At 42.0% G+C, this 57671-nt stretch carries 39 protein-coding genes, 1 tRNA gene and 1 pseudogene (2 of these 41 cut by a window edge); 26 read left to right on the forward strand and 15 right to left on the reverse strand.

The annotated features are described in order from the left end of the window. From BGP78_RS06235 to BGP78_RS06255, 5 genes are all read left to right on the forward strand, one after another. A protein-coding gene (locus BGP78_RS06235) for an ABC-F family ATPase (RefSeq protein ID WP_119860600.1) crosses the window boundary here: on the forward strand, positions 1-1266 show its 3' portion. 324 nt of this gene lie to the left of the window's left edge; 1266 of the gene's 1590 nt are visible here — the last part of the coding sequence; the start codon falls outside the window, past its left edge; it ends in the stop codon at positions 1264-1266. A gap of 225 nt (positions 1267-1491) precedes the next feature. Beyond that, entirely contained in the window at positions 1492-1974 is a 483-nt protein-coding gene (purE, locus tag BGP78_RS06240; RefSeq protein ID WP_119860601.1) for a 5-(carboxyamino)imidazole ribonucleotide mutase, read from the forward strand. Position 1975: 1 nt separating this feature from the next. Continuing rightward, on the forward strand, positions 1976-3124 hold the full coding sequence (locus BGP78_RS06245) for a 5-(carboxyamino)imidazole ribonucleotide synthase (RefSeq protein WP_119860602.1): 1149 nt from the start codon (positions 1976-1978) through the stop codon (positions 3122-3124). Positions 3125-3182: 58 nt separating this feature from the next. Next, complete coding sequence (locus BGP78_RS06250) at positions 3183-4109, forward strand: YeiH family protein (protein WP_119860603.1); 927 nt, start codon at positions 3183-3185, stop codon at positions 4107-4109. Positions 4110-4348: 239 nt separating this feature from the next. Further along, a complete protein-coding gene (locus BGP78_RS06255) occupies positions 4349-6826 on the forward strand; it encodes a prolyl oligopeptidase family serine peptidase (RefSeq protein ID WP_119860604.1) in 2478 nt (825 codons plus the stop codon). 49 nt (positions 6827-6875) lie between these two features. On the opposite strand, the gene rrtA is transcribed toward BGP78_RS06255, so the two are convergent. Beyond that, positions 6876-7475 (reverse strand): rhombosortase, encoded by a 600-nt coding sequence (gene rrtA / locus BGP78_RS06260; protein WP_119860605.1) that lies wholly within the window; start codon positions 7473-7475, stop codon positions 6876-6878. A 92-nt stretch (positions 7476-7567) separates the two neighbouring features. Between rrtA and ggt the strand changes: the two genes are divergently transcribed. Beyond that, a complete protein-coding gene (ggt, locus tag BGP78_RS06265) occupies positions 7568-9328 on the forward strand; it encodes a gamma-glutamyltransferase (protein ID WP_119860606.1) in 1761 nt (586 codons plus the stop codon). A 170-nt stretch (positions 9329-9498) separates the two neighbouring features. Beyond that, a complete protein-coding gene (locus BGP78_RS06270) occupies positions 9499-11193 on the forward strand; it encodes an NAD-dependent malic enzyme (protein WP_119860607.1) in 1695 nt (564 codons plus the stop codon). Positions 11194-11228: 35 nt separating this feature from the next. Here BGP78_RS06270 and BGP78_RS06275 read toward each other — a convergent pair. Continuing rightward, a pseudogene (locus BGP78_RS06275) lies at positions 11229-12553 on the reverse strand (IS4 family transposase). Between the two features lie 188 nt (positions 12554-12741). Between BGP78_RS06275 and BGP78_RS06280 the strand changes: the two are divergent. From BGP78_RS06280 to BGP78_RS06300, 5 genes are all read left to right on the forward strand, one after another. Beyond that, positions 12742-13557, forward strand: coding sequence for an ABC transporter substrate-binding protein (locus BGP78_RS06280; RefSeq protein ID WP_119860608.1), 816 nt, complete (start codon positions 12742-12744; stop codon positions 13555-13557). Between the two features lie 53 nt (positions 13558-13610). Beyond that, a complete protein-coding gene (locus BGP78_RS06285) occupies positions 13611-14324 on the forward strand; it encodes an SIMPL domain-containing protein (RefSeq protein WP_119860609.1) in 714 nt (237 codons plus the stop codon). 92 nt (positions 14325-14416) lie between these two features. Further along, the gene (locus BGP78_RS06290) at positions 14417-14791 is read left to right on the forward strand and encodes an MAPEG family protein (protein ID WP_119860610.1); all 375 of its coding nucleotides are present in this window, start codon (positions 14417-14419) and stop codon (positions 14789-14791) included. After that, complete coding sequence (locus BGP78_RS06295; RefSeq protein ID WP_119860611.1) at positions 14791-15423, forward strand: sulfotransferase family protein; 633 nt, start codon at positions 14791-14793, stop codon at positions 15421-15423. The genes BGP78_RS06290 and BGP78_RS06295 overlap by 1 nt, the downstream gene beginning before the upstream one ends. Positions 15424-15510: 87 nt before the next feature. Continuing rightward, entirely contained in the window at positions 15511-16083 is a 573-nt protein-coding gene (locus tag BGP78_RS06300) for a tRNA-(ms[2]io[6]A)-hydroxylase (protein ID WP_010362940.1), read from the forward strand. 73 nt (positions 16084-16156) lie between these two features. On the opposite strand, the gene BGP78_RS06305 is transcribed toward BGP78_RS06300, so the two are convergent. The 4 genes from BGP78_RS06305 to BGP78_RS06325 all read right to left on the reverse strand — a co-directional run bounded on the left by BGP78_RS06305 (position 16157) and on the right by BGP78_RS06325 (position 21948). Further along, on the reverse strand, positions 16157-18664 hold the full coding sequence (locus BGP78_RS06305; protein WP_119860612.1) for a TonB-dependent siderophore receptor: 2508 nt from the start codon (positions 18662-18664) through the stop codon (positions 16157-16159). 600 nt (positions 18665-19264) lie between these two features. Continuing rightward, positions 19265-19642, reverse strand: a complete 378-nt coding sequence (locus BGP78_RS06315) for a hypothetical protein (RefSeq protein ID WP_119860614.1) — start codon at positions 19640-19642, stop codon at positions 19265-19267. 150 nt (positions 19643-19792) lie between these two features. Then, entirely contained in the window at positions 19793-20626 is an 834-nt protein-coding gene (locus tag BGP78_RS06320; RefSeq protein ID WP_119860615.1) for a S1 RNA-binding domain-containing protein, read from the reverse strand. Further along, the gene (locus BGP78_RS06325) at positions 20623-21948 is read right to left on the reverse strand and encodes a DEAD/DEAH box helicase (protein ID WP_119860643.1); all 1326 of its coding nucleotides are present in this window, start codon (positions 21946-21948) and stop codon (positions 20623-20625) included. Before BGP78_RS06325 ends, BGP78_RS06320 begins: the two co-directional genes overlap by 4 nt. Positions 21949-22166: 218 nt before the next feature. Between BGP78_RS06325 and BGP78_RS06330 the strand changes: the two genes are divergently transcribed. The 5 genes from BGP78_RS06330 (at position 22167) to BGP78_RS06350 (ending at position 24971) form a co-directional block, all read left to right on the forward strand. Further along, positions 22167-23156 carry a rhodanese-related sulfurtransferase gene (locus BGP78_RS06330; protein ID WP_119860616.1) on the forward strand — a complete coding sequence of 330 codons (990 nt, stop codon included), beginning with the start codon at positions 22167-22169 and terminating at the stop codon, positions 23154-23156. A gap of 174 nt (positions 23157-23330) precedes the next feature. After that, positions 23331-23702, forward strand: a complete 372-nt coding sequence (locus BGP78_RS06335) for a hypothetical protein (protein WP_119860617.1) — start codon at positions 23331-23333, stop codon at positions 23700-23702. Between the two features lie 69 nt (positions 23703-23771). Beyond that, positions 23772-23862, forward strand: a tRNA-Ser gene (locus BGP78_RS06340). 49 nt (positions 23863-23911) lie between these two features. Beyond that, positions 23912-24280, forward strand: coding sequence for a hypothetical protein (locus BGP78_RS06345; RefSeq protein ID WP_010362932.1), 369 nt, complete (start codon positions 23912-23914; stop codon positions 24278-24280). 73 nt (positions 24281-24353) lie between these two features. Then, positions 24354-24971, forward strand: a complete 618-nt coding sequence (locus tag BGP78_RS06350; protein WP_010362931.1) for an FKBP-type peptidyl-prolyl cis-trans isomerase — start codon at positions 24354-24356, stop codon at positions 24969-24971. A 100-nt stretch (positions 24972-25071) separates the two neighbouring features. Here the strand turns inward: BGP78_RS06350 and BGP78_RS06355 are convergent, their stop codons facing one another. After that, complete coding sequence (locus BGP78_RS06355) at positions 25072-25584, reverse strand: metal-dependent hydrolase (protein WP_119860618.1); 513 nt, start codon at positions 25582-25584, stop codon at positions 25072-25074. A 133-nt stretch (positions 25585-25717) separates the two neighbouring features. Between BGP78_RS06355 and BGP78_RS22625 the strand changes: the two genes are divergently transcribed. The 4 genes from BGP78_RS22625 (at position 25718) to BGP78_RS06370 (ending at position 28839) form a co-directional block, all read left to right on the forward strand. Beyond that, complete coding sequence (locus BGP78_RS22625) at positions 25718-25861, forward strand: hypothetical protein (protein WP_157592853.1); 144 nt, start codon at positions 25718-25720, stop codon at positions 25859-25861. Between the two features lie 83 nt (positions 25862-25944). Then, positions 25945-26526, forward strand: a complete 582-nt coding sequence (locus BGP78_RS06360; protein WP_119860619.1) for a hypothetical protein — start codon at positions 25945-25947, stop codon at positions 26524-26526. A gap of 361 nt (positions 26527-26887) precedes the next feature. Beyond that, positions 26888-28309 carry an FAD-dependent oxidoreductase gene (locus BGP78_RS06365; protein ID WP_259386191.1) on the forward strand — a complete coding sequence of 474 codons (1422 nt, stop codon included), beginning with the start codon at positions 26888-26890 and terminating at the stop codon, positions 28307-28309. A gap of 167 nt (positions 28310-28476) precedes the next feature. Then, a complete protein-coding gene (locus tag BGP78_RS06370; RefSeq protein ID WP_119860621.1) occupies positions 28477-28839 on the forward strand; it encodes a VOC family protein in 363 nt (120 codons plus the stop codon). 134 nt (positions 28840-28973) lie between these two features. Here BGP78_RS06370 and BGP78_RS06375 read toward each other — a convergent pair whose 3' ends face one another. Both BGP78_RS06375 and BGP78_RS06380 read right to left on the reverse strand, forming a co-directional pair. Then, the gene (locus tag BGP78_RS06375; protein WP_119860622.1) at positions 28974-30134 is read right to left on the reverse strand and encodes a putative manganese transporter; all 1161 of its coding nucleotides are present in this window, start codon (positions 30132-30134) and stop codon (positions 28974-28976) included. A 71-nt stretch (positions 30135-30205) separates the two neighbouring features. Continuing rightward, on the reverse strand, positions 30206-31831 hold the full coding sequence (locus BGP78_RS06380; protein WP_119860623.1) for a M28 family metallopeptidase: 1626 nt from the start codon (positions 31829-31831) through the stop codon (positions 30206-30208). A gap of 150 nt (positions 31832-31981) precedes the next feature. Here BGP78_RS06380 and BGP78_RS06385 point away from each other — a divergent pair, with 150 nt between their 5' ends. From BGP78_RS06385 to BGP78_RS06395, 3 genes are read left to right on the forward strand one after another with little or no spacing between them, the layout of a single operon-like run. Next, the gene (locus BGP78_RS06385; protein WP_119860624.1) at positions 31982-32800 is read left to right on the forward strand and encodes a DUF3025 domain-containing protein; all 819 of its coding nucleotides are present in this window, start codon (positions 31982-31984) and stop codon (positions 32798-32800) included. Next, on the forward strand, positions 32800-33585 hold the full coding sequence (locus BGP78_RS06390) for an ATP-binding cassette domain-containing protein (RefSeq protein ID WP_119860625.1): 786 nt from the start codon (positions 32800-32802) through the stop codon (positions 33583-33585). Before BGP78_RS06385 ends, BGP78_RS06390 begins: the two co-directional genes overlap by 1 nt. Then, complete coding sequence (locus BGP78_RS06395; protein ID WP_119860626.1) at positions 33578-34786, forward strand: ABC transporter permease; 1209 nt, start codon at positions 33578-33580, stop codon at positions 34784-34786. Before BGP78_RS06390 ends, BGP78_RS06395 begins: the two co-directional genes overlap by 8 nt. A 118-nt stretch (positions 34787-34904) precedes the next feature. On the opposite strand, the gene BGP78_RS06400 is transcribed toward BGP78_RS06395, so the two are convergent. The 3 genes from BGP78_RS06400 to tsaA form a co-directional block, all read right to left on the reverse strand. Further along, on the reverse strand, positions 34905-35708 hold the full coding sequence (locus BGP78_RS06400) for a UDP-2,3-diacylglucosamine diphosphatase (RefSeq protein WP_119860627.1): 804 nt from the start codon (positions 35706-35708) through the stop codon (positions 34905-34907). Positions 35709-35894: 186 nt separating this feature from the next. Next, positions 35895-37622: a proline--tRNA ligase gene (locus tag BGP78_RS06405; protein ID WP_119860628.1), complete on the reverse strand. Its 1728-nt coding sequence runs from the start codon at positions 37620-37622 to the stop codon at positions 35895-35897. 91 nt (positions 37623-37713) lie between these two features. Continuing rightward, positions 37714-38418, reverse strand: coding sequence for a tRNA (N6-threonylcarbamoyladenosine(37)-N6)-methyltransferase TrmO (gene tsaA / locus BGP78_RS06410; RefSeq protein WP_119860629.1), 705 nt, complete (start codon positions 38416-38418; stop codon positions 37714-37716). 171 nt (positions 38419-38589) lie between these two features. Here tsaA and BGP78_RS06415 point away from each other — a divergent pair, with 171 nt between their 5' ends. Beyond that, entirely contained in the window at positions 38590-39096 is a 507-nt protein-coding gene (locus BGP78_RS06415; protein WP_119860630.1) for a hypothetical protein, read from the forward strand. A gap of 41 nt (positions 39097-39137) precedes the next feature. Here the strand turns inward: BGP78_RS06415 and BGP78_RS06420 are convergent, their stop codons facing one another. Then, positions 39138-43199 carry a hybrid sensor histidine kinase/response regulator gene (locus BGP78_RS06420; protein ID WP_119860631.1) on the reverse strand — a complete coding sequence of 1354 codons (4062 nt, stop codon included), beginning with the start codon at positions 43197-43199 and terminating at the stop codon, positions 39138-39140. Positions 43200-43293: 94 nt separating this feature from the next. Here BGP78_RS06420 and BGP78_RS06425 point away from each other — a divergent pair, with 94 nt between their 5' ends. After that, on the forward strand, positions 43294-44376 hold the full coding sequence (locus BGP78_RS06425) for a two-component system response regulator (RefSeq protein WP_119860632.1): 1083 nt from the start codon (positions 43294-43296) through the stop codon (positions 44374-44376). Between the two features lie 222 nt (positions 44377-44598). On the opposite strand, the gene BGP78_RS06430 is transcribed toward BGP78_RS06425, so the two are convergent. Next, complete coding sequence (locus tag BGP78_RS06430; RefSeq protein ID WP_119860633.1) at positions 44599-44694, reverse strand: helix-turn-helix transcriptional regulator; 96 nt, start codon at positions 44692-44694, stop codon at positions 44599-44601. Positions 44695-45111: 417 nt separating this feature from the next. Further along, positions 45112-57671: the 3' portion of a non-ribosomal peptide synthetase gene (locus BGP78_RS06435; RefSeq protein WP_119860634.1), read on the reverse strand. 9139 nt of this gene lie beyond the right edge of the window; 12560 of the gene's 21699 nt are visible here — the last part of the coding sequence; the start codon falls outside the window, past its right edge; it ends in the stop codon at positions 45112-45114.

Genomic DNA, 57671 nt, shown 5'->3' on the forward strand with positions numbered 1-57671 from the left:
AGTGAAGACGATGGTATGAAAGTCGCTGATCTTGAAACTGAGTTTGCCGAAATGGACGGTTATTCAGCTGAAGCAAAAGCAGGTGAATTGTTGCTAGGTGTTGGTATTCCCACTGAACAGCATTATGGCTTAATGTCTGAAGTGGCACCGGGCTTTAAATTGCGTGTACTTTTGGCGCAGGTACTGTTTGCCGATCCAGACATCATGCTGCTTGACGAGCCAACCAACAACTTGGATATTTACACAATCAAGTGGCTTGAAGATATTCTGAATCAGCGTGATTGCACCATGCTAATTATTTCTCACGATCGTCATTTCTTAAACTCAGTCTGTACACATATGGCAGATATTGATTACGGTGAGTTGCGTGTTTACCCAGGTAACTATGATGAATACATGTTTGCGGCAACGCAGGCGCGTGAAAAGTTACTGAGTGAAAATGCTAAGAAAAAAGCACAGATTGCTGAGTTGCAACAATTTGTATCGCGGTTCTCTGCAAATGCTTCAAAAGCAAAGCAAGCTACATCACGAGCTAAACAAATTGATAAAATTCAACTGGATGATGTAAAAGCATCCTCTCGTCAATCGCCATTCATTCGTTTTGAGCAGTCAAAGCAATTATTCAGAAATGCACTTGAACTCAATAAAGTGGGTCAAGGTTATGATGAGTTATTATTCTCAGGTCTGGAAGGTTTAGTTGAAGTCGGCGAGCGCATAGCTATTATTGGTGAAAACGGTGTTGGTAAATCAACGTTATTGCATTCTTTAGCAGGTCGATTAGATTTTAAAGAAGGTGACTTTAAATGGTCTGAAAATTCAAATATCGGTTATTACGCTCAGGATCATGCCGAAGAATTTGATAAAGATATCACGGTGTTTGAGTGGATGGAGCAATGGCAACAAGAAGGCGATGATGAGCAAGTTATTCGTAGCTACTTAGGCCGTATGCTGTTTTCTCAAAATGACATCAAAAAGTCAGTAAAAGTACTCTCTGGTGGTGAACAAGGTCGAATGCTTTTTGGTAAGCTAATGATGTTCAAACACAACATGTTGCTAATGGATGAGCCGACTAACCACATGGATATGGAGTCTATCGAAGCGCTTAACTTAGCATTAGAGCAGTATGAAGGCACTTTGTTCTTCGTGTCTCACGACAGGCAGTTTGTATCATCGCTCGCGACGCGTATTTGGGAAATCAAAGACGGGAAAGTGATCGACTTTAGAGGCAGCTACGAAGAGTACCTTGCTTCACAAGAGCAGGCATAACTGAATAAACCGCGCTTTTGAGCGCGGTTTTTGGTTGGGTCGCAGTTAATTTTATTGCTTTTTATAAGACGTACCGTATTTCATAAAGCAGTAATAACAATGGTATTAGCCTTATAGTTAGGTATAATACCGCGCAAAAATTAGCATGGTTTTGAATACCCCAAAGTACATTCAAAACTGTGATTTATATCGTATCGTTCAATTTACTACTACCGAGGATTTACTATGACGGTTGGCATTATTATGGGTTCAAAATCAGATTGGCCTACCATGCAACATGCAGCAGATATGTTAGATAAGTTTGGCATTGAGTATGAAACAAAAGTTGTTTCAGCGCACCGTACTCCTCAACTTTTGGCTGATTACGCATCAACCGCTGCAGAGCGCGGTATTAAAGTTATTATTGCCGGTGCTGGTGGTGCTGCGCACCTTCCTGGTATGGCTGCGGCTTTTACAAGCCTGCCAGTCTTGGGTGTACCAGTTAAATCTAAAACATTAAATGGTGTTGATTCACTACTTTCGATTTGCCAAATGCCAAAAGGTGTTGCTGTAGGAACATTGGCTATTGGTGATGCTGGTGCAGCAAATGCTGGATTACTTGCTGCACAAATATTGGGTTGTCAGCAACCAGAAATATTTGACAAGGTTGAAGCATTCCGTAAAGAACAAACGGAAACTATTTTAGCTAACCCAAATCCAGCTGAATAATATGAATATTTTAGTTTTAGGGTCAGGGCAATTGGCGCGCATGATGAGCTTATCTGCGACGCAGTTAGATTTACATGTATTGGCGTATGATGTGGCGAGTAAGCAGATCATCAACCCGGTAACAGGGCAGATCCATGAACACTCATTGACTGAGGCCATTGCGCAAAGTTGTGCAATAACGGCTGAGTTTGAGCATATCCCAGCAGATGTATTAGCGCTGTGTTCTGCGAGTGGTAAGCTCTATCCGGGTGCTGAAGCCATCGCAACGGGTGGTGACAGAGCGAAAGAAAAAGCATTGTTAGATACAGCCTCTGTTCGTTGTGCACCTTATAAGTTAATTACAGAAAAACAGCACTTTTTAGATGCGATCACTGAACTGGCAATGCCAATGGTTGTTAAAACATGCCAAGCGGGGTACGACGGTAAAGGTCAATGGCGAGTAAAGTCATTGGACGATGTTGACGCTATTTGGGCTGAAATGGCAGAGTTTTTAGCTGCAGGAAGTGAATTAACACCGCACTCTATTATTGCTGAGAAAATGATCCCGTTTGACCGTGAAGTATCGATCATCGGTGTTAGAGATCGAAATGGCCAGTGTAAAATATATCCACTGACTGAAAACCAACATACCAATGGCGTATTAACGTTATCGATTGCAGGTAAAGAAAAGGGGGCTATTCAGCAACAAGCTGAGAGTGCTTTTAATGCTATTGCAACAGGTCTTGATTATGTTGGTGTATTGGCCATTGAGTTCTTTGATGTGCAAGGTGAATTACTGGTTAATGAGATTGCGCCTCGCGTGCACAATTCAGGACACTGGACCCAGCAAGGTTGCCATACAAGCCAATTTGAAAATCATATGCGGGCCATTGCCGGTCTCCCTTTGGGTTCTACTGAGTTATTGAGGCCTACGGCAATGATCAATGTACTTGGTCAACATCAGATCCCACAAGCGGTATTATCCGTAAGTGACGTGACCAGTCATTGGTATGGTAAGGAAGCTAAAGCAGGGCGTAAGATGGGCCATATCAATGTATCGGCCAGTTCTTTACATAGCTTGGGTGAAAAGCTAGGAGAACTAGCAGATATTTTACCAGAAGAAAGCTACCCTGGCGTCCTCGCCACAGGGCAGCAGCTCATTTTAAATTAAATGCTACAGCCGGATTTAATATCCGGCTTTTTTGTGCTTAAAAATAGAGTTTCAAATTATGGTGCCATTAAATACCGTCGGTTTCTTCCTCCTATTTCTTCTGTCTTTCACTCCCTTTGTTGGTCCTGCTTTAGCGCTATTTATGGGGATCGCTTTTACGTGGTTTTTTGGTAACCCTATGGTGGCGTTGAGCTCCAAAACCAGTAAGTGGATGTTAAAAGTAGCGGTAATTGGGCTGGGCTTCAACGTTAATATTTATGATGTGTTGGAAGTGGGCCGAAGCTCAATTGTACTAACGATTGTGAGTATCACCGCCATAATTGGCCTAGGTGAGATCCTCACACAATTATTCAGGTTGAATAAAAATACCGGTGTTTTAATCTCATTTGGTACTGCGATCTGCGGTGGCAGTGCCATTGCGGCGATGGCACCGGTGATCAAAGCGAAAGAACATGAAATTGCTGTGGCATTGACGGTGGTATTTTTACTGAACGCGATAGGGTTGATGATCTTTCCCAGTATTGGGCTGTATTTTGGGTTATCGGATCAACAGTTTGCTGTATGGGCTGCGTTGGCAATCCACGATACGAGCAGTGTAGTGGCTGCTGCTGCGACATTTAGCCCTTTAGCGGTTGGCATCGCCACGACCATAAAATTAACGCGTGCAATGTGGATCATTCCGTATACCGCTTTGGCCGGTGTTTTTTGGAAAAGTGAAGAGAAGGCAAGCATTCCGCTATTTATCGTTGGCTTTTTAATGGCTGCACTATGCAATACGTGGTTTGATCAAGCCAATTTTGTGTGGCAAACCCTGTATGCTGGTGCAAAACATGTGTTGGTTGCAACTTTGTTTTTAATTGGAGCAGGAGTTTCAAGAAAAATTTTAGTTGAAACTGGCTGGCGGCCTTTTGCTATGGCTATGATTTTGTGGATCATAGTAAGCAGTACACTGCTACTGCTGATAAAAGATGGTTACATTTCGTAATATATTTTAAATTATATGGAACTCTTTTAAAGGTTGTACGGTCTTATTTTATGAGGCGTGGATAGGCCTCACTTCATATTCGTTGTTTGGCAACGAATATGTGAGCGCAGAGAGTATTTGGCCAGTATCCCATACTGGCCTTTTTTTTCGTCTTAAAACTCGGCGGTTAGTCTAAAATAAGTCGAAATATTGCAATGAATTTGCTTAAATAAGGTAATTTTCATAACAATAGAAGCGCAATGATCAAACAATCTCTTATCTCAGCCGCTATCGCATCAAGTTTATTTTTAACGGGTTGCCAAACAACGCATACCTCAACACCTCAGGTTAAAGAACAAATTACACCAGCCTCGGTTGTAGCAACACCAGTCGATTTTGGTGGTGAGCAAATCACGTTAGAGCAAGCTATGGCTCATCCAGACTGGCTAGGACGTAAACCGCAAAATGAGTTTTGGGCAGCAGATAGCAAAACGGTTGTGTTCAATCAAAAGCAAGCCGGTAGTGATTTAAAAGACACGTTCATTGTTGCAAATAATACTGCGCCAACAAAAGTATTGCTTTCGCAATTGCATTCGGTTGGTGCCAAAAATGCCGTGTATTCTGCTGATGGCCAATTACAAGTTTATACGTTCAAAGGCAATGTGTTTGCTAAAATGATCAGTACAGGCGACATTAAACAGTTAACGTTTTCGTCAGAAAGTGCATTTCAATTACAGTTTTTAAACTCGGGTGATGTTGCTTACCGAGTTGGAAATGCTTTTTATACTGTGAATGTTGGTACCGGCCAGTCAAAAGAGCTAACAAAACTTCATTTATCTGATGCACCAAAAGGCTTAGCAGCACCCAGTGGCTTTATTGCCGAAGAGCAACATAAGCTGATTGAATATGTTGCTTTAACGCATAAAAATAGCTTAGACCGTGAGCAACGTACCAAGGCGGTTAATGAACAAAATAGCACAGTAGCAAATAGCCACTTTTATCTTGGTAAAGGCAAAGCATTGGTATCAGCAAGCCTATCTCCAGCAGGGGATAAACTGATTGCGGTCGTAACAGACAAAACTCGCTGGAATGCCGAAACAGACATTATGCCAAACTATGTGAGTCAAAACGGTGATATCGACCCTGTACAAGCCCGCCGTCGTGTTGCACAAGCAAAAGCGGTTAATTCAGAGGTTGTGCTGCTTGATTTAACCACTAAAGCGCAAACAAGTTTAAGTTATGACACTTTACCGGGTTATGATGAAGATGTGCTAGCAGATGTTAAAAAAGAGAATGCAGAAGCCATAGGTGAAACCTATCAGTCAGAGAAGTCGCCGCGTGCAATCAACTTAATACGAGATTGGGGCTGGAGCCAAAGTGCTATTCAATGGAATAGCACAGGTTCTGAAGTGGCAGTTATGCTTGAAGCGTGGGATAACAAAGACCGTTGGTTAGCGACGGTAGATTTTGAACAGCAAGAGTTTGTGTCCCAACACCGTTTACATGATGAAGCGTGGGTAAACTATGTTTACAACGATTTCGGCTGGTTAAATAATACTGATACCTTGTATTACTTATCTGAAGAATCAGGATATAGCCATATATACACCAAACCACTAGATGGACGTGCAACGCAGCTTACATCAGGTAATTATGTTGTATCGAACTTGACGCTTAGTAAAGACAACAGCGCCATTTACTACAAAGCGAATGTTGAGCACCCAGGGTTATACGAAATATATCGTGTGGATCCTCAAACCGCAAAGACAGAAACGCTGACCGATTTAAACGGCATGACAGATTACAGTTTAAGCCCTGATGGAACTAAGCTGTTACTGAATCATTCAAAAATAATGATGCCAAATGAATTGTACGTTGCTGATGCGAAGCCCGGAGCGACAGCGACACGTTTAACAAATACAGTATCAGACACTTTTTTAAATAAAAAACTGATTGCGCCAAAGATAGTCGCAGTGCCTTCAAGTCACACTGATCAACCTGTGTATGCCAAAGTATATTATCCGGCAGATTATGTTGAAGGTGAGGGTGGTAAAAAGCGCAAAGCGGTGATTTTCAATCACGGTGCAGGTTATTTGCAAAATTCACACATGGGTTGGTCAGTCTACTTCCGTGAATTTATGTTTCATTCTTTGTTAGCCAGTGAAGGTTACGTAGTGATGGATATGGATTACCGAGCTTCAAAAGGCTATGGCCGAGACTGGCGAACTGCGATTTACCGTCAAATGGGTAAACCTGAAGTAGAAGATTTAGCGGATGGCGTGAAGTGGATGGCCGAGTACGCGAATGTAGACACCAATGCGGTGGGTACATACGGCGGCTCATATGGCGGCTTTATGACGTTTATGGCACTGTTTACGCAACCAGATCTATTCCAAGCGGGTGCGGCACTTCGTCCTGTAACTGATTGGGCTTATTACAATACAGGATACACCTCGAACATATTGAATCATCCTGATGTTGACCCAATTGCCTATCGTAGAAGCTCACCAATTTATCATGCACAAGGGTTGAAAAATGATTTGTTGATCAATGCTCCAATGATTGATGATAATGTGTTTTTCCAAGATGTAGTGCGTTTGGTGCAGCGTTTAATTGAGCTGGAAAAAGAAGACTTTGAAACGGCCATTTACCCAGTTGAACCGCATGGTTTTGTTCAGCCTTCAAGCTGGTTAGATGAGTATCGTCGTATTTATAAGTTGTTCCAAGAAAACTTGTAAACGTTCACACAAAAAACGCCAACATTGTGTTGGCGTTTTTGTTTCTCAATTACTTCGTATCCGTGACAAAGTGGTTTTTTAATAGCGCATAAAGCAAATTTAGACTTAATATCAGCCCACCTATTGCCCCGATTAAATGTGCTTCAATAGCAACCCGTGAGTCTATTAAATCACCCACATCAACACTTGGCCCGTGCCACTGTTCCCAACCAAGCTTTACCCAAATACCAACAAATAGTAACAACCCTGTGCGCATACCTACCGTGATGTCTTTTACTGCACCCCATACGATCACTCCATGTAGCAGGCCGCTCAAGCCTGTGTATATATTAATATCGGGGCAAAACAGCCAGATCCCCATACCAGTCCAAGTAGCAAGGAAAAGTACATGAACGAGATAACGAAGTGGTGAGCGGTGTTCTGCATGTAATAACCATATAAATACAATTCCCAGTACATTAAGTCCTAAATGTGTCCAGTTGGCATGCACAAATTGGCTCGTGACAATACGCCACCATTGATGCTGCTCAATGAGCGAACGATTAAATTCAAATAGCGGATTACTATTGACCGCCATAAAGAGGGTACTGAGTAATATTAAACATAGGGGCGGTAAAATATATTTTCGGTTTATAGGTAAGTCAAACATAATAATTTGGTTATAAGCATCTTTATTTTTTGCATATTGTGCCTCTTTACTTTTATTATGCCAATGCTAAGAACAACACAAAAGTGAATAACATGATAAAGCCTCTGCCATTACTTGCGGCAATCACCACCAGTTTACTGCTATCTGGCTGCACTATTTTAGAAACACAACAAAGAGAGACGCGAGAACCTGAAGCTGCCACGGGTCTACAAACAAAGCAGCAAGTGACTGCAAATGAGTATATGATCGCAGCTGCGAATCCGTATGCTAGTCGAGCAGGGCAAGCAATGCTGGTTTTAGGTGGTAACGCCGTCGATGCAGCGATTGCAACGCAATTGGTACTCACTTTGGTAGAGCCACAGTCATCAGGTATTGGCGGTGGCGCATTTTTATTGTATTTCGACAATAAAACACAGCAACTGATCACCTACGATGGCAGAGAAACAGCCCCTTCAGGTGCTGATCACAACTTATTTTTAGATGAAACAGGTAAACCCGTTAGGTGGATTGAAGCGGTTGTAGGGGGCCGCTCTGTGGGTGTACCCGGTATCTTACATGCGTTTAACCAAGCACATAAAGCGCATGGAAAATTAGATTGGCAGACGTTATTTAAACCGGCCATTGAATTGGCTGAACACGGGTTTGTTGTGTCAGCTCGATTAAATATGCTGTTAGAGAAAAACTTTAACCCCGGTTTAGCAAAACTTTCACCTGCTAAAGAATACTTTTACCCAAATGGTAAAGCATTGACAGTTGGAACGTTAAAAAAGAATCCAGAGCTTGCAGCACTGTATAAGCAAGTTGCCACTCATGGTATTCGTGCATTTTATGAAGGCGAACATGCCAAACGGTTAGTAAACGCGGTGCAAACATCAGCGATTGCGCCGGGGACGTTAACTGAGTCTGATTTAGCTAACTATACCAGTAAAAGGCGAGATGCAATTTGCACTGAATATCATCAATATAAGGTATGTTCTATGGCTCCGCCAAGTAGTGGCGGCATTGCTGTATTACAAATATTGAAATTGCTGGAAGGTAAAAAACTGTCACAGTATCCTGCAAATGATGAATATGCATTGCATCTGTTCACCCAAGCATCGCGGTTAGCATTTGCAGATAGAAACCATTATGTCGCAGATCCCGATTTTGTGAGCGTACCAACAACCGCATTACTTAACGCTGATTACTTATCTGAACGCGCTAAACTCATTTCAGATGAGGATAACCATGATATGCCAGTAGGCCAGCCGCTTGGCAAGTTAGCTTATGCGAAAGATGACGGCTTTGAGCTCCCTTCCACAACGCACGTCTCTGTTGTTGATGCACAGGGTAATGCCGTCTCTATGACCAGCTCCATCGAAATGGGGTTTGGCTCAACGGTTATGGTTGACGGCTATCTATTAAATAATCAGTTAACTGATTTTTCATTAAGTCCAAAGAAAAATGGCAAGTGGATGGCGAACCGCGTTGAAGCACACAAACGGCCAAGAAGCTCGATGTCTCCGGTGATGGTCTTTAATGCTGACGGTTCACTGAAACTTGTGGTTGGTTCACCTGGCGGTAGCCGGATCATTAATTATGTGGCACACACGGTTATTGGGGTCTTAGATTGGGGGTTAACTCCACAGCAAGCGGTAAATTTGCCAAAAATTACCAATCGAAATCGTTACACTACGTTAGAAAAGGGAACAAATCTGGCGTCGATGAAAATGGCTTTTGAAACACGAGGGCATAAAGTTCACCTAAGAGATTTAAATTCTGGGTTGCATGTAATTGAATTGAATAATGGCAAACTACTCGGTGGCGCAGATCCTCGTAGAGAAGGGATTGCACTGGGTGAAAGTAACGAATAGTCATAGGTTTGCACAATAAACTACGTTATAATAATTGGCTCTGTAAGGCATTTAACAGTGTATTTACAGAGTCGATTGTATTGGTCTGATGTGAACGAATTTCATTGAAATTTGGCCACTTTCAGCAATAATGAACTCTTAGCCTTTTAAAATGTGTCTAGCTTGCAAATATGACTAAAAAAACAGATCCAAATTATCTATATATTCCTTTTTCTGGCCCTAACCTTCTTGAAACGCCATTGTTAAACAAAGGCAGTGCATTTAGCCAAAATGAGCGAGAGAATTTTAATTTAACGGGACTTGTGCCTCCGCGCTTTGAAACAATCGAAGAACAAGTTGAGCGTTGTTACCAGCAGTACTCAAGCTTTAATGACAATTTAAACAAGCATATTTACTTACGTGCAATTCAAGACAATAACGAAACGTTATATTACCGTCTGGTGCGCGATCATTTAGAAGAAATGATGCCAATTATTTACACCCCAACGGTGGGGGATGCGTGTGAGAAATTCTCTGATATTTATCGCAGCTCACGCGGCTTGTTTATTTCTTATGAAGATCGCTACCAAATCGACGATATTTTGCGTAATGCCACAAAAGGCAAAGTGAAGGTAATAGTTGTCACCGATGGAGAGCGTATTCTAGGATTAGGCGACCAAGGTATTGGTGGCATGGGGATCCCGATTGGTAAACTGTCGCTATATACCGCGTGTGGTGGTATTAGCCCAGCTTATACATTACCTGTCATGCTCGATGTAGGTACAAATAATGAGAAATTACTGAATGATCCGATGTATATGGGCGCACGTCATAAGCGCATAGGCCAAGATGAGTACGATGAGTTTTTAGGTTTATTCATTGATGCTGTTAAGCGTCGTTGGCCAAGTGTTCTACTACAGTTTGAAGATTTCGCGCAGCCCAATGCAATGCCACTACTGAAACGATACAGAGATGAAATCTGTAGTTTTAATGATGATATTCAAGGTACAGCGTCTGTGACTGTGGGTTCATTGTTAGCTGCGTGTCGTGTTAAAGGCGCTAAATTATCAGAACAGAAGGTTGTGTTCGTTGGCGCTGGTTCTGCTGGGTGTGGTATTGCTGAGCAAATTATTAGTCAAATGGTGGCTGAAGGTGCTTCAAGCGAGCAAGCGCGTAGCCAAATCTACATGGTTGATCGTTTTGGCTTGCTTAGCGAAGGTATGAATGACCTGCGCGATTTCCAAGCGGCTTTAGTTCAGTCAAATGATGCGCTAAGTGAATGGAGTTATAGCGGCGACTTTGCATCACTTCTTGATGTAATGCACTGCGCAAAGCCAGATATCTTAATTGGTGTTTCTGGTCAGCCAGGCTTGTTTACTGAACAAGTGATCCGTGCGATGCACTCTGGGTGTGAGCGTCCAATTATATTTCCACTAAGTAACCCTTCACGTCAGGTAGAAGCGCATCCAAAAGATGTGATTGAATGGACTCAGGGCAATGCGATTGTTGCCACCGGTAGCCCATTTGAACCTGTTGAGTTTGAAGGTAATACTTATCCAATTCCACAATGTAACAACAGTTATATTTTCCCGGGCATAGGGCTTGGCGTCATTGCTGCTAAAGCCACACGTATTACCGATAATATGTTAATGGTATCGAGCAAGACATTGGCTGAATCTTCACCACTGGCTAATACAGGTAAGGGCAGTTTACTGCCAGCTTTGGTTGATATTGAACAGCTAAGTAAGCGTATTGCGTTTGCCGTTGCAAAATCTGCGATGGAAGAAGGCGTTGCGCTTGAAATGGATGATGATGCTATCTGGGCAGCAATCAATAAAAACTATTGGCTACCTAAGTATAGAAACTACAAACGCTGTAGTATTTAGTAAATAGTATTAAGCCAGCACTTGCTTAATGCCAGTCAGTTAACAACTGACTGGCGTTTTTTATTGGGATATTTACTGGGTTTTGGTTTAATGCACCTCGGATACGAGCGTTCCCGCTTTATCGGTAATATGTGATGTTCGACTTGAGCTTGTAATTGCTCAATTGACTTGGGGATCCGTCCAGCATTCTCTATAAACATCGTTTGAATTAAGTTAATAATACTTATTGCACACGTCGTAAAGCTAAGGTGTTTCGCATATATCCCTGGCTTTGTCTGCGCCATTTTCACCATCTGATATCTGAGCAAATTATAGCTAAGTAATACGCCCCACAGCTCTTGCACTATCATGTCTGGTTTTTTGCTACGTAGCGTAAAGTGGCTATTTAACAAGGTTTGCTTCATCTCTCTATAACCAAGTTCGATTTCCCACCTATCACTGTATAAGTCTATTATTTCAGCTTTAGGAAAACGCATCTGGTCGGTCAGTGAAGTGAGAATATTCACCTCTTTCCCCTTAATCATTTTTGTGACAAGTCTCACTTCAATATCATTGGGTAAGTCAGCAAACTTCTTTCTCGCTTGTGCTGTCGTTTTTAGCTTGATGAGTTTGTCTTGACGACCTAACGAGCGAACGACTTCATACTGAGTTCCTTTTCTCATAGGTTGGAGCCAGTGACGATTCTTCCCTGCATGATGCCAGCGATTGAGTAAACCTAGAGAATAAAAGCCTCTATCAAATAACGTCAGTGAATTATCGGGGGTTACATCGATTAGGTCTTCAGCAAGTACCATCTCACTTGAACGACAGCTATCAAAGGCACTTCCCATTAATAAATGGCTGGTGAGCTCCATTAAGCAAACCATACGCACTTGAGGGTAAGCTGTATCGCCGTGTTGATTCTTCCATGTAGAGAACGCCTGATGATTTTCAGTTGTATCAGGTGTACGCCAAATGACACCATCAACGCCTAATAGTGATAAGCCACACCATGTTGGGTGGTTGGCATCAGCATTCCACATTTTCTGGCTTTGTTGGAAACCTCTTTAACGGCATCCGCACCAAGGCGCTGCCTCGCTTGCACAACCGCACTTGGTGCAACGAGTTCTCTTTTTCCGGGTAACGCTAAGCCGAGTTTACTGACGATGCTCCACAGCGGGTCTTCACGGTAAAGCGACATACAAATAACCGTCCAAACAGCCATTTCAACAGGAAGTCTCCTGCGTCTTATCGTAGCGACACCCGCAGTTTCAGCGCATTGCTTGATGAAATCTGGGCATAGGAAATCACTCAGTTGCTTTAAGCCTTCTGAGTTAGGGGCATAGCCATTGGCAAGAGAAAGTGCTGTCGTTAATTGCAAAAGAAAAGACTCCTGAATAAATTCAGAAGCCTTTATAAACTAACCAGTAGATCGGTCAATGGATCATCAAATATTTCTTATCTGATCGGCATTAAGCACTTGCTGGCTTTTTTGTGCTCAAAGTGTTCTATACTAAAAAGATATAGGCTAAGGAAATAAGCTTTTTACTCACCCAACTGGAGGTAAGAATGCTGAAAACCTGTTTGCTACTAGTGGCACTTATGTCGTCAGTAGTGGCTGCAAAATCGTTAGAAATTCAAATTGCATCTGATTATAACCCCAGCGTATCAGAAGAGCCTGCTGATTTAGCGACGGTTCTTTTATTAAAGGTGCGCAGCCAATTAAAGGGGCGCTTAAGCTTAGAGTTTATTCCTGCGAGCCGTTTAAGAGAATGGCGAGAGCTAGAAACACACCCAAACATATGTCTATATAACAAAGTAAAAACGCCAGAACGCGAAGCAGTGGCGGTATTTGTTGAATACCCGTTAATGGCATTTCCTGCCAATAGGCTTATTCTAAGAGGACAGAAATTACCCTCAAATGTGTCTCTTAAAGATGTGGTTGTTTCTAAAGGGTTAAGGATCGGTGTGACGAAAGGGCGCTCATATGGGAAAGTCATTGATGGCTTTATTGAGAAATATGCCGACAGTTTTATTATTGGTGAAGGGGCTAATAGTGCGTTTCGGCTGCGTAAAATGCTAGTGCAAGGTAAGTTAGATGGCATCATTGAATATACTTCTGTGTTTTTAGATCATCACGCCAAACCAGAACAGCGTGAAGGGGTGACATTTCATAAAATAGACGATGCAAAGGCGACCATATTTGGCTATATCGCGTGTGCAGACTCAACACAGGGACGTAAGGCGGTAAGTTTGTTCGAATTGGCTCTAGAAAATAAGCAGTTACAAAAAAATATAATTGATGCTCACAAGGGGTTGTTTTTTGAGCAAGAAATGGTTTTCATAGAACAAGGTTTGAATGAAGCATATAACATTCAGCCATGATTAAGGGCAATATGCTTCAATAGGCAACGGAATCAAATTAAAGGATCAGCACCGTGAAAATATGTTCGATTGTACTAACCGCAGCACTGCTAAGTGCCCAAAGCTTTGCCAGTTCTCTGCCATCACAGCCTCACCTATATGTGCAGGGCAATGCTCATATGCAAGTTCAGCCCGACCGTGCTGTGATCAGGGTGGCGATCACTGAAAAGAGTAAGTCATTATCAGATGCGAAAAAGCGCGTTGATGATGTTATGGCAAATGCCATATCTATTGCAAAAAATCACAAAATTAAGTTAGACAACATTCATGCAGAACAATTAAATGTGTATCGACAAACTCGCTATAATCGCACAACTAATCAAGATGAATTTGATGGTTTTCGTGTGAGCCGTTCGCTAACATTAAAGCTTGAACAAATAGAAAGTTACCCTGTGTTACTGCAAAAGCTGGTGGATGCAGGCATTAATGAATTCAACAACACGCAATTTGAAGTGAGTAATAAAAGTGCATTAATGAAAAGCTTGAAGAAAGTTGCTATCAAGGATGCCAAGCTTGCTGCGAAGGAGCTAGCGTCTGATTTTGATGTGAAACTCGATGGACTATATTCGGTCTCATTCTCTCCTATGGAGATACCACGAGCACCTTATGTTCGCGCTGAATCAATGAAAGTTATGAGTAGTGATTCCGGCAGCGTCGAAAACGCGTACAATACTGGGGCTTTAACACTTAGGGCCCAAGTGTATGCAGTATATACCATTAACAACTAATGATAATGAACGACTTAATTTATATCGTGTAAGTTCCTTTGTGCGACAAACTTGTTTATATTGGCTACTTCGACATTAAAAGGAAGTAGCCAATGATAACGGGTTTATATGGGTCGCTATTAGCGTTATTTTATATAAAGTTAAGCTTTGAAATTATTACGGTCCGCAAGCGTGAAAAGATAGGTTTGGGTGATGGGGGAAATAGTCAACTCACTAATGCAATTAGAGCCCATGCTAATTTTATAGAATATACTCCTTTTGCAGTATTGCTGCTGTTCATTTTAGAAATGCAAAACTTTAATGGCATCGCTATTCATATTGCCGGTATGAGCTTTTTTTTAGCGCGGGTGGTCCATTGGCAAGCCCTTAAAAGAGAAAACTTAAGGTTACGAGTCATAGGCATGGCATTGACCTTTTTGGTACTATTGGCGCTTAGTATTGCGAATTTGGTTTTATATATAAATTAATGAGTAAAGTTTTTATAGTTGGTCTGCCTAGAACAGGCACGACGAGTGTTTGCGTCGCATGTTTAAGTTTAGGTTATAAGACGGCGCACACCGCATATACACGTAATACGTTTCGTGACGCGCAAGTTATTGCTGATACCCCTATTTTCAATGACTATAAGCAGTTGTCAGTTTTATACCCAGATGCGAAGTATATTTACTTAGACAGAGAACTTTCGTTGTGGCTGCCTTCTATTGCTCAGTTGCTAACGCGTATGTCGAGTAATTTATTCAGTGAAAAAGGCGGGTTTAACGATACCATTAAACGTTGTTACTTGGAGACATTTTTGGGGTTGACCGAAAATAATACTGAGGACTATGCATTTTTAACTCAATGCTATGAAGCGCATAAACATACAGTGTTAGATTTTTTTAAAGCGCAGAAATTGACGCACTTAGTACTCAATTTATCAGAGCCAGATGCCATGCAACAACTTGCTACATATTTGGGTGTAGATAGCGGGGCGACAATGCCATTTTTAAATAAAAAAGGCAAGGTAACAGCGTGGAATGCCATTCGAGATCCGCTTAAAGTAGCCTCAACCCGCCAAGGCAAAGTAGACAAAGATGAATTGCTATTAGTTAACGTTTAGTCTTTGCCATCGCTTTTATGTGCGCTAAAATGCACGCAAATTTTTAGAAGTGCTTTTTATTAGGTACATTGAGTAAGAGAAGTAAGCATGTTTGAATTGAAATATCACACGCCATTTGAATGGACGCATAAGGTACTCGAAGACTTTGGCACGTTCTTACAAGATCACGCTGCAGCTGAGAAAAAAGCGTCAGGCATGGCTATGTCGATGTTGAGCCATTACCCAGATAGAATTAAGCTGGTTAAAGCGATGGCTGATTTGGCGATTGAAGAAATGATCCACTTTAAGCAAGTGCTCAAACTACTTAATGAACGAGACATTATTTTAGGTAACGATCAGAAAGACCCTTACATCAAAAAAATCCGTGCCATCTTTAGAAATGGTAAAGATGAGTTTTTGATTGACCGTTTACTCGTGGCAGCCGTAATTGAAGCCAGAGGGCACGAGCGCTTTTCTTTAGTCGCCGAGGCACTTCCTGCGGGTAAAGAGAAAGACTTTTATGTTGCAATTGCGAAGTCAGAAGAAAAGCATAAGAACTTATTTGTTGAGTTAGCTTATGAGTATTTTGATAAAGCGCTTATTGATGAACGTTTAGAAGAGATTTTAATTGCTGAAGCTGAAATTTGCGAGAGTATCCCATTTACGGCAGCGCTGCATTAAGCTACTAATATACGTAATAAAAAAGCCAAACAACTGTTTGGCTTTTTTATTGTCTTAAGGTTTAAGCAGCCAATTAAAAAGTCATAGAGACTTTGGCGTAAACAAAACGCCCATCGGTGTTATAGGCAGAAAATGCTGAGTAAGGGAATATCTGATTAAAGTTACTGAACCCGATATTACCAACAGTATCTTGTGGGTACTGATCAAATACATTATTTGCCCCGATGGCTAAGCGCCACTGCTCATTCACACGATAGGCAATATCCAAATCAGTGATCCATTTTGCTGCGAGCACTTCATCATTATCAATATTACTAGATGGATCTTGCACTTCTCCATAGCGAGTGGCTTTTAAAGTGGAAGTCCATTGTTCAAAGCGCCATGTTGCAACTAAGTTCCATTTATCTTTTGGTGTTGCGTCTTCAAAACGAGCGATTTCGCGTCGTGCAAAGTATTGGTAATCTTCACCTAAATCCGACAACTCAGTTGGATTCGCTTTTACGTTCGTTACTTCTGTGTCATTGAAGTTGACCGCCACGCTAAAATTAAGCATGCCAAGTGCTTCTAGGTCAAAGCCATAGGTTGCGACAATATCGACACCTTTAGTACTAGAGTCGATAGCATTAGTGAAGTAGCGCACGCGTTGAACGTTATTTTCACCCGCAGTTTTGAGTATTTGTTCAACCGCTGGGCCGCTAAGGTTTTCTGATAGGACGATGCGGTCATCAATATCAATTTGGTAGGCGTCTAACGTCAAGCTGAAGTTATTATATTCATAGACAAAACCAGCTGTAATATTAACCGACTCTTCCGCTTCAAGTGGCTTAGCGCCGAGTGCTTTTGCAGCAGTGGTATCAACAGGGAATAAACCCACTTCATTCGGTTGGCCGTCTTCGAATACTGTTGCAATTGACTTATATGAGGTTTGAGCAAGAGAAGGTGCTCTGAATCCAGAACTTAGCGCACCTCTAAATGACAGGTTTTCATTAAACACATAACGGCTGGCAAGTTTACCTGTAAGCGTTGAACCAAAATCATTGTAATCTTCAAACCGAGTTGCGAATACGAGGTTCCAGTTCTCGCTTAAGTAAGTATCAAATTCTGCAAACAGTGCAATGTTATTTCGGGTCTCATCAACAGCACTGGCGGGAGAGAAGCCAGCTAACACTTGTGCACCACCGGCCGCTACAGGCACGCCTTGCGAGTCAAGCACTGTTAGGTAGGAAGCTTGCTCACCAGCTTGGATTTTATAGTTTTCTTTTCGGTATTCAGCGCCTATTGTGAAAAACACATCATCATATAAACCCAAATCAAAATCAGTCTTAGCTTGGGCGTTTACTAACCACTGATCATATATCAATGAGCCATTATCGAATTCAGTCGGGCTTTGGGCACCCATAGAGGTATTAATGCTATTGACGACTGAAAAAGCAAAGTCATTTTGGCCATAATTTGTGCTGATATCATAATCCCAGTTATTATGTGTACCAGATAGACCAAGAGCAAATGAAAAGTCTTTTACGTCCGATTCAATTTGCGGTAAAAAACCATCGGGGTAAACGTCACTTACATTACGGCTGTCTTTTGGACGCCTAAAAAATCCGCCAGAATTTCCTTCACGTTGTGAGTAACTACCAAATGAGTATAAAGATAAATCATTGTCTAGCGTGTAACCTGCGTTATAAAACAGAGCATAGTCTTTCAGGTCAGGTTTACCAAAACGGTGGTTGTAACGTTGGGCATTAAATTCACGCGGGTCTAATGTACCGTTATCGTCTCGCGAATACTGTTCACGTTGGTCAATACCAGAGCGATTGGTGGCATTTTTGTCTCTTAGCTCACCTGATAGGTTAATAAACCCTTGCTCAAAGAGTGACAACCCAAGATTTGCACTTAAGGTGGTTGTTTCACCATCTTTTACGCGGCGGTCACTTCCTTTATTAAAGGCAAGATCACCTTGTTCATTGCTATAGGTTTCAAGTAGTTGTGCCGAGCCTGCCATTTGTGTGTCGTTTTGACCGTAAGTCAGTGCAAGACTGCCGCCTTGCTCAGCATCTTTTAGTATAATGTTTATTACGCCAGCAATGGCATCGGAGCCGTATTGTGCTGCCGCGCCATCACGGAGTACTTCAATGCGTTTAATTGCTGCTGTTGGAATAGTATTTAAATCTACCGCAGAAGAACCTCGGCCAACAGTCCCGTTGAGGTTAAGTAGGGCACCCGCGTGACGACGTTTACCGTTAATAAGTACTAATGTGTGGTCTGGGGCTAAGCCACGCAAAACAGCAGGTCTTGCATGGTCAGTTCCATCAGCCAACTGTGAGTTAGGAAAGTTAAAGCTAGGGATCAAGGTGGTAAGAACCTGGCTTAACTCCATCTGTCCTGAACTTTGCATTTCGTCAATACTAATAATATCAACAGGGACTGTACTTTCAGAAATGCTGCGCAAGCTTCTGCGCGTACCTGTGACTTCGATTACTTCAGTCGTTAACTGAGCGTGTTGTTCTTTTGACTCTGCTATTGCTGTAAAAGAAGAGAGTGCAGCACCAATTGATGTCGTTAATAGGGCGAGTTTGGACATGGTCTTTCCTTGATTTAGTAAATGGGAAAAACTATTCATAGATTTATGAAAAGTAGTAATAATATAAAAGGGGCTGGATGGTAATATTATCGTATTAGTAAGCGAAATTATATTTTGTTATAAGGTATAACAGTAATTATTAATTCATGAATGGCTTACAAATCGCGTACTCATAGCATGCATCTTGTTTACGAAGCTGTACCTAAGAATATATTTTTTGCGCTTACTAAGGTATTATTTAACCGTCAAATAGACCCGATAAAATAATAAAAGGAATTATTAGTTATGCGTTTTTTCAAAGTAAAGTGTTGCCCGCATTGTGAGAAGCCGTTTGGGTTATTAACAAGGCTGCATGTTAATTGCCGACGCAGTCGTGTTTGCCGTACGTGCGGTGGTGAGTTTATCTCTGCATTTAGTAATGTTGTCCTAGTTTATAGCGTGGCACTTGCATTAGCGCTGTTTTTTTCAAACCTTGCTCACAATAAGCTAGGCACTTTTGAAAGTTTGGCCTTAATGGCAGTCTGCGCATTTTGTTGTTGCTATGTATTAGGAAAATATGAGCGCTATTAACCATTTATCGGCGTGATAACGCTCAGCCTTTTATGCGCCTTCTTTGATAGAAATGCTATCGAGCGGATCATGAGTCTGAACCTTTGGTTCTGCGTTCGGTAACCTTTTTAATTTTGGTTCGGCTAAACAGTCTTTTTCTGTTTCAATCCAGTAAACGGTGTTTTCAATAAGAGATATAGAGCCAGACACCACGAGGCTCGCAGCACTCACTAATCCAGCACTGGCTAGCGCTGCACCACAACTAAAGTCACTGCCACAAGCACCAAATGCGATCAGGTTTGACGATTCGAGCGTACTCTTTTTCGCATAAACTTGACACCGTTCGTCATAGTAAGTAACGTCTTTAGGGACAAAAATACACCCACTTAGGGCTACGCTCACAGTGAAACATCCAATTAAGTTTTTCATATATATCCTTTTTTTAGACACAAGTGTAACGGTAAATCGAAACTGTGTTTGTAAAAAAGTGTGATAGGTTTTAATTGACGTTGCTGTTTTCTAGAATAGCGCTGGTTGTAAAAGGCCCATTAAGTTATGGGCCCTAATTAGGGGAGTGGGTTATTTACGAAGAGAAATTGACTTGGCTTCGATGTCAATCTTACCTTGCTTAAACAAACCACCAATCGCCTTTTTGAAATTAGCTTTACTGGTCGAGAAAGTCTTTCTGATAAGTTCAGGATCTGATTTATCGCCCAGTGGTAAAAATCCGCCTTTAGCTGAGAGCTCAGCTAAAATTTGTTCGCTTAATCCTGTTACTTTTGCCATACCCGGTTTTTCGAGTACTACGTCGATTTTACCATCTTCGCGTACGACTTTAACAAAGCCTTTTAATTTTTGGCCGATAAACATACGCTTAAATATAGTATTAAAAAATATCACCCCTAAGTGCTGTTCATTGATGATGACTTTATAACCAATGTCAGTTTTTGATGCCACGATCAAGTCAACTTCTTGTAATGGGGCGTATTCAGCATCGGTCTTATTGACGAATTTATTTATGTTGCTCGACGCACATAACCGTTGGCTTGCATTATCAAGATATAGCTTTACTAAGTAGCTATGACCATCACGCATCTTAGGTTTTTGTTCGTTGAATGGCGCAAGAATATCTTTGCTAACACCCAAATCAAGAAATGCACCAAAGCTATTGATTTCTTTTACGCGCAACAAAGCAAATTCGCCGACTTGCGCAATGGGAGTTTTTGTTGTGCCAGTCATATGACCTTGCGAGTCTTGGAAGATAAAGACCTGGACACTGTCACCTAATTCAAGGTGAGACTCAACTTCTGCTTTTGGTAAAAATACTTCGCCTAACTCGCGGCCGTCTAGGTATGCGCCCTCGGCACATAATTCATTGATCATTAAATTTTGAATGCTACCTAGCATGATTATTCCTCAGTTGGCTTTGGTTTACGACGTAGTGGTGCGTGCCCATCAACATCAAATGGCGCAGGGATTGCTTTTTTAGGTTTTGTTGGTTTTCTTCTTACTGGTTTTTTAGCGGCTTTTGCTTGGGCTGGCTTCTTTTCAACCGGTGCTTTAGCTTTAGGCTTTGGTGGCCTGAAACCTTTAAACTTGGCCTCTAACCCGCTGATACTTTCAAATGATAGTGCATCATTTAAGTAGTTTTTAATAGCCACGAAGCTGTTCCAGTCTTTCGGACCAACTAAAGAAATTGCAGTGCCTTTAAATCCGGCTCGACCTGTACGACCTATACGGTGCACATACTCTTCAGCTTGCTTTGGCAGATCGAAATTAATAACGTGAGTTACGCTAAGTAAATCAAGTCCTCGAGAGGCGACGTCAGTGGTGACCAATACTTTAAATAAGCCGCGGCTAAATGTGTCCATAATATCTAGGCGTTTATTTTGTGCTAGGTCTCCTGCAAGGGCAACGGCTTTTATTCCTAATGTGTTCAGCTGCTCACTGATCCGCACCGTATCACTACGTGTGGCTGTGAAGATAATACACTGTCCTACATTGTCTTGTGTTACAAAGTGTTTTAATAACGCGTCTTTGTGATCAAGGTGATCAGCAAAATAGAGGGTTTGCTTAATATCGCCATGTTGTTGATGCGCATCACTTAGAATAATTTTCTTTGGTGAGCGAAGTAAATTACGAGACGTGACTTCTACTTGTGCATGGTCAAGCGTTGCAGAGAAAAGCAGCGTCTGGCGCAAGCGGTGATTTGCTTGTTCATTAATTAAGTTTAGTTGTGGTGCAAAGCCTAAATCAAGCATACGGTCTGCTTCATCAAATACCAGTAACTCTAACCCTGATAGCTGTAATGAACGTTGCTCTAGGTGGTCTGCAATTCTGCCAGGTGAACCAATCACGATTTGTGGGTCTTTTCTGAGTGCTTTGACTTGATCGTTAAAGTTTTCACCACCAAGCACTTTAACCACTGAAATACTGGTTCCGGCTACGAGTAAGCGACATTGTGAGAACACTTGTGTAGCTAACTCTCGTGTTGGGGCAATAATGAGTACGCGCGGGTCACGTTTACTCAATGCGCGTTGTTTCATTACACGATGAATAGCTGGGAGTAAAAATGCCAATGTTTTTCCTGAGCCGGTTTTAGACTGAGCAAACACATCATGGCCAGCAATGGCGGTCGGGACTGCCTGACTTTGGATCTCGGTAGGTGAAGTGATCCCTTGGTGTGCAAGTTGTGCTTCTAGTCGGGTGTCTATGCCCAGTTCAGTAAAGTGCAAAGCGTTTTTCTCCAAAACAAATTTTTTATGACAGGCCATTATAGCAAAGCTAAGCCATTCACTAATAGTAAAAAGCGCATTGTTAGCAAGGTTTTTGCAATTAAACTAAAAATCCGTACAATACGCGCTCTAGCGCCGGATTTACGTTCCGGTTTAATGAACTGACTGGTTGAAAATAAGCCAGTTTAGTGTAACTAAAGCTGATTATAGGAATATCTATGTCTAAAGCATATGTTGTGTGTGCATTGTATAAATTCGTGTCATTACCTAATTTTGAACAGATCCGTCAACCCTTACATGACGTGATGGAACAAAATGAAGTACGCGGTACTTTGTTACTTGCATTGGAAGGTATTAACGGAACCGTTGCAGGTAAACGTGAAGGTATCGATGCACTACTTGCATGGTTAGAGGCGCAACCTGGCCTGAATAATATTGTTTCTAAAGAATCATTTGATGGTACCTGCCCATTTTACCGCACTAAGGTCAAGCTTAAAAAAGAAATTGTGACAATGGGTGTGGAGGGGATCGATCCACTTGAAGTTGTGGGAAGTTACGTTAAACCAAATGATTGGAATGCGCTCATTTCAGATCCTGAGGTTGTTGTGGTTGATACTCGAAATGACTACGAAATTGAAATTGGTACGTTTAAACATGCAATAGATCCTAAGACTAAAACATTTCGTGAATTTCCTGAGTGGGCTGAGAAAAACCTCGATCCAGCAAAACACAAGAAAGTGGCGATGTTTTGTACGGGTGGGATCCGTTGTGAGAAGTCCACAGCATATATGAAAGAACAAGGGTTTGATGAGGTATACCATTTGGAAGGTGGTATTCTTAAGTACTTAGAAGAAGTGCCAAAAGAAGAAACCTTGTGGGAAGGCGAGTGTTTTGTTTTTGATAATCGTGTTGCCGTTGATCATGATTTAGAAAAGGGCTCATATGAACAGTGCCACGCTTGTCGTATGCCTATTACAGAAGCTGAGATGCAGCTAGAACAATATATGGAAGGGGTGTCTTGTCATCATTGCCATGACAGCCTTACCGAAGAGCAAAGAGCACGCTTTGCTGAGCGCCAAAAACAAATTCAACTAGCTGAGCTACGCGGTGAAGGTCATATCGGCCATGAAGCGCAAGAAGTGTTGCGTCAACGCAAAGAGCAAAAGCAAGCGCAAAAAGAGGCACAACGTAATAAAAAGTCAGCCTAGCACGTTGAATAATATAAAGAAAAGCCTCAGCATTGTCTGAGGCTTTTTAGTATAAACTATAACGCCTTACAGGCGTTATACGGCTTTATTATGAATATTATATCAATGGTTGTTTTATAGTCGATTTTTTTGGTAGTCTATATTGGTCCGAAAAACAATAATAGAAGTTAGATTATGGGCAATTTATTTTTAAAAGAGCGAGAAAGCTGGTGGACGTGGGTCATTTGGGGCCTAATAGGCTCGATTGTGAGCACGTATATATTTTCAAGTACTGCTGAAGTTAAATTTGCATTGGCTGCGTCTGGGCTTTTAGTCACTGTGCTAGCGTGGTGGATGAACTACAGCCGTCGTTTTGAATTTTATAGAGCGTTAAAAGTGCTGTTATTTGTAGGCGGTGTGTCATTATTGCCTATTGCACTCAATGTTGCATTGCCTACCAAAGAATTAGCAACACTGAGTTTCAATTTTACATTAGTGTTATTGGGTTTAATTGGCTTATGTATTTGCGGGGCTTGGTTTGCACGTAGACCAAAGCAATATTATTAAAAAGTTGCCCAAAAATAATTATTTTGCTTTACAGCGGAACTAAAAACCACTAATATCCGCGCCAACAACGGAGAGATGGCTGAGTGGTCGAAAGCACCGGTCTTGAAAACCGGCAAGGGTTTGTAGCCCTTCTAGGGTTCAAATCCCTATCTCTCCGCCACCTCATTCTAAAAACCGCCTTTCGGCGGTTTTTTTCGTTTGGAGAGCGTATGTCTACTGAAATCATAAAACATTGTGCGTTATGGATTGTGTTTAGTTTTTTCTATTTAAGCGGCCTTGAAATGGCACTTGTGCTTGCGATTGATGGTCAGCCTGAGCCAACGCTTACTTCAACACTCGGTTATACCTTCTTATTTAACTTACTTGTAGGCCATTTGATCAGTAAATATGAAAAATTGTCTCCTGTGTTTAGTGCAATAGTGATCAGTTTGTGTGGCATTGTCGGGTTTGGATACATCTTTTCAGACACCCTAACAGGTTACAGTCAAGAACTGTTAGCTGGTTTGGTTGTATGTTTACCCATCGCTACCTATTTAGTGTTGCAAATCAAGCAATGGCAAGCTCAGAAGCTAGGTTAATCGCTTTTAAACTCGATAATGGCTATGTTACACTGCGCGGGTCTTTTAATAGAAACAAAAAGTGAAATTTAGAATGTCAGATTTATTTAACACAGATGCTGAAAAAGCAAGCTATGGTATTGGTTTACAAATGGGTGAGCAACTTAAAGCAAACCCTTTTGAAGGTTTAAACTTGCACTCAGTATTTGAAGGCATGAAAGATGCGTATGCAGGTGAAGCAATGCGTGTTGAGATCCCTGAGATCCAAGCTGCATTTGAAAAAATTAACACTGAAATTCAAGCTCGTCGTGAAGAAGAGTCAAAAGTATTAGCGGCTGAAGGCATTGCATTCTTAGAAGAAAATGCAAAGCGTACAGAAATTACAGTAACTGAATCTGGTTTACAGTATGAAGTTGTTGCTACAGGTGAAGGCGATAAGCCGTCTGCAGAATCAAAAGTACGTGTTCATTACCACGGTACTCTGATCAACGGTACTGTATTCGATAGCTCATACGATCGTGGTGAGCCGGCTGAATTCCCAGTAAACGGCGTTATCGCTGGTTGGACTGAAGCACTACAACTTATGCCGGCTGGTTCAAAGTGGCGTTTATACATTCCACATGAGCTTGCTTACGGCGAGCGTGGCGCTGGTGCATCAATCGCACCTTTCTCTACGTTAGTATTTGACGTTGAGCTACTTGAAATTCTTTAATTAACACTTAGGTGTTAAGAGTGAAAATACCCAGCCATGCTGGGTATTTTTTTGCCTAAAAACGATGGTGTGAACTTGGGTGAGACTTGGTGCGGCAGCTCTAGCAGGCTGGATCATGTTGTTTGATCTTATACCACTTAATCAGACCGTAAAGACATGCCCCAACTAAGCCACTATATAAGCAAAAGAGATGAAGGCTTTTTAAACTGGTTACGCCAAGTAAACCATTATAGGTACTAAATGGATAAAATGGTGCCATGTCATAGTGCATAATACTGTCTAAGAAAACGTGACTTACACTGCCAATAAGTGCGCTTGCAAACGCAACCCGCCACTTAATGACACTAACAGCAGAATGATGCAGCGGCTTAGTTATTTTAAAGGCAAATTCAGATAAATATTTTCCTGTAATCGCACTGATCATTGCGATAATAATCGCGCCAAGGTAGGTGTGAGTTATACCATGCAGCTGGCCTTCTCCTGTAAGCAACACATAAAGAGGCTGTAAATCGATGACTATTTGTGTCCACCCAAAGACCATAAGGCTAAAATTGCCTGCTAAAATGGGTTTAACTAAAAGTGCAGGTCCCATATGTATTGGTGTAAAAGGCATAGTGTATTTCCTTATATTTAAAGCCAGATAACAGCTTCATATTTGTCTAATTAACATGAACCTAGTATGAAATATGTGTCAATAATACTATATCAACTACACTGTGATTGATTTACACTAAAAAGGAATACTCATGAAGTTAAATAAAAAGATATACAAGAACTTAACGGACAAAAAAAGAGCGATTGATCCTAAGCAGACTCCAAATATAGCAGGGGGAGGGTTCACCTCTGAGTGGTTTAAGGAATTGAGCCGCCAATTCTGTCGTCAGCCGTAAGTATAATAGGACAGTGTGATTAATATGTGTTAATCACACTTTTTGATGCATTTACTGCGTAATTGGTAGAAAGTAAGGAAATAATGAATAACACGCGCATTATTGCAGTTAGCGGAGCCTCTGGCGCAGGAAAGACCACCATAGTTAAGCATTTAGCCACGCATTTTAATACCATCTACGTTTGTTTTGATGACTTTATAGAAGCTGATACGTACCCCGCAGATATGAAAAAATGGCTGGTACAGGGCGCTGATCTTTCGGTAATTAAAAGCCCTAGGTTTACTCAGCGACTAGCACAGCTAAAGTTAACGAGCAGCAATCGATTTATTTTTATTGAAGAACCATTTGGCAGAGTGCGTGATTCGATGTCCCACTTAATTGACTATGTCATTCTGTTAGACTTACCGATGGAGCTTTGTTTAGCACGCATAATTCAAAGGCACATACACAGAGCAAAATCAGATGAAGTCAACTCACTGCTTGCGTATTTGGCTAAATATGAAGATCATTTACGAGACGTTTATATATCAGCAGTAAACCAAGCGAGGCAAAGTGCTGATTTAACCATTACTGAAGTATTGCCAGTAGAAGCCACAACCCAACTTATTAAAACATGGCTTGCCAAGAAAACTGATCAGGCTGTTTGCGCAGAGCCTTTGGTCTAACGTCATACTCGCTTTATTAACAGATGACTGAACCAAGTAAGCTAAATAGCTAATTGGGCCGCATTTTAAACTCTTTTTCGCGTTATTCTCACAAAACAATGTGCTGGTATGTGCTGGTATGTGTTGGTGTCTCTCGTTGACTTTACAAATACGTCGCTAACACTTTCTGACAGTGCTCAACATTCCTTAACAATGCTTCACTATTTTCATTCCTATCAGTCTTGTAAGCTAACTCAGTTGAATAAATATACAACAAGGTCAGGGGTATGATGCTGTTTCGGCAATTTTGGCATGTAACCAAAGCGCTCTATGCCATTGATTTGCCTATCCTGACAACCACAATCAGATATATAAGGAATATATGATGAAAAACGTCGACCAATCGTATCAACAATTGAATGAACATGCTCAAGCGCATTTAAATAAGCCATTATTCGATTCGATAAGTGAAGTTACCGATATTGTTATTGTGGGAGCCGGTTTGTCAGGTCTTGCAGCGGCAAAACAGCTTAGCGACAACAACGAATATCAATTTAAAGTATATGAAGCAAAGAGCAGAGTTGGGGGGCGAACAATTAATCAAGCATTGAAAGACAATAGGGAAAATGAGCATATTGTTGATGGCGGCGCACAGTGGATTGGGCCAACACATGTGGCAATGCATGATTTAATCAAAGAGCTCAGGCTGAACACATTTTTGACGCCACAAGTTGGAGAGAGTTTACAGTTTGACGCACCTGAACCGCCGTTACAGCAAGAATTAAATGCATTGAGGGCGCAATTGAATCAACTCGCTGCGCATTTACCAATGCGTGCTCCATGGTTAGCTCGTTCAGCTAAGGAGTGGGATGAAATCACCGTGTTGCAGTGGATGCAACGCGCACAGTTTTCACCCGAAGCAATACAAGAGCTTGATTATTCAGTGCAAACATTTTTGGCTGCGTCTATTAGCGATATCTCTTTTTTCTATTTATTATTTTATATTCGCAGTGCCGGTAGCATTGAGCAACTCGAAGACCTTAATAATGGCGCGCAAGACAGTTTGATCAAGGAGGGGGCTCAATCCATTTCTATTGAGCTACGAAAGAGGATTAATGCACAGCTAAATTTTGATGCCGTAGTCAGTGTTGATGATTATGACACATTTACACTGGTTACATTACAAAGTGGGCAAGTGACACTTTGTCAGAAAGTTATATTTGCTATGATGCCAAGCTTATTGAAAAATATCCGCTTCTCCCCGGCTTTATCAGCAGAGAAGCTAGCACTTATTGATAATTGGAATACCAGTGTTGGTAGTATCAAAGCACATATATTGTTTAACAAACCGTTTTGGCGTGAACAGGGGTTAAGCGGTATTTCATTTTTACCTAATGAGGCGTTTAGCAGCACATTCGATTGCACTCGAACCAACAGCGATGCTGGGGCTTTAACCGTGTTTGTAAATGGCAGTGCTGAAATGCGTGCGCTCACCATAACTGAACGCCGCGAGCGAGTATTATCGCAACTTAGCCAGCTGTTTGGCCCATTGGCACTAGAAGCAATTGACTATGTTGAGATGGATTGGATGAGTGAACCGTTTCAGCAGGGGTGCGAGTCGCCGTTAAACGTCAATGTTTTATCTAACTTTGGGAAAGAGCTCAGAACCCCACATGGCAATGTATATTTTTGCGGTACTGAAACCGCTGAAGTGTGGTCTGGTTACATGGAAGGTGCTGTTACAGCAGGCTATCGTGCCGCTGGTGAAGTTGAAACGGCATTAAATGAATCTCGTGTAGTTTAATTCATTTTTAGCGCGTCCTTATTCGATGAGGGCGCCATATCTTAAAAGTCCCTAATGGTGTTGTTGTGTGGCTCTTTTGCTGTAGGGACATTCAAAGCTATTCTGCTGACATTACTTGTCAGTACCTCTGTGTATTCTGCCTCTTCTATTTAGAAGAGAAATTAATAATGAAAATGAATTACTGTGTTTTTGGCACCAACGATATGAATGCTGCAATTAAATTTTATAATGCACTTTTTGAAAAAACAGCATATAACCACGTTTTAACGACCGATCGAATGGCGTTTTGGCAAGGTGATGATGAAGAGTCTGCATTTGCAGTCGCTGTCCCTTTTAATACTGAGGAAGCGACAAATGGTAATGGCACTATGGTTGGTTTTAGTGTGGGCTCTAACGAAGAGGTAATAAGGATGCATAAAACGGCGATTGACTTAGGTGGTATGTGTGAGGGTAGGCCAGAGCAACGGGGTCCGCGTTTTTCAGCCTATGTAAGGGATTTAGATAATAACAAGATTGCGTTTTGTGAGTAATAAAGCATGTCATTAAACAAGACTAGTGGGAGCGTTTATTAACTAGGGGTTCGGGTTGGCTGCGTCAAGTCGTTAATGTACCTTTGTTATAAAGTCGCGAGTGAGCTCAGGCGTTTGCTCACTCGCCTAAATACTTACATTAACCAGTACAGGCCATAGCCTACACCCAGTGCAGGAATAGCGGAGTAACAGGTAGCTAATACAGCTGCTTTGGGTGCCATCGCGATGGCAGGAAAGAGAGCATCTCCATCGTTTGATATAGCATTCCCCGCGAGTGCGCTAAAAGGAATGATCCCTTGAATGTATAATGTTGTCACAACGATTTGTGGTCCACAACCAGGTAACAGACCAATCAGCACTGCAATTAGTGGAGCAAATACGGCAAACTCACTAAACCATTGCTTTAAATCGAGCCCAAAGAGGGTGACAGCAAGCTCATACAGCATAAAACTGGCCACAACCCAAGCCGTCACAAAGTGAGTATCTTGCAGTACGCGTGTGAATTTTGAGGGAGGCTCAAATTCTTCATCTTCTCCTGTAATTTGCTTATACGTTTTACCTTCAGATGAAAGCGCCCACACGAGTACTGCAAATATCGCCATAGCAGCGCCAACAAGGGTAATTGAGTGCTCAAATTCACCTAAATCAACATTGAAGGCTATCAAAAAAGCGATAACTAAACTCGGAAGCAGCGCAACTTTCCATACTTTGGTACTTGCAATAACCATGGTACTTGGCTTAGTACAATCATGAGGCTGTGCGTGTTGTTCGTCGGGCTGGCAAAACTCTTGTTTGTGAATTACGTTGACGATAAGTCCGCTGATGATCCCAACGCCGACCCCAATCCCGATGATCAAAAGACCTTCTAATGGTTTTTTAGCCAATAATAAAAATGCGGCGTCTCCCATTGTCGCGGTTAGAACAGCCACAACAGACGCAAAGCTTGCTTGACGTTTAGTAAATTGTGTTACGACAATAATTGCTCCTCCGCATCCAGGAAGCGCGCCTAAAACTGCAGCAAATACAATCTCTAAAGCTGGAGATTTAGCTTTCAAATAACTTAATTCTAGCTGAGGTAATTTATCGACAAGGTAATAATAAATAAACAATGTGCCAGCAACAAACACGCTGACTTGAAAAAACGCATCCGCAAGTGTTGGTAAAGTTATCGTTCTTATTGGTTCATACGCCAGCGCTAATGCCAAAAAAAACGGCAACAATAAACGTTTGTTCGTTAGCTGTGTGCTTAGTAAATGTACTAAGCGGGAAGGGGAATTGGCAGATTGTGAGAGCATAAAGTGCAACCAGTTAATAAACTCAGTTGCACTTTAGGGTTTTTCTAAATGAAAAGCAATATCATTTGCATTTAATTTCTCTTGAACTCAGAGGTTGCTTTCCATTGTGGCCATGCCTCTTGCTGAGAGATGTCATATCCGACCTGATAGAATAGTTGCAGATCTTGCACTGCCCCTGTTAAATCCCATTCGTCACGATAGCGGTCACATGGTTGGTGGTAGCAGCCAGTAAGTACAAGGCTCATACGCTTACGGTAGTTAGCCGTAGCGTCATCTATTGCTTGCGTACCACCACCAGCATACATGGCTGGTACACCCATATTGGCAAATGCAAAGTGATCTGAACGGTAGTAGCCACCTGATGCTGGTTTAGGATCACCAGATACAACACGGCCTTGGGCTTTAGCCGCCACGGTTAACATATCATCGAGGTCTGATTTACCAATACCCACAACACTGATGTCTTTTACACGGCCCAATAGGTTTAAACTATCCATATTGATGTTAGCGACCGTTTGTTTTGCTGGGATCACCGGGTTTGATGCATAGTATTTAGAACCCAGTAGGCCTTGCTCTTCCGCTGTAACAGCTAAGAAGGTCATTGAGCGATCTGGACGAGTAGGTAATTTAGCAAATGCTTCTGCTACTTCAATCATACCGCCGGTTCCTGTCGCATTATCATGTGCGCCATTGTAAATCTGATCACCTTTACGGTTTTTATCAGTGCCTAAGTGATCCCAGTGCGCGGAATAGATAATATGCTCGTCGGGCTTTTTACTACCAGGCAACGTCGCAATGAAGTTATACGAGGTTGATGTTTTGATTTTACTTTTAACGGTGACTGATGCGGTTAAATCGCCCATATCTACGTGGTAGCTGCCTTTTGCTGCGTTCGCTTTAACGGTAGAAAACTTTAGGCCTGCCTTGTTAAATAGCTCTTTAGCGACATCGACTGTTACCCAGCCTTCGACGGCTACGCGGTCCATGTTTTTATTGGCTTTTTGAAAACCAAATTGCTCACCACTCCATGAGTTTTCAACTACGCTCCACGGGTAAGATGCGGGTGCAGTTTCGTGGATGATAATGGCACCTGCGGCACCTTGACGGCTTGCTTCTTCATACTTGTAAGTCCAGCGACCATAATACGTCATGGCTTCACCCGTAAACATATTTGGATCTTTGGTAGCAAAGCCAGGATCGTTGACCAGCATGACCACTGTTTTACCTGCAACATCAATACCTTCATAGTCATTCCAGTTATACTCTGGGGCATTAACGCCATAGCCTACGAAGACTAATTCTGAATTATTAATCGATTCAAGTGGACTGATCCGGCTGGTACCCATCACCATTTCTTTTTTATATAGGTACTCTTTACCACCAATATCAAGGGTCATTTTAGAGTCTGCTTCAATTGACACCAAGTCAACTTCTTGTAAAAAGCTATCGCCATTACCTGGCTCATAACCCAGTGATTTGAAGTGTTTAGTCAAATAAGCAAGGGTGAGTTCTTCACCTTTTGATGACGGTGCACGGCCTCCAAACTCATCAGACGCGAGCGTTTTAATGTGTTCAGCTAACTGTTCTTTGTTGATACTGTTATAGGCAGACTGCACGTCTTCTGTTGTATTAGTTGTTGTCATACAACCACTTAGCACGGCTACGGTGAGCGCGCTTAGAGTCATTTTAAGTTTCATAATGCTTCTTTTGTTATAAATATTAAAGTCTCTTTATTATAAACATAATTGGGCTGTTTTTTCGAGTAACTGCGATAGTTCGCAGCGGAGTGATTGGAGCCACAGCTCACTTCAGGTAAACTAATGAAAATATTTTAAAATGTTTACAGAATGAAGAAATTTACCCCCCCTGAGCAGTTTCAACCTTCTCTTTTAGCCAGTGGTGCATTTGCGCACTTAAATCATTTGTTTAAATTAAACACGCATAATAATTGGCCTGATTTTGTGTGGCTGAATCGTTTAAATAATATAAAAAACAGTCAAGGGCTGGCGGTACAATTTGAGCCTGATCCGGTGTTTCAGGATGAGGAGCGGTATTACGAACAGATAATATACGAAACAGGTCGGATCCCTACCAGAGAGCAAAACTGGCATGACTTATTTGGCGCGATGATCTGGTGTTTGTTTCCTAAAACAAAGGCATTATTAAATAAACGCCACATAGACGAAATTAATCAACATGGTTTAAAGCAACGTAGTAAACATCGCAATGCATTAACCTTATTTGATGAATGCGGGGTGGTGTTAGCAATCACAGATGACACCGTGCAAGCGCAGTTAAGAGCGCATAAATGGCAATCTGTTTTTATTGAGCGCCGCACGCAATGGGGGAACAACATCCACCCCTTCATTTTTGGCCATGCCAATTATGAAATGTTAACACAGCCGTTTATAGGGTTAACAGGAAAAGTACTGTGTATCAAAGTAGAGGACAGCTTTGCAGCACTGTCTTTGCAAGAACAATATGGGGTGTTAGATGACTTACTTTGTGAGCAGATAATCGAGCAAGGGGTACTTGATGACAATAAACAGATGTCGCCATTGCCGTTATTAGGTGTGCCAAATTGGCACGATGACAATAAAAACCCCCAGTTTTATGATAATACGGATTACTTTAGAGTAAAAAGAGTGTTTAAAAAGGAAGTATGATGATCACAGTCAATACGCTCGCTAAGCGTTTCAAGCTGAATAAAGAACATAAAAAACAAAAGCAATGCACTGACGTGCGTGAACACGATGGCTATTTCCACTCTGTTAAAGATGTGAGCTTCCAGTGTGGTTACGGTGAAGTGTTAGGGTTGCTTGGGCCAAATGGTGCAGGGAAAACAACCACGCTGCGTATGTTATCGACTGCACTCACGCCAGATAAAGGCGAGATCACCATTGATGATATAGACATTATTAAACATCCTCTAAAGGGTCGAAAAGCAATAGGCTTTTTATCTGGCACAACGGGGTTATATGGGCGCTTGACGGCACGTGAGAATATTGAATACTTCGGTAAGCTCCATGGCCTTAAAGGCAATGCGCTTAAGCAAAAATGTGAAGCGCTATTTACAATGCTTGATATGACATCGTTTTTAGATAAGCGTGCTGAGCATTTGTCTACAGGGATGAAACAAAAAACCAATATTGCCAGAGCGGTTGTTCATAACCCAAAAGTCGTTATCTTAGACGAACCAACTACTGGGCTTGACATAATGACGACGCAAACCGTCATTGCTTTTATTCGCACATTAAAAAAGCAGGGTACACCCGTCATTTTCTCAACACACCACCTTGATGAAGTCGCCTTGTTGTGTGACAAGCTTGCTGTCATTGATAATGGGGTGAGTTGCTTTGACGGTACGGTTGATGAGTTTAAATTGCGGGGTGAGAGTAATGAACTAAACCAAGCATTTCTTAATTTATTGGATGAGCGTTGTCATGTTTGAAGTATTTAAAAAGGAAATTCTCGAGCTGTTAAGGGATCGAAAGACGCTGTTTTTCATTATCGCATTACCTATGCTGGTGTTTCCAATCATTGTTGCACTGGTTGCGTTTTTGACATCTCAAGCAGGCTTAAAAGCGCAGCAGCAAGTGCATACCTATTACATCGTAAACGAGCAGTATGCTGACGCGTTTTCTGAGCAGGTTTTTTATCATAAAAGCTTTAAAAAATATCAAGGAGATATAAAGCTTGACTCAGTACATGCGTTATCTGAAGCGGTGAAACTTGGTCAAATTGACGTAGGAATATTTATAGACAGTGACCCCCGAGAGGCGATAAAAACAGGTAAGCAGAGTCAGTGGAAAGTGGTGTTCAACGATGCCAAAGCGATTAACTTTACCTTTAATCGAATCAATGAATTAGCTAATACCTCATCACACGCGGTACGCTCAAACGCGTTACTTGAATTAGGCGTCGAGCCTGAACGTCAGCAGGCGGTGTTAAAGCCAATTGTTGTTAGTAAGGTTGATACTGCTGATAAACGAGAAAATTACGGTGAAAAGCTAGGGGCATTTATCCCGTATTTATTATTGCCTTTGGTGTTAATGGGGGCAAGTTATCCGGCAATCGACTTGGGGGCCGGTGAAAAAGAGCGAGGTACACTCGAAACGTTGCTGTTAACACCGGTGACGCGCTCAGAACTCGTATTAGGTAAGTTTTTTACGGTATTAGCCAGTTCCATAGCGTGTACGTTAATAACGGTTGCCAGTTTGGCCATCTGGGTAAGTATAGCGACCCGATTTATCAGCATTGACGTAATAACAACGGCATTTTCCAGTGTGACAAGTTGGGACTTTTTATTGATATTTGCTTTGTTGCTGCCCGTTGCTGCTATGCTATCTTCGTTGGTACTGGCGATTTCAATTTATGCTCGTACCTTTAAAGAAGCACAAAACTATATGGCACCATTGAGTATGGGGATTTTTGTCCCTATCGTGATTTCACTATTACCTAATATGGAACTGGATACAACGACCGCATTGATCCCAATAACAAACGTAGCATTGGCCATAAAAGAGATAGTAAAAGGCACAGTAGACTATGGATCTGTTGGTCTTATTTTTATTGCGTCAGCTGCCTTAGCAGCTTTACTCTTGATATGTTGCGTGAGGTGGTTTAACAAAGAAACAGTATTGTTTAGATAAAAGCTGAGATAAAAACTTAGATAAAAGCTTATATAAAAAGTTAAATAAAAATATAGGTTAATCAAAAGTTTATTTTTGAGCGCGTTCAATTATTTAAGGTGAGCGCGCTCATTTATATTTAAGCTGCTTGACTTGCTTTATTCTCTGGCGGCTTTGCAAGCTCTACAGTATGTAGGACATGTTGAATATCAGACCAATGTAATAGCTCAATTCTGCCGTCTTTATTTTCTACCAAAGCAGTGCAGTTTTCTATCCAGTCGCCATCATTACAATAAACAATGCCATCAGACACTTTTAGCGCAGGCTGATGAATATGACCGCAGATGATCCCATCGACGCCTTGTTTTTTAGCTTCATGAATGGCTGCAGCTTCAAATGCTGCGATGGCCTCTCTCGCTTTATGTACGCGGTTTTTAATCCATGACGCCAAAGACCAATAGTGACCTCCGTAAATACGTCTGATACGGTTAGTCCAACGGTTTAAGAACAAGAGAAAGTCGTATCCCGCATCGCCTGCAATACTTATCAGCTTGTTGTATCGGGTTGCTGAATCAAAATCGTCGCCGTGAACTAGCAAAAAGCGTTTGCCCGCAGAGGTAGTGTGAATAAAGGTTCTATGTACTTCGACATTAAACAAAGAGCGACCAACATAGTGACGAAATGTTTCATCATGATTGCCGGGAATATATATGACTCTAGTACCGGACTCAGCTTTAGCCTGAATGCATTCAAGTACTTTATAATGACTTGGCTCCCAATAAAATTGACGCTTCATAGACCACAGGTCGACGATGTCTCCAACTAAATACAGCACATCACAATCGGTTCGATTTAAAAAGTCGAGTAAGTAGTCCGCTTTACAGTCTTTATAGCCAAGATGGAGATCTGATATCCAAATACTTGGGTAATATGTCGTTTTCATTAGCCTTTATCTCTAGCGTAATAAGACTTAGCTTAGTTTTTGATAGTGACAGTAAAGCGACGGCAATAAGAAGAGATTATGACAAGCGGCTGTTATAGAAGGGAGAGTGGGGGTAGAGGTTGGTAAAGCAAAAAGTGGCGAACTAAATCGCCACTTTTAATGTGTTTGGTTTATTTAAACCAAGTCTTAGTTGCCATTAATTGCATTACAGATCTCTGTAACAGCTTGGTCAATGTCTAACATCAGTTTTTCGCCAGTACGGCGGTTCTTTAACTCAACTTGGTTATTGTCTAAATTACGTTCACCAATAACCAGCGTATATGGTACGCCGAGTAGTTCCATATCATTGAACATCACACCAGGACGCTCTTTACGGTCATCGAACAGTACGTCGATACCCGCAGCTTTAAACTGGGTATATAAGTTATCTGCAATGTCTGGAATACGATGTGACTTATGCATATTCATCGGTACAATTGCCAATGTGAACGGGGCGAGGGCTGTTGGCCATTTTATGCCGTAGTCATCATTGTTTTGCTCAATGGCAGCTGCAACAATACGAGATACGCCAATACCGTAACACCCCATAGTTAGCATTTGGTTTTTGCCACTTTCACCGAGTACGCCCGCATTCATACTTTCTGAGTACTTTGTACCAAGTTGGAAAATATGACCCACTTCAACACCACGCTTAATTTGTAGTACGCCTTTACCACATGGGCTCGGATCGCCTTCTACTACATTACGAATGTCAGCAACGGTAAAATCGGTTACATCGCGATCCCAGTTAACACCGCTATAATGTTCACCGTCTTTGTTAGCGCCAGCAACAAAGTCAGCCATAATTGCAGCACTGTGGTCAACAATAACTGGTATATTTAAGCCTACAGGACCCAATGAGCCAGGCTTGGCACCAATTGCTGAAATTATGTCGGCTTCTTTTGCCAGCTCAAGTGGCGCGTGCACGAGTTCGTGTGCTTGTGCTTTGAGTTCATTAAGAGAATGATCACCACGCACGACTAAAGCAACTAAACCGCGTTGCTCATCTTCATCAGCAGCACCATAAACAATGATGGTTTTAACACCGCGGTGCGGCTTAACACCGTGTTTGGCTTTTAATTGCTCAATGGTGCTTGCTTCAGGTGTGGCAAATGTATTGAGTGCTTTTGACGCCTCAGCACGTGTTTCAGTTGGCGCTAATGCTTCTGCTTTTTCAATATTAGCTGCATAGTCACTGCCATCACTGAACGCAATCGCATCTTCACCAGACTCGGCTAACACGTGGAATTCATGTGATACACTGCCGCCAATAGAGCCAGTATCAGCAATTACTGGGCGGTAGTCTAAGCCCAAACGCTCAAAAATATTACAGTATGCTTGGTGCATACGCTCATATGTTGCAGATAAACAGTCTTCACTCAAATGAAAAGAGTAGGCGTCTTTCATTGTGAATTCACGCGCACGCATTACACCAAAACGCGGTCGAACTTCGTCACGCACTTTAGTTTGTACTTGGTACAAAGTGATTGGGAGCTGCTTGTAGCTATTGATTTCTTTGCGAACAAAGTCGGTGATCACTTCTTCGTGTGTGGGACCTAGTGCGAAAGGGCGATTGTTACGATCTGAGATGCGTAATAATTCAGGACCAAACTGATCCCAGCGACCTGACTCTTGCCATAGGTCAGCAGGTTGGATCACAGGCATTAGCATTTCAATTGCACCCGCTTTGTCCATTTCTTCACGCACGACTTTTTCAACATTGCGTAAAACTTTAAGACCAGATGGAAGCCAAGTGTAAAGGCCTGAAGCCAATTTGCGGATCATACCCGCTCTAAGCATAAGCTGATGGCTGATAATTTCAGCATCTGACGGCGTCTCTTTAAGAGTCGCTAAAATGTATTGACTAGTACGCATGGTTGTTCCGTTCGTAATATAGTTATTTTTCGTAGTAATTCCGCGTAGTTTAACAGTGCTAGCGGTGCAGACAAGTAATTATTCTAACCAGTTATTGTTTGGTTATCTCTATAACTTGATTATGGCTTTCGTCGACCTGCCAACGGATATTAAAATCAAACAGTGTCATGCCATAAAACTGTGTTTCTTGCTTTTGCTTTTTGTAAGCTGGACGAGGGTCTTGCTTCAAAACATTAGCGATAAAATCACGTAATTCTGGATAGGTAGTTTGCGCTGCAATAAACTCATCGGCTTGTTCACTAAAACTCACCGTCATATGTGTTTCAGGACGTGTGTCGGCGAAACCTGCACTGGCATCGGGCATTGCATCCGAATAAGGTAGGTAGGGCTTTATGTCTACAATGGGCGTGCCATCAAGTAAATCGATACCAGATAACAATAAAGCCAGCTGCCCATTTTTATACTCGATACCTTCTAACTTTACCGCGCTCATACCAATGCCATTAGGCCTAAACGTGGCGCGGGTTGCAAAGACCCCTTTTTTTTCATTGCCGCCAAGACGAGGCGGACGCACCAATGCGGAGTAGCCTTTGTCAGCAGTTTCATGGAACCGAAATAAAAGCCAAAGGTGCGTAAACTCATCAATGCCACGAACAAACTCTTCACGATTAAAGTTTTGGCAAAAGAGTAACTTTGCTTTGGCTTGAGGCACTAACCTTGGTTGACGAGGTATGGCAAACTTTTGTTTATAAGGGGATGAAATATGGCCAATAGGCTCAATTTGGTAACTATCCACAGGATCTCTTGTCTGGTCGTACAGCTGTTAACGTATAGTGTCTATTGTACGTGGGAATAAAAAATTAACCAATGTGAAATAGGCTGTAATGGCATGTAATATCATTATTTTAGATTGAAGGATAATCTAGTGCTCAGATAAAACAGAACACTAGGACGCATACCTATTATCATGGGTGTAAATAATAATAACGACCCTAAAATACCTACACCTTGTGCTCATGGCACGCAGCTAACGCCAGACAGTTACATCGAAGTCTTAGGTGAACGGGCGGGTGGGTTACGGCATCATTGGTCAGAGCAGACGACCATCTTTGCTCAGCTGCAAAAGCAAACTCGTGCTAACCGAAGAGAAGAGCAAGACAGTAAAGATGAGTTTGATCAGCTTTTATTTGCCTGTTGTGAGTCAAACCTCAAGCAGTACAGCCCGCAAATTCGGCACGAATTCTTTATCTACGTACTGCAAAGTAAACCAGTTTTAAGGTCGTTATACACGTATTTACGGTGCAGTGATGTGTCTGCTGAACATTACGAAGCAATTCTAGAGAATGCCAAGTCAATGTTACAGCGCAATATTATAGAGCCGAGTTCAGAGCTTACTTTGCATTTAAAGTCGATGAGTAACCATGCAATTTATGGCCTTGCCCGCGAAGCGCTCGCTTGCGCTTATGAAGCGTAGCGCGTGTTATATTACAGCAATGAAATTGGTAACGACTCATGTTAACTTGCTTCGAATCGGTCGATGATTTTTACAACGAGTGTTTTAGCTTCAACAAATTCAAAGTCATTAATAAGCTCTTCCAGCGCTGCTGAATCATCGGCAGACATAAAGTTTAAATCCGTCAGCTCATTGACTGTTTCTATGGCTTCTACATCACTGGAGTCAATAAGCTCGGCCAGTAAAGTGAGTTTCTCTTTTATGCTTCCTTTGTCGAGTGTACAGGCCTCGGCTGCTGATTTTTTTGCATCATTACTACTAGTGCGTTGGCTTAACCGACGTGCAATTTCCCGCAAGTAAGCAATGATGTCATGGATTTCATCGGTGCTAACTTCCTGCTCGTTATTTATCGCGGTCTCAAACTTATCGCCTGCGTCCGCTAAGCGAGCTGCACATAAATTCGCAGCTGAACCTTTAAGCGAATGAGCAATACGTGAAGCATGTTCAGTATCGCCAATAATAAGCGCTTGCTCTAAATTGATCATTTCTTCAATTTGATTATTAATGAACTTCGTTAATATGCTCCAATAGGCCTTTTCGTTACCACCAATACGCTTTATACCTTCGTTAAATGAAATACCTTCTAATTCGGTTTGAGATTCTGCTGGGGCAGTGGCGTCATTTGTGGTTTGCCCACTGTTTTTTACGTCATTAGATGACGGTATCTGCACCTGTTCACTTTTAGATGACTTACTTATTGATGCCTGTTCTATTGCAGAGTCTTGTGGTTGCTCTAATGCAGCATGAATCGTATTGATCATGGTATTGAAGTTAATCGGTTTCGCAATATGACCATTCATGCCAGCATCGGTGCATTTGTCTACATCTTCTTGCATGGCATTGGCGGTCATCGCAATAATTGGCAGGGCCGTGAATGACTTGCTTTTACGGATTTCTCGGGTTGCCGTCAGTCCATCCATCACTGGCATTTGCATATCCATTAAAACTAAATCAAAGTTTTGGTCTTTTATCATATTGACGGCTTCTAACCCATTGTTGGCGATCGTGATATGCAGATTGACCGACTGGAGCATTTCGTAGGCGACTTCTTGATTAGTTATGTTGTCTTCGACTAATAACACCCGTTGTTGTGCAAAGCCTGTACTTTCGATATCTGACACGGGGGCTGCATCATGGTCTGAAGGGCGTTGCAGGCCGTAACACTCCATAATGCTATCGAGCAATATAGACGCATTAACAGGTTTAATAATTAAGCCATCTAATAAATCACTGATCTCCTTGTTCATGCCGACTTCTTTGCCATAGGCAGTCACAAGTATCATCTTGGGCTGCTCTGACAGGTTCATATTACGTATGTGTTTAATGGTATCAATGCCATTCATGCCAGGCATATTCCAATCCATAAAGATTAAATCGTATTGAGCAACCTCTAATTCATTAATGGCCTCTCTACCGCTACTTACACTGTTGACGGCTAAGCCCATTGTTTTCAATAAATTGTTTAAAATAGCACGTGCGCTGTCATTGTCATCGACGACCAACGCTTGCTTCTCTTTTAGATTTGCTTCAGGACACAAGAAGTTGCGCATTTTTGCTTCTTGTAAGCCACAGCGTACACTAAAGTAGAACTCAGAGCCTTTACCAACTTCACTATTAACCCCAATTTCGCCGCCCATGAGCTCAACTAAATTTTTTGAAATACTTAACCCAAGGCCAGTACCGCCATATTTCCTGGTAATAGAGCCATCGGCTTGCGAGAAGGCTTCGAACAACTTGGCTTGCTGTTCGTTTGATAGGCCAATACCACTGTCTTTAACGCTAAATCGTAGCATGACGTAGTCACTATTTTGCTCAACTATGGTCACGCCTATGACAATTTCACCTGTTTCGGTAAACTTGATGGCATTACCACATAGGTTTATTAAAATTTGGCTCAAACGCAGCGGATCACCTATCAGACTAATTGGTACGTCAGGCGAAACATCTAGCAATAACTCTAAGTTTTTCTCTTGTGCTTTTACGGCATTGACTGTCGCCACATTGTCGGTGACTTCATCCAGTAAAAAGTTGACTGACTCCACTGTCATTTTCCCAGACTCAATTTTCGAAAAGTCTAGGATGTCGTTAATAATACCGAGAAGGTTCTTTGCTGCTTGATCAATCTTGGTCACATAGCCAAGTTGTTGTGTGTCTAAATCAGTTTTAAGTGCTAAATGACTCATGCCAATAATCGCATTCATTGGGGTGCGAATTTCATGACTCATATTTGCCAAAAACTCCCCTTTGGCGGTGCTCATTTGATCTGCTTGTTCTTTAGCTATGATGAGCTGTTGCTCCATTTCTTTGCGCTCTGTCACATCTAATATTAAGCCAACAATCCCTGCGACCTCACCATCAGCATTGCAAAAGGTTGCTTCGTAAATAACGACATCTCTGGGCTGGCCTTTTACGTTAATGAGCGTCATTTCATAATTATGACTTCCGGGGTCTTGTAACAGACTTAATTCTGAGTCAACAAACTGCTGCGCAATATCTTTGCTAAAAATTTCGTTGGGTGCTGCGCCAATAACGTCGGCGTCAAATGTGCCGATAAAATCATGAAATATAGAGTTAACACCCAAATATTCTCCGTCGCGATTGCGGTAATACATGGGATTAGGAATCGCATCGAGGATCTTACGGTTCAGTTCTAATTGTTCCAGTACTTTCTTTTCGGTATTTCTTTGCAGCTCAATATTTTGCGTCAACTGTAAACTAATGGCTAAGTCTTGAATGACGGACTCTATCCATTCAAAGTCTTTATTAGAGACAGGTTTTAAACTGCCTAATTCTAATAAACCAACACATTCATTACTGACTATCAATGGAAAGTAGTACAGCTCAGATAAATACAAGCTTTCTCCATTTAGCTCAATTGCATATTGAGACTCGAGTAATGACATAGAGTAGGTTTGTTTACTACTTAAGACGTGAAAGTGAATTGAATCATAATTGTCATATGTGGAAGGAGACTTTTTACAATATCCCGTCCCTGCAACACGGGATAACTTTTCGTCGTTAAAAACATATAACCCCAGTAGCGGGACGGATAAGCGGCGACCTAAAAACTGCATAAGCTCTTCACCAAGTTCTTTGGCTGAGTTCTTGCCACGTAGTGCCAATCCAAAGTCTTTCATGATGGTATTAAACTGCAATTGTTTTGAAATATTGTGCAATAAAGTATTCATTGCTCGGGAGAACTTTGCGAGCTCGCCCTGAGTTTGTGTATCAAGTCTAAAGTTGTAATTATTGTCTGCAACATGAGAAACCACTTTTTGCTGCATATTTGAAACCGGTTTTATGTACATTTTCCAAAGGAGATAAAACGATAAACCAATACTGGTTATTAGTGCAATACTCATGAGTTTTTGAATAAAATGCGAAACCATTAAGACATTAACATTTTCATCGATTTTGCTTTGTAGTTTATTGGCCATATGCCAGTGCGCATCGTCAATTGCGCTCATTATTTTCGCTTTTTCTACAAAGTATTCATCGCTGTACAAAATACGTTGGGCTGCAATTAAATCAGGCGCGACTTGCACAGTCCAGTTCCCAAACTTATCTTGCGCTATACCCTTGACCGCATTAAACGCACGTTGCTCGAGCGTAACCAGTGCGTCGGACGTTGATAAAGCAAGCTTCATTTGGCTCAGTTCATAATCATCAATTCCGACAATTTCAAATCGTTCGATAATTGATGGCCCTTTAAAGTCTTGAGTTAGCTCAGGTGGCGCTGAAAATGGCGAGGCGAGGACATCCCAATAACTATACGATTGTTGGTCTGGTCTTATCGCTTTTCCTTGTCTAACAGCTAAGACGTAGTTGAATAAATTATACCAGCGCTTATTACCCGTCATTGCATAAGTTCGTGCAAAATTGGTCAATTGATCTGAACTTTGTTTTAACTCTTGGGCTAACTGACTGAGTTTCAATAATTGCGCGCTATCTTGCTGCTCTAACTTCTCCATGTTTTCCATTTTATGAGCAATGTATTGAATTGCGATACTCATACTGAACATCACTGAGAAAATAGATATAAATAAAGTACGTACGCTGAGCATATAAATTTACCTAACTATATTTGGCACGATCACAAGAATAGACCTAATATGTGTTTATTAGCTAATAATAAGCGAACAAAGTAGGCGTAATATAATGTCAGATAAGTACACTGTTCTGGTTGTTGATGACGCAAAAGAAAACTTAGCGGTCATGTCGCAGTTACTCAAAGATGAGTACCGAGTGGTGGTTGCTAAAAGTGGAGAGCAGGCATTAAGTTTGTTGGCAAATCAAAAAATAGACATTGTATTACTTGATGTCGTTATGCCGGGCATGGACGGTTACCAAGTCATTGCCCATATCAAGTCACAAGATAGTTTAAAAGATTTACCTGTCATATTTTTAACTGGTAAAGACAGTGTTGAAGATGAAGAAAAGGGGTTTGAGCTTGGCGCTTGTGACTATATCAATAAGCCAATAAGCCCGCCGATTGTGAAAGCGAGGGTCAGAACACATATTCAAAACAAACGAACCCGTGACTTTTTGCAAGACCAAAATATTTTCTTAGAAAAAGAAATTATCAACAGAACAGAAGAAATGTCACGGCTACAAGATGCGACTATCACAGCAATGGCAAGCCTCGCTGAAACACGAGATCAAGAAACCGGCAACCATATTCGCCGTACCCAACTATACGTAAAGTTACTTGCAGACAAACTACAAACCCATGAAAAGTATAAAGACCGGCTTAATATCAAGCTGATAGATATTTTTTATAAATCAGCACCACTTCATGACATTGGCAAAGTTGGTATTCCAGACAACATTTTGTTAAAACCCGGCAAGCTTGAAGTAGATGAATTTGAAGTCATGAAAAAACACACAGACTTTGGTTTTAAAGCCATAGAAGATGCAGAGTCTGAAATGGGAGCCGATGATACATTTTTAAAAGTGGCAAAAGAGATTGCGCATTACCATCATGAAAAGTGGGATGGCAGTGGCTACCCCGACGGGCTTAAAGGGGAAGAGATCCCGCTGAGCGCGAGGTTAATGGCTATCGCTGATGTATATGATGCGCTGATAAGTAAACGGGTATACAAAGATGCCATGTCGCACGAACAAGCAATGAAAATCATTTCTGAAGGTCGAGGCTCACATTTTGATCCAGACATGATCGATGCATTTTTTGAGATAGAGCATGAGTTTTATGATGTGGCGCAGAAATACACCGATGGTTAAATGTGCTGAAAAACCTATGGGCTTCTACGAGCCTATGTGTATGAAGTGATGCACATAGCAAAGGGGCTATACAAAGTGACTAGCTTAGCTTTAGTATTTTGAGTTTTAAGTATATATGATTCACCTCTCAATATGATAAATGGGTCAAAGAGGAGTGTGTAGTGGTAAAGTTTGTTGACGTGTTGGGATAACTGGTGAACGGGTGTGCGCTGTACCACTATCTCAGGTTTTGCCTGATCTGTGGTTACTAGTACTGGCTTGATCGACCCCTAGTTTTCTTGCTAATTGCTCCTGAGTCCATTTTCGCTCTTGTCGCATTTGTCTTATCGAACGCTGAACGTATAGCTTAAAGATTATTAATCTTATTCCTTCTTGTATTATTAATCACACCTGCATCCTTTGCTTATCTCATACGCGCAAATTATCAGCTAAGTAACTGTGTGGCAAACATTTGTTAACAATTAGGTGGTGAGTTAGGTATTTTATGAAAGTTTTTATATAAACGCGTCATTAGCATGAAAAAGAGGCAGGTTTAGAGTGGTAAGTAAACAAGTTAGCTGTTGCTTTGCTATGAACGGCACGTTTAGCAGCGCTTTTTATTTTATCTATTCACAGCCGAAAAAGTACGCATTATGAATAAATAGGCCCAGTATGTTGCTGAGTCTTGATATGCATAATGCGTATGTTAGTGTGAGTTAACTATTTCACTTTTTAGGGCGTTACAGCTTAATCCTTTTAACTTAAGTTACTCTCTAAGTGGCGCCAAAGCACGCTCTGATGCGTATCGTGCTGCCATTGTTTAAAGTAAGTGTTAAACAATGGCGTCCAATCACCCAAAGTAATATCGTACTGTTTGAGTAACGCTTTAAAATTGTCTTTATTGTATGGCGTCATCGGCATTAAATAGGTTTCAAACAGATACTCATCATAGCCGGGTCTGCATGACAACAAGCCTTCCATAATGATTCGGTCATGTTCGTCAGTGAGCTTCTTTGCATAACCCTCACAGGCATGAATAAAGGTTGCTTTGTTCTCGGTAGAAAAGCAAAGTTGGTGTTGCTCTGCGTATTGGTAAAACCTATCAATAGGAAGCGGGGCTTGGTTGGCAACATTAAACACCGTATTACGTTTGTCTTTATCAGCCATGCCAAACACAATACTTTGTGCTGCTTTGTCAACGGGGATAATGTCGAGCAAATAAGGCATTCCTTGTGCACGAACAGGTACACTGAGCATCATACGTAAAATACGATGGAATATATCATCGGTATTGCCTATGCCTGTGGTTGATGACCCTGATATTTCAGAGAAACGATAAATGGTGTATGGCACACCGTATTCAGACGCTTGGCGTATATTCTCTTCTTGCACCCATTTTGATTGCCCATAGCCACTACAAATTAATGATGCATCGTCTGTGTTAATAAAATCCTCTATTGGATTGACTGAAAAATGCGAGTTGTTTACCTGTGTGCTGGCGGTTGTACTTGACACAAAGTGCATCATTTTCAGCGTTTGGCTGGTTGCCATAGTTAGGAGTTCATTGGTGCCAGCAACCGACTTTTTAAATGCAAAGTACGGCTGAATATGGTTTACGTACGAAGCCGTGTGAACGATATGCTCAACTTCAGCACATAGTTTTAGCCAATTCTTTTTCGATAAGCCCAGTTGTGGACGTTCCATATCGCCCAATACAGGCACAATACGGCGCATATCTATTTTTAATTGGTAACTCGCTGCGGTGTTTTGCAATCGTTGTTGTGCTTTTTTCAGTGAGGGTGCGCGCACTAAGCAATATACTTTTGCCTGTGTGGTATCCATTAGCTGACTTAAAATATGACAGCCAAGAAACCCAGTAGCTCCTGTTAATAATACAAATTTAACGTCGCCATCATAGGCATGATCAAGCGCAGAAGGGGGCTCTGACAGTGTGAATCCTGCGTCTAAAATAAAGTCAGGCACTTGTTTTAGTTTCTCAGGTAAATGCTTTTGTGGCGTTTGTACTAAAAGGTCTGTGTTGCTTTGTTGCTCAGCGAGTAATTCAATCTCAGTGATCAATGCTTGAATGGTATTCATATTTTTAAAAGCGTCAGCTTGAATATCTATACTCAGTTGCGCTTTTAACTGTTGAAAGGTTTTTAATAGAGAAATTGAATCAAATCCATAATCATATAAATCACATTCCAGATCTAATTCGTTGGGTTCAACCCCAATGACATTGGCTACAATGTTGATCACCACCTCAGATATATTGTGCTGCGATGAGGGCGATATTATTGCGCTATTGCCAGTCACCTTAATTGATTGCTTCTGCGCACGTTTTAAATGGCTGAGGGTATTATGATAAATTTTATCGCTGTTATGACAGGACATAACACACAGTGAACTCTGTCCAGACATCAATAGGGTGGGCATCGCTTCAAACGCCTCGGTCATGTGAATGAGTGAATACCCTTTTTTGATAGCAAACTCATTCTCAATGCTTTTTACGGGGTTGTTCGAATGCCAATAGCCCCAATTAATGGCAAGAGATTTACCCTGCCGAGCACCCTGTATTACAGCGAGGTCTCGTGCACTTGCAAAGGTATTTTGAAAGCCATTACCGTACGAGTACGATAAATGGTTTAACGAGCCAAACACCGCCATCGAAGAAAACATCACAAAAAAGTCCAAGGGAGTGTTTCTAAACACGTGATCTAGCACCATCGACCCTTGTACTTTGACCGATAATGCTTGTTCAAAATCTTGCCAGCTATTCTCGAACTCAGAAAACGCAGTGCCCAAATGAAGTATGCCATTGAGTGATTGCTGTTGTTGCAGCTCTAATGTATCTATGTAGTCTTTCACCTGCACTACATCGTCTTCATTAGAAACGTCACATGACAAATAATGTACTTTACCAGGAAGCGCACTTAACTTTTCTATGGCTGATTTATTATGTGCTGCAGATGTTCGCCCGAGTAAAATAAGCGTGGCAGTGTATTGCGTCAATAGTTGTTCACATAGTTGTTGGCCAAGCTCGCCTAAAGCGCCAGCAATAAGATACACACCATGGTGTTTAAATTGTATAGGCTCATTAGGTGCGCTTTGATGTTGATATTCTGCCATGTTGGTTTTATTGAGCTGTGCGCCAAATCGCGCATTCTGAGCGTATTTCACATGGTTAAACTGCTGGTCTACATTATTGGCTAACTGGGGGGCACAATATTCTTGCAACAGCAGGGTTTGCCATGTATCTCGGTTACTTTTTTCGTTGGAAGAAGCATTGTTAATAAACTCAACTGTTGTCCATTGGTGAAGTGTGTTTCTTAACGAATAACTCCTAAGTAATGCTGTAATATCATAGCGAGGCAGTGAGTCAGTGTCGTTAAAGCTGGCATAAAATAGCTGGATTGCGTCTTTATCAAATGCGTCTATGGCTTTAATGAATTGGAACAGAGGCTCAAGTTGGGTTGTTATATCGTTTAAGGCTGAACCACCGAGTCGCTGTTGGCTAGACGCTGAATTTTGAGTGCTATCAGGCGTGTTATTTTCGTATACATCGCCACCTAGGTTTTGCGATACGCAAGCGTGCTGTGCAATAAAAAACACCACGTCAGGTCGAGTGTCTGACGTAAACGTGTGCTCGCTGTGGTCATTAGTGAGCTCTGAAAACAAGAGACAATTTACGGTGTCGCGTATGCAAGGGGACAGTGTGTTGAGCAAGGCATGTTGGGATTTTTCGTCATAAGATACAATCAATACCCGCTTACCTGACAAGTTTGCTACGTCTGAGAGTGGTGTTAACTCAGAGTTGACTATAGGCGCCGAGACCCAGTCATTTTCTAATACTAACCATGGTGTTGCACCATGGTTAAACGCGTTTTTTTCTCCCTCATTAGACGGGCTGGTTTTCTCAAGCTCTAGGCTGGTTACGCCTCGTTCCAAGTGAATGGCATCGATAAATGAGGTTGTTGGCAAATGCATTTTCTTTAGCTTCGAAGACGTATCGCTATTAAATGTGTCCCAGCATACATCTTTTGAGTTGAGCCAAAACTTGGCAAGCGCTGGCAAGTTGTTTGATTGTTTCAGCGTTTGCACATCATCATTAGTTAAAGTCGCTTTGTGTGCTTTATTGACGGCGGAGGCTTTGAAGCGACCTGATTTGATTTCTTTTATCGTATCCGTTAATGAATTTATTAACTCAGCCATGGAAGCCACCACCCATGCTGCTCGGTATTTTTGATGCGTGCGACCCACTTGGAGTGTATATGCCAATCGTGCCAGTTGGTGCGGTGTATCAAGATCCGTATTTATTGGATCAGATAAAAATGATTTAAGCTCAATGATTTGCGCTTGTAGCTGAGTATCTGTATTGGCCGATAGTAAAACAATAGATGTGTCGCCAGTAGTGCATGGTTTAATGGGGTCAACCGCCTTGTCGTGACTGTGACTCGAAGGGGCGTCTAAATCATTACAGGCAGTATCATTTTGATACTCTTCAAGCACGAGGTGGGCGTTAACGCCACTGATCCCAAATGAGCTTACAGCCGCTCGGCGTTGCTGTTGTGACTGCCAGTCAGCCAATGTTGTTTGCACAGTAAAGGGGGTGTTATCGAGGGACAAGTATGGGTTAAGCGCCTTTACATGCAGTGATGGTGCTAGTGTTTTATGCTTAAATTGCAGCAGCACTTTAATGACGCCAGCAATACCTGCGGCGATTTCTAAGTGACCGACGTTACTTTTAACAGATCCTAATGCGCACGTTGTTTCTTCCGAAGGCTGGTTATTTGCAGTCGAATAAGCCTGTTTTAATGCGTCGATTTCAACCGGATCACCTAATGATGTCCCTGTACCATGACATTCGATATAGCTAATAGATGCTGGGTCAACCTTGGCATTTTGCCAAGCCTTAGTAAGCAAGCGTGACTGAGCCTTGGCATTAGGCACAGTGAAACCATGGGATTTTCCACCATGATTGACCGCTGAACCTAAAATGGTGCCGTAAATAGAGTCATTGTCTTTTTCGCAAGCTGAGCGTTTTTTAAGAAACAGCATACCAATCCCTTCACCACGGACAATGCCATCAGCGTCATCGGAGAACGGTCTGCATTTACCTGTCGGTGATAAAGCGCCAATGTCGTGCATAGCCAATGATGCATGCGGTGTGTCGATAATGTTCACCCCACCTACAATGGCCTGATCACAATCACCTTGTTCTATGGCGCGTACTGCTTTGTGTATTGCCACTAATGAAGAAGAGCATGTTGTATCAACACCTTCACTTGGACCATGTAAATCAAGAAAATAACTCATTCGATTAGGCGCAAAAGCAGAGGAAGTCAGCATACCTTGGTAATAATTTGACTGACAGCCAACAAATACACCGGTATTAGATCCGGCTAACGCCGTCGGATCATACCCTGCATCTTCAATGCATTTCCATACGTGCATCATGAGTAAACTTTCTTGTCGGCCAATACGATTACTTTCGGCTGGTGCAATGTTAAAAAACAAAGGATCAAAATGTTCTGTTTTATCTAATTGGCCTAACCAGTTTATTTCACAGAGCAGAGGGCCTTCGCCCGGGTTACTTTCTTGTGGCCAAACATAGGGCGTCACACTGTCTTTGCCCTTGCTTAGGTTATGCCAAAAAGCATCGGGATTTTTAGCCTGTGGGAATTCACAGCTCATGCCTATAATGGCGACGGGATCGTTTGTCAGCTCTGAAGTGCTCTGGCTGGTGGGCTTTGACTGCATTGCGTGATCTGCAGGCAGTGAGTCTTGTGACACATCATTTACCGTAACAAGCTGTGTTTCGTAGGTGTTTATAATGTGCGAGTGAATACTGTTGAGTGTTGTATGTGTGAATAATACACTTGGTGATATATCGAGCTGATACTGTTTATTTATTTGGTTAATAAATGAAATAAATACAATTGAGTCAGCGCCTAAATCACCTAAGTCACTGTCTAAATCAATGTTTTGGGCGTCAACGCCTAACAACGATGCCGCGTGTGTTAGCAAAAACTCAGTGAGGTGCGAATACAGGTGGGTTTTGCTTTGAAAGCGTGACGATGACACAAGGTGTGGTTGGTTACCATCTTGTATAACGTGGGCCTTGTAATCTACCACTGTTTGTACCTGTTGTAAGCTATGTTTAAAGGCTGCAATACCGATTTTCGTTGGCATTGGGGTGATCCCCAATTGTGTTAATTGCGTCGCAAACTGTGGGTTTATCTTCATCCCGCCATCTTGCCAATATGGCCAATCAATACTGCAACTTTTACCGCTACGCAGCCCTTTAGTGACTAATGTGTCACGGTAATGCATATAACTATCTAAAAACGCGTTTGCAGTGGCGTAATCGACTTGGGTTACAGCGCCGTTGATGCCACTTAGCCCCGCGAAGCAGACAAAAAAGTCTAACGGCATATCTTGAGTAGCTTCATCTAGCGCAATAACACCATTCACTTTGGGTGCAAGTACGCCCCCAAATGCAGGCTTGTCCTTTTTGGTAAGTAGTGTGTCATTCAAGACCCCAGCGGCATGAATAATGCCGGTTAAGGTCTTAAATTCTGCGATGATGTCTCTAATAAGGAGTATAACGGCCATCTTTTTTGACACATCGACTTGGTAGTATTTAAGCGTGGTGTTCGCACAAGCTAGTTGAGTTAACTGTGCTTGCACATCCGGGTGTTCGAGCGGCTTTCTTCCGGAGATTATGACTGTTTTATGCTGTTGCATACGGTTGAGTTCGGCAATAAAGTGTTGGCCAATACCACCCAATCCACCGGTGATCAAATATACACCGTCTGACTGCCATGGCATGTTGTCATTGGGTTGAGTGAGTACATGTTCTTGAGTGCTAAGCGGTTGATAGGCGAGCACTTGCCTATTCGTGTGGATGTATCGTATAACCGTTTCATTATCGTGCTTATCGTCCACTAAACGTGTTGTCAGTGTGTCATTGCGGGTTGTGTTATCGCATAAAATGACTTGCGTTTTAAGAGACGGGTTTTCCAAACTCGCAGTTTTAAGCAAACTGTGAAAACAAAAGTATACATTAGCTTGGCTCGGAGCTTTAATTGCGCCGTAGCTGTCATTGAGTACCAGTTGAAGTGAGATCGGCTGCTTCAAAGTAAGCAGCTGTTTAATGATGTCGACCAGCTGATAGCCATAATCTTCAATCTTGTGTTCAATACCGTAGTGACTTGAAAACAGCGAGTAGGTGGTCGCATTCGGCACTGACATTTCTGGTACATCACAAAATATCACATGATGCTGAGCGTCAGTATGCGTATTTGGCGTATGCGCAAACGACTTATCGATCCAATGAGGAACTTGAAGAGTTAATTCTGCGGTGTGACTTGTTTGAGTACTTGCGCTTTTATCTGACGACGCAGAAGCAGGCAATATACTGGTGTTTAAAGTATTGTCATGGTGGGGTTTTGAGCTGTTTTTAGTACTGCTTGTCTCTGGCATACCCCATAAAGTGTGCTGTTTTAATGCAAATGGGTACGTAGGCAAGCTTAACTTTGTAATATGGGCTGCGCGTGCACCTAGCGATGATGTTGAGTCGAAAGCGCCTTGGTATAGAAAGTCCCAATTTGCAAAGCCTGTTTCAAGCCATCGTTGTAAGATTTCTTGATACTGGTGGTTATTAAAACAGGTTTGCAGGTACTCTTGCTGTTGCAATGGCGATACCGCTGGTGTGGAGACAGCTTCTTTTGGATTCGGTGTACATGACGACGAAGTATTTGCTAAGTAAGATTGTAGTTCGTCGCGCAGTTGCAAGAGAGAATGCACCACAAAGCCTATGCGATGGGTCATTGCTGTACGGCCTGTTTGTAGCGTATAGGCTATATTTTTCAGCTGTGACTCTGCATATTGATTCACGCTCAGGTGTTCTAACAATAAATGTACTTGGCGCGTGAGGACCTCGTTACTCTGTGCTGATAACACCACAATATAGGGGGTTTCAGAGTGTGCAGAGTGCATCAAAGGGGCGGTTACATGCCCATCATCGCTCATAGTCGGTGGTGTATATTCTTCTAAAATAGCGTGGGCATTGGTGCCGCCTATGCCAAATGAGCTCACAGCCCCGCGCCTTGGTAAATAGGGGGTTTCCCAAGCTTGCTGCTTATCAACCACATAAAACGGTGAGTCAGCTAAGTTAATATGTGGGTTGGGCGTGGTATAATGCAACGACGCTGGTAGCTGCTTATGGTACAACGACAACGACGTTTTTATTAAACCCGTTAGCCCCGCGAGCGTGTCGGTATGGCCTAGATTTGACTTAACAGCACCCAGTCCACAGAACTGTTTGTTTGTCGTGTATTTTTGATAAACTTGTTGTAGCGATGCAAACTCAATTGGGTCGCCTAAAGCCGTACCAGTGCCATGCGCTTCGATATAGCTAATGGATTCTGGGTTAACGTTAGCGCTTTGCAGCGCTTGCTCAATAACGCGCATTTGCCCTTGGTTACCCGGTGCAAAAAAGCCCGCTTTGTCTTTGCCATCGTTGTTAACGTTAATGCCTCTGATCACACTATAGATATTATCTGCATCATCCACAGCGTCATCCGCACGCTTTAGGACAATAACAGACACGCCGTTACCGCCGATCATGCCATCAGCACTTTCATCAAATACTTTGCATCGTGCGTCACTGGAAAAGTTCATCCCTTTTTCATAGTGATACCCTGTTCGGCGCTGCGGGTATAAACACGCTGCTCCCACAATGGCATAGTCTATTTCTTTGGCCTTTAACGCGGCACATGCCAGTGAAATTGCCGACATAGAAGAAGAGCAATTGGAGTGTACGAACAAGCTTGGCCCAGTAAAACCTAAGTGATATGAAATCGTGGTTGGTAAAGTGCCGGGTTGGTTGAGGGTTGATGCAACATAATCTTGTGCATTGAGTATAAATTGGCCATCGGTCATTTTGTCGTGCACATTTAGATTAGGTGTATCGACGTTCGATGCTGAAATATATACCCCTGTTTTTGGTATTTGGTCGCTGCGATAGCCTGCATCTTCAATGGCTTTCCATGCATGTAGTAGGAGCTGTCGCTGAGAATAACTCATGGTTTTGGCATTTTTGTCTGAGATATTAAAAAACTCTGGGTCAAACATGTCTTGGCCATCGATCCAAGAATCTAGCCACGTTACTGCCTCATTTTCATCGTAGTTATTGAGGCGTTTAAGTAAATCTTTACCCTTGATCAAATTCTGCCAGAAGGCGTGGTGATCAGCCGACTCACTGTACTGACAAGACATACCGATAATAGCAACGTTCGACGCAAAGTACTCTGGGTATGGTGAGTCTTGTTTATCACTTTGCTCAACGGCAGTATTAGCCGTGTTATCAGTGTTCATCGTCTGCTTAAATAACGAGTCTGCGGGTACATAAGGGGCTGTGCTTACGTCACCAGTTTGTTTTGATAGGTGCGCTGCCATTGCGCTAATCGTACTGTGCTGAAATATATCTGTGATTGAAAAATTGAGATTCATCACAGATGAAAACTTAGCAGATAATACGTTTGCCAGTAGAGAGTTACCGCCAGCTTCAAAGAAAGGCTCATCCAGTCCCACACTCTCTATTTCAAGCGTTTGCAACCAAAGTTCAGTGATAGAAGCTTCTAATTGTTGTACTGACACGCGTGGCATAGTTTGGCTAATTGTCGCTGCGTTGTTGTGAGCAATGTTGTCCTGTGCAGGCTGAAGTGGGGGTTGATTTGCTTGCTTTTGTTTTACAAGCGCAGCTTTATCAAGTTTCCCATTGGCAGTGAGTGGCAATTTATCAATAAAAATAAAGAATGAGGGCACCATATATTCTGGTAATTGGTTTAGTAAATCAGTGCGAATAGTGGCAATTGAAACGGCCGTATTCGTGACGATGTAGGCAACCAATACATCACCTTGATGCTTGTTTTGTGTGACAACACAGGCACTACTTACATAACTCAATGCCATTACAGCATGTTGTACTTCACCGATTTCAATGCGGTGGCCTCTGATCTGTACTTGATCATCGGTTCTACCGATATACTCTAATGATCCTTCAAGCGCGTTATGTGTACCATTGGTTAAGCGCTTTGCAAGGTCGCCTGTACGATATAGTCGACGTCTATTACCATCGGCAAAAGTATGGCTAATAAAGCGTGTTTCAGTCAGAGTCGGTCGCTGTAAATAACCTTGAGTTACCCCAGTCCCCGCAATATACATTTCACCTACTGAGCCATCAGTAACAAGATTGCGCTGTTCATCAAGAATGTAAACTTCGTAACCTGGCAAAGCATTACCTATGATGCTATTGTTGGGGTTATTGAGTACCATTTCTTTGTTAATGCTTGCGTATGTAACGTGTATGGTGGTTTCAGTAATGCCATACATGTTGATCAGCTCTGGTCGAGCATAATTGGCGTCAAACCACGGGGTTAATCGTGTCAGTTCTAACGTTTCTCCACCGAAGATGATTTTTCTAATATGATGCGTTAACTGTGGGTTTGCGATTAACTTATCCATCAAGGGGAAAAAAGCTGAGGGGGTTTGATTCAAAATTGTGATTTCGTGCTCAGCAAGAAACAGTGAAAATGTGGCACTGTCTTTTTTGGTTGCTTCATCGACGATAACGAGCTTGCCACCGTGTAGTAATGCGCCCCAAATTTCCCATACTGCAAAATCAAAGGCATATGAATGAAATAAGCACCAAGTATCTTGATTCGAAAATTCAAATATAGAGCGACTGTTGCTAAACAGCTGCGTTACATTATCATGGGCGACCAGCACACCTTTCGGTTCACCTGTAGAACCTGAGGTATAAATTACATACGCCAAATCAGAGCCTGATATGCGGGTTTGAGCGAGTCGTCCGGTTCTGTAAGTAGGAGAATTTATCTGGCTGTCATTCAAACACTTTTCTAATAAGTGTACTGATATATCGTCAGTATGCGATCTTAGAACACTTTCTTGAGCAAATGACAGTGCTGAGTCTAATAGCAAGAGCGTTGGCTGCGCATCTTTTAATATAAAGCGCGCTCGTTCTTGTGGTGTATGCGGGTCAATCGGCAAATATGCCGCACCGGCTTTTAAAATCGCAAGAATGGCAATTAATAACTCGATAGATGGTTTAGCGCAAATACCGATCAGTAAATGCTCGCCTTGGTGATGCTTGATTTCATCCAGATTGAGTAAGTACTCCGCCAATGCATTTGCTTTGGTGTTTAATTCACCATACGACATTGACGCATTACCCGATATCAACGCAATGCTTTGTGGGCTTATCGTTGCGTGTGCTTCAAATAAACGCACAAGAGTAGGTTGATTGCTTGATGTAGTGAGGTTTTGGCTGATCTGATAACTGCGCTTTGACTGAGTGAGTTTGCAAGTTGAAACGCTCGATGAGACCGATTCAGGGATGGCTTGCTTGAGCATGTCAGCGATTAATAGCTCAGTTAACGGGGCTGTATTGCCTGTATTACGTGCGTTACTGTCAATTTTGCTACTTACCATAGTACTACTTTGAATAACCGTTTCGATTAAACGAATATATGTGTGTGCTAACTGGGCTATCAATGTGTGGTCATAGGCATGTTCATTGAACTTGAAAGTAATGCTGTACTGATCGGGTAACGGTGTAACCTCTAAACTTAAATCAAGTTCAGGCTGTTGTTGAAATTCACTCCATACCGCTTCTGCTATGGCTGTATTGTTATCAAACCATGATTGGGCTACAAAGTTATGAAAAGCATAGCCAATTTGGAAAACTGGGTGGTGCTCAGTATATCTTGGCGCATTAATGGTGTTAACAATTTCTGACAATGGCAAAGCGCTATGACGTACTATTGCATTGAGCTTTTGCTGGTTGCTTGTGGTTAAGGTTGAAAAAGGCGCAGTACTAGATACCGTATTGCGTAGTGGTAATTGATTTACAAATAACCCCAGAGACTTAGCCATGCTAGGTTGCGGGCGATGTAACACCGGGATCCCAACAATCAATTCGCTTGGCAGCGCACGTTTACTCGATTTACTAAATTGGCTTAATAAAATCTGAAATACACTCAAGAAAAAGATTGAAGGGCTCACGCCTGTCTGCTTGCAGTAATGCGTTACTTGCGACGCTGTTGTACTGGGTAGATGTACATTAACGCGGTTTTTGTGTGTGAGGGTTTCTTTGGTTTGAGTATGCGTGTCATCTATACGTGAATGAACGTGATCTGTTGATAGCTCAGTAACTGGCAAAGGACCTTGTAATTCTGTGCGCCAGAACTGTTTTAGAGTGTGACCTTGTGCGTCGTTTAACATGGCTTTTTCCCATTCAATAAATTTGAAAAAACCAAGGTCTGGTGATGTATCCGCCAGTGACAGCCCCGTTAGTAATCGCTGATATGCCTGCATTAGCTGTTCAAAGAACATACTTGCTGACGCGCCATCAATTATCAGGTGATGAAACACAATCACCATTAGATTTAACGGTTGACTATTGAGTGTTGTAGCCCAATGAGTAACTTTGATTAACGGCTGGTTGTTGAGTATAAACGGTTGATTTATTGTGCTGTTTAGCGTATTTACCAACTCATCTTTAGTGTTAAACGATGCAGTCATTTCGTGAATTTTAGGCCCATGTTGCATCACACTTTGCAGGGGTAAACCGTCTGTTTCACGCATCATAACGCGTAATGCCGGATTGTTTTTACAGACAAAATCTAACGCGTCTTGCATCAGTGATATGTTCGGCTTAGCAACTTCAAACACAAGGGGGATGTTATATGCACATAAGTCTGGTTTTTGTTTATGCAGCAGCCACAAACCCTGTTGTGCTTTGGACAGTGGCAACGTCTCAGGGGTGATAGTAGCTTGGGTAGGCATATATTGGTGGTTATCTGCATGTGAAAGGGGCAGCGCTTTGTGCGTTACGCCTTCTCGTAGGTTATCGACACAATAACGATGTAATGCCTCTAATGAGTCAAGCTCAAACAATAATGCGGGTGGCAGTTCGTCTATGTTTAGGACATCATCAGCGGCAATGGTCTGTGCTATCGTCATGAGCATAATTGAATCAAAGCCTATTTCTCTGAAATTATCCTGTTCGTCCAATTCTTCACTGGGAATTTTTGTTATGGATGAAATGACTGATTTTAAATAATCCATAACATGAGCAGATTGCATTATGTGCGCATTATTGCTGAGCGGTGAGGGCGCATGAGCGTATGAAAGCGCCTCGCTTGAACTCTCACGGTTATGTGTGTTGGTATTTATGTCCCACACATGAGCGAGTCGTGTCGGCGAACCAAATAAAAAACAATGCTGGG

Origin of the sequence: Pseudoalteromonas sp. MSK9-3 (assembly GCF_003590335.1) — a bacterium.
Taxonomy (GTDB): Bacteria; Pseudomonadota; Gammaproteobacteria; order Enterobacterales; family Alteromonadaceae; genus Pseudoalteromonas.

What these genes read in the sequence shown, in the direction of transcription:
- purE (WP_119860601.1), top strand. Translation starts at nt 1,492, where the DNA reads ATGACGGTTGGCATTATTATGGGTTCAAAATCAGATTGGCCTACCATG.
- BGP78_RS06245 (WP_119860602.1), top strand. Translation starts at nt 1,976, where the DNA reads ATGAATATTTTAGTTTTAGGGTCAGGGCAATTGGCGCGCATGATGAGC.
- BGP78_RS06250 (WP_119860603.1), top strand. Translation starts at nt 3,183, where the DNA reads ATGGTGCCATTAAATACCGTCGGTTTCTTCCTCCTATTTCTTCTGTCT.
- BGP78_RS06255 (WP_119860604.1), top strand. Translation starts at nt 4,349, where the DNA reads ATGATCAAACAATCTCTTATCTCAGCCGCTATCGCATCAAGTTTATTT.
- rrtA (WP_119860605.1), bottom strand. Translation starts at nt 7,475, where the DNA reads ATGTTTGACTTACCTATAAACCGAAAATATATTTTACCGCCCCTATGT.
- ggt (WP_119860606.1), top strand. Translation starts at nt 7,568, where the DNA reads ATGATAAAGCCTCTGCCATTACTTGCGGCAATCACCACCAGTTTACTG.
- BGP78_RS06270 (WP_119860607.1), top strand. Translation starts at nt 9,499, where the DNA reads ATGACTAAAAAAACAGATCCAAATTATCTATATATTCCTTTTTCTGGC.
- BGP78_RS06280 (WP_119860608.1), top strand. Translation starts at nt 12,742, where the DNA reads ATGCTGAAAACCTGTTTGCTACTAGTGGCACTTATGTCGTCAGTAGTG.
- BGP78_RS06290 (WP_119860610.1), top strand. Translation starts at nt 14,417, where the DNA reads ATGATAACGGGTTTATATGGGTCGCTATTAGCGTTATTTTATATAAAG.
- BGP78_RS06295 (WP_119860611.1), top strand. Translation starts at nt 14,791, where the DNA reads ATGAGTAAAGTTTTTATAGTTGGTCTGCCTAGAACAGGCACGACGAGT.
- BGP78_RS06300 (WP_010362940.1), top strand. Translation starts at nt 15,511, where the DNA reads ATGTTTGAATTGAAATATCACACGCCATTTGAATGGACGCATAAGGTA.
- BGP78_RS06305 (WP_119860612.1), bottom strand. Translation starts at nt 18,664, where the DNA reads ATGTCCAAACTCGCCCTATTAACGACATCAATTGGTGCTGCACTCTCT.
- BGP78_RS06315 (WP_119860614.1), bottom strand. Translation starts at nt 19,642, where the DNA reads ATGAAAAACTTAATTGGATGTTTCACTGTGAGCGTAGCCCTAAGTGGG.
- BGP78_RS06330 (WP_119860616.1), top strand. Translation starts at nt 22,167, where the DNA reads ATGTCTAAAGCATATGTTGTGTGTGCATTGTATAAATTCGTGTCATTA.
- BGP78_RS06335 (WP_119860617.1), top strand. Translation starts at nt 23,331, where the DNA reads ATGGGCAATTTATTTTTAAAAGAGCGAGAAAGCTGGTGGACGTGGGTC.
- BGP78_RS06345 (WP_010362932.1), top strand. Translation starts at nt 23,912, where the DNA reads ATGTCTACTGAAATCATAAAACATTGTGCGTTATGGATTGTGTTTAGT.
- BGP78_RS06350 (WP_010362931.1), top strand. Translation starts at nt 24,354, where the DNA reads ATGTCAGATTTATTTAACACAGATGCTGAAAAAGCAAGCTATGGTATT.
- BGP78_RS06355 (WP_119860618.1), bottom strand. Translation starts at nt 25,584, where the DNA reads ATGCCTTTTACACCAATACATATGGGACCTGCACTTTTAGTTAAACCC.
- BGP78_RS22625 (WP_157592853.1), top strand. Translation starts at nt 25,718, where the DNA reads ATGAAGTTAAATAAAAAGATATACAAGAACTTAACGGACAAAAAAAGA.
- BGP78_RS06360 (WP_119860619.1), top strand. Translation starts at nt 25,945, where the DNA reads ATGAATAACACGCGCATTATTGCAGTTAGCGGAGCCTCTGGCGCAGGA.
- BGP78_RS06365 (WP_259386191.1), top strand. Translation starts at nt 26,888, where the DNA reads ATGATGAAAAACGTCGACCAATCGTATCAACAATTGAATGAACATGCT.
- BGP78_RS06370 (WP_119860621.1), top strand. Translation starts at nt 28,477, where the DNA reads ATGAAAATGAATTACTGTGTTTTTGGCACCAACGATATGAATGCTGCA.
- BGP78_RS06375 (WP_119860622.1), bottom strand. Translation starts at nt 30,134, where the DNA reads ATGCTCTCACAATCTGCCAATTCCCCTTCCCGCTTAGTACATTTACTA.
- BGP78_RS06380 (WP_119860623.1), bottom strand. Translation starts at nt 31,831, where the DNA reads ATGAAACTTAAAATGACTCTAAGCGCGCTCACCGTAGCCGTGCTAAGT.
- BGP78_RS06385 (WP_119860624.1), top strand. Translation starts at nt 31,982, where the DNA reads ATGAAGAAATTTACCCCCCCTGAGCAGTTTCAACCTTCTCTTTTAGCC.
- BGP78_RS06390 (WP_119860625.1), top strand. Translation starts at nt 32,800, where the DNA reads ATGATCACAGTCAATACGCTCGCTAAGCGTTTCAAGCTGAATAAAGAA.
- BGP78_RS06395 (WP_119860626.1), top strand. Translation starts at nt 33,578, where the DNA reads ATGTTTGAAGTATTTAAAAAGGAAATTCTCGAGCTGTTAAGGGATCGA.
- BGP78_RS06400 (WP_119860627.1), bottom strand. Translation starts at nt 35,708, where the DNA reads ATGAAAACGACATATTACCCAAGTATTTGGATATCAGATCTCCATCTT.
- BGP78_RS06405 (WP_119860628.1), bottom strand. Translation starts at nt 37,622, where the DNA reads ATGCGTACTAGTCAATACATTTTAGCGACTCTTAAAGAGACGCCGTCA.
- BGP78_RS06415 (WP_119860630.1), top strand. Translation starts at nt 38,590, where the DNA reads ATGGGTGTAAATAATAATAACGACCCTAAAATACCTACACCTTGTGCT.
- BGP78_RS06420 (WP_119860631.1), bottom strand. Translation starts at nt 43,199, where the DNA reads ATGCTCAGCGTACGTACTTTATTTATATCTATTTTCTCAGTGATGTTC.
- BGP78_RS06425 (WP_119860632.1), top strand. Translation starts at nt 43,294, where the DNA reads ATGTCAGATAAGTACACTGTTCTGGTTGTTGATGACGCAAAAGAAAAC.
- BGP78_RS06430 (WP_119860633.1), bottom strand. Translation starts at nt 44,694, where the DNA reads ATGCGACAAGAGCGAAAATGGACTCAGGAGCAATTAGCAAGAAAACTA.